The sequence below is a fragment of the Micromonospora tarapacensis genome (genome assembly GCF_019697375.1).
Lineage (GTDB): Bacteria > Actinomycetota > Actinomycetes > Mycobacteriales > Micromonosporaceae > Micromonospora > Micromonospora tarapacensis.
Window position 1 is genome coordinate 797,053 of record NZ_JAHCDI010000003.1, and the last position, 57,671, is coordinate 854,723.

Annotated in this window: 46 protein-coding genes, 1 tRNA gene and 8 pseudogenes (1 of these 55 running past the window's edge); 31 read left to right on the plus strand and 24 right to left on the minus strand. The window is 72.9% G+C overall.

All coding sequences use genetic code 11. The annotated features are described in order from the left end of the window. Nucleotides 1-86 precede the first annotated feature (86 nt). A pseudogene (locus KIF24_RS04640) lies at nt 87-760 on the plus strand (BON domain-containing protein). Nucleotides 761-914: 154 nt separating this feature from the next. Continuing rightward, nucleotides 915-1,976 (plus strand): glycosyltransferase family 4 protein, encoded by a 1,062-nt coding sequence (locus KIF24_RS04645; RefSeq protein ID WP_221083177.1) that lies wholly within the window; start codon nt 915-917, stop codon nt 1,974-1,976. Between the two features lie 10 nt (nt 1,977-1,986). On the opposite strand, the gene KIF24_RS32160 is transcribed toward KIF24_RS04645, so the two are convergent. Continuing rightward, nucleotides 1,987-2,472: a hypothetical protein gene (locus KIF24_RS32160; RefSeq protein ID WP_230414851.1), complete on the minus strand. Its 486-nt coding sequence runs from the start codon at nt 2,470-2,472 to the stop codon at nt 1,987-1,989. Then, a complete protein-coding gene (locus KIF24_RS32165) occupies nt 2,460-3,521 on the minus strand; it encodes a serine/threonine-protein kinase (protein ID WP_331461004.1) in 1,062 nt (353 codons plus the stop codon). Before KIF24_RS32165 ends, KIF24_RS32160 begins: the two co-directional genes overlap by 13 nt. A 181-nt stretch (nt 3,522-3,702) precedes the next feature. Here KIF24_RS32165 and KIF24_RS04655 point away from each other — a divergent pair, with 181 nt between their 5' ends. From KIF24_RS04655 to KIF24_RS04680, 9 genes and pseudogenes are all read left to right on the plus strand, one after another. Beyond that, on the plus strand, nt 3,703-4,533 hold the full coding sequence (locus KIF24_RS04655; protein ID WP_221082892.1) for a patatin-like phospholipase family protein: 831 nt from the start codon (nt 3,703-3,705) through the stop codon (nt 4,531-4,533). Continuing rightward, nucleotides 4,533-5,549, plus strand: coding sequence for a 1-acyl-sn-glycerol-3-phosphate acyltransferase (locus KIF24_RS04660; RefSeq protein WP_221082893.1), 1,017 nt, complete (start codon nt 4,533-4,535; stop codon nt 5,547-5,549). The genes KIF24_RS04655 and KIF24_RS04660 overlap by 1 nt, the downstream gene beginning before the upstream one ends. Nucleotides 5,550-5,558: 9 nt before the next feature. Next, nucleotides 5,559-5,879, plus strand: coding sequence for a divalent-cation tolerance protein CutA (gene cutA, locus KIF24_RS04665; protein ID WP_221082894.1), 321 nt, complete (start codon nt 5,559-5,561; stop codon nt 5,877-5,879). A gap of 48 nt (nt 5,880-5,927) precedes the next feature. Next, entirely contained in the window at nt 5,928-6,113 is a 186-nt protein-coding gene (locus KIF24_RS32170; RefSeq protein WP_230414852.1) for a hypothetical protein, read from the plus strand. Nucleotides 6,114-6,151: 38 nt separating this feature from the next. Then, entirely contained in the window at nt 6,152-7,267 is a 1,116-nt protein-coding gene (locus tag KIF24_RS32175; protein WP_230414855.1) for a hypothetical protein, read from the plus strand. Beyond that, nucleotides 7,249-7,614: a hypothetical protein gene (locus KIF24_RS32180; protein ID WP_230414857.1), complete on the plus strand. Its 366-nt coding sequence runs from the start codon at nt 7,249-7,251 to the stop codon at nt 7,612-7,614. Before KIF24_RS32175 ends, KIF24_RS32180 begins: the two co-directional genes overlap by 19 nt. Then, entirely contained in the window at nt 7,608-9,578 is a 1,971-nt protein-coding gene (locus KIF24_RS32185; protein WP_230414859.1) for an SCO7613 C-terminal domain-containing membrane protein, read from the plus strand. Before KIF24_RS32180 ends, KIF24_RS32185 begins: the two co-directional genes overlap by 7 nt. 57 nt (nt 9,579-9,635) lie before the next feature. Continuing rightward, entirely contained in the window at nt 9,636-9,929 is a 294-nt protein-coding gene (locus KIF24_RS04675) for a 4a-hydroxytetrahydrobiopterin dehydratase (RefSeq protein ID WP_221082895.1), read from the plus strand. Next, nucleotides 9,926-11,073 (plus strand): annotated as a pseudogene (locus tag KIF24_RS04680) (FHA domain-containing protein). The gene KIF24_RS04675 and the pseudogene KIF24_RS04680 overlap by 4 nt, the downstream one beginning before the upstream one ends. 64 nt (nt 11,074-11,137) lie before the next feature. On the opposite strand, the gene rocD reads toward KIF24_RS04680, so the two are convergent. The 4 genes from rocD to KIF24_RS33810 form a co-directional block, all read right to left on the minus strand. Beyond that, nucleotides 11,138-12,352 (minus strand): ornithine--oxo-acid transaminase, encoded by a 1,215-nt coding sequence (gene rocD, locus KIF24_RS04685; RefSeq protein WP_221082896.1) that lies wholly within the window; start codon nt 12,350-12,352, stop codon nt 11,138-11,140. Further along, the gene (ddaH, locus tag KIF24_RS04690; protein WP_221083178.1) at nt 12,349-13,164 is read right to left on the minus strand and encodes a dimethylargininase; all 816 of its coding nucleotides are present in this window, start codon (nt 13,162-13,164) and stop codon (nt 12,349-12,351) included. The genes rocD and ddaH overlap by 4 nt, the downstream gene beginning before the upstream one ends. 391 nt (nt 13,165-13,555) lie before the next feature. Continuing rightward, nucleotides 13,556-14,341: a DUF308 domain-containing protein gene (locus KIF24_RS04695; protein ID WP_221082897.1), complete on the minus strand. Its 786-nt coding sequence runs from the start codon at nt 14,339-14,341 to the stop codon at nt 13,556-13,558. Nucleotides 14,342-15,197: 856 nt separating this feature from the next. Then, complete coding sequence (locus KIF24_RS33810; protein WP_269440568.1) at nt 15,198-15,326, minus strand: hypothetical protein; 129 nt, start codon at nt 15,324-15,326, stop codon at nt 15,198-15,200. Between the two features lie 103 nt (nt 15,327-15,429). Between KIF24_RS33810 and KIF24_RS04705 the strand changes: the two genes are divergently transcribed. After that, complete coding sequence (locus KIF24_RS04705) at nt 15,430-16,236, plus strand: Fpg/Nei family DNA glycosylase (protein ID WP_221082898.1); 807 nt, start codon at nt 15,430-15,432, stop codon at nt 16,234-16,236. Nucleotides 16,237-16,303: 67 nt separating this feature from the next. On the opposite strand, the gene KIF24_RS04710 is transcribed toward KIF24_RS04705, so the two are convergent. The 4 genes and pseudogenes from KIF24_RS04710 to KIF24_RS04725 form a co-directional block, all read right to left on the minus strand. Beyond that, on the minus strand, nt 16,304-17,188 hold the full coding sequence (locus KIF24_RS04710; protein ID WP_331461005.1) for an aminoglycoside phosphotransferase family protein: 885 nt from the start codon (nt 17,186-17,188) through the stop codon (nt 16,304-16,306). Nucleotides 17,189-17,255: 67 nt separating this feature from the next. Continuing rightward, nucleotides 17,256-18,728 (minus strand): M1 family metallopeptidase, encoded by a 1,473-nt coding sequence (locus tag KIF24_RS04715; RefSeq protein WP_221082899.1) that lies wholly within the window; start codon nt 18,726-18,728, stop codon nt 17,256-17,258. Nucleotides 18,729-18,823: 95 nt separating this feature from the next. After that, on the minus strand, nt 18,824-20,197 hold the full coding sequence (locus tag KIF24_RS04720) for an FAD-dependent oxidoreductase (protein WP_221082900.1): 1,374 nt from the start codon (nt 20,195-20,197) through the stop codon (nt 18,824-18,826). A 13-nt stretch (nt 20,198-20,210) separates the two neighbouring features. Next, nucleotides 20,211-21,364 (minus strand): annotated as a pseudogene (locus KIF24_RS04725) (carboxylate-amine ligase). A gap of 208 nt (nt 21,365-21,572) precedes the next feature. On the opposite strand from KIF24_RS04725, the gene KIF24_RS04730 reads away from it, so the two are divergent. Next, on the plus strand, nt 21,573-22,979 hold the full coding sequence (locus tag KIF24_RS04730; RefSeq protein WP_221082901.1) for a carbohydrate-binding protein: 1,407 nt from the start codon (nt 21,573-21,575) through the stop codon (nt 22,977-22,979). A 33-nt stretch (nt 22,980-23,012) separates the two neighbouring features. Here KIF24_RS04730 and KIF24_RS04735 read toward each other — a convergent pair whose 3' ends face one another. Next, nucleotides 23,013-23,672, minus strand: coding sequence for a DedA family protein (locus tag KIF24_RS04735; protein WP_221082902.1), 660 nt, complete (start codon nt 23,670-23,672; stop codon nt 23,013-23,015). Nucleotides 23,673-23,822: 150 nt separating this feature from the next. Between KIF24_RS04735 and KIF24_RS04740 the strand changes: the two genes are divergently transcribed. Both KIF24_RS04740 and fabG read left to right on the plus strand, forming a co-directional pair. Continuing rightward, nucleotides 23,823-25,496: an alpha-amylase family protein gene (locus KIF24_RS04740; protein ID WP_221082903.1), complete on the plus strand. Its 1,674-nt coding sequence runs from the start codon at nt 23,823-23,825 to the stop codon at nt 25,494-25,496. A gap of 36 nt (nt 25,497-25,532) precedes the next feature. After that, nucleotides 25,533-26,291 (plus strand): 3-oxoacyl-ACP reductase FabG, encoded by a 759-nt coding sequence (gene fabG / locus KIF24_RS04745; RefSeq protein ID WP_221082904.1) that lies wholly within the window; start codon nt 25,533-25,535, stop codon nt 26,289-26,291. Between the two features lie 39 nt (nt 26,292-26,330). Here the strand turns inward: fabG and KIF24_RS04750 are convergent, their stop codons facing one another. Further along, nucleotides 26,331-26,759: a hypothetical protein gene (locus KIF24_RS04750; RefSeq protein WP_221082905.1), complete on the minus strand. Its 429-nt coding sequence runs from the start codon at nt 26,757-26,759 to the stop codon at nt 26,331-26,333. After that, nucleotides 26,752-27,105: a hypothetical protein gene (locus tag KIF24_RS04755; RefSeq protein WP_230415213.1), complete on the minus strand. Its 354-nt coding sequence runs from the start codon at nt 27,103-27,105 to the stop codon at nt 26,752-26,754. The genes KIF24_RS04750 and KIF24_RS04755 overlap by 8 nt, the downstream gene beginning before the upstream one ends. Before the next feature lie 225 nt (nt 27,106-27,330). Between KIF24_RS04755 and KIF24_RS04760 the strand changes: the two genes are divergently transcribed. Together KIF24_RS04760 and KIF24_RS04765 are read left to right on the plus strand one after the other, a co-directional pair. Continuing rightward, nucleotides 27,331-28,233 (plus strand): Gfo/Idh/MocA family protein, encoded by a 903-nt coding sequence (locus tag KIF24_RS04760; RefSeq protein ID WP_221082906.1) that lies wholly within the window; start codon nt 27,331-27,333, stop codon nt 28,231-28,233. A 64-nt stretch (nt 28,234-28,297) separates the two neighbouring features. Next, a complete protein-coding gene (locus KIF24_RS04765) occupies nt 28,298-29,554 on the plus strand; it encodes an erythromycin esterase family protein (protein ID WP_221082907.1) in 1,257 nt (418 codons plus the stop codon). Nucleotides 29,555-29,607: 53 nt separating this feature from the next. On the opposite strand, the gene KIF24_RS04770 is transcribed toward KIF24_RS04765, so the two are convergent. Together KIF24_RS04770 and KIF24_RS04775 are read right to left on the minus strand one after the other, a co-directional pair. Continuing rightward, on the minus strand, nt 29,608-31,851 hold the full coding sequence (locus KIF24_RS04770) for an MMPL family transporter (protein WP_221082908.1): 2,244 nt from the start codon (nt 31,849-31,851) through the stop codon (nt 29,608-29,610). A 37-nt stretch (nt 31,852-31,888) separates the two neighbouring features. Further along, the gene (locus KIF24_RS04775; RefSeq protein ID WP_221082909.1) at nt 31,889-32,437 is read right to left on the minus strand and encodes a TetR/AcrR family transcriptional regulator; all 549 of its coding nucleotides are present in this window, start codon (nt 32,435-32,437) and stop codon (nt 31,889-31,891) included. Between the two features lie 190 nt (nt 32,438-32,627). On the opposite strand from KIF24_RS04775, the pseudogene KIF24_RS04780 reads away from it, so the two are divergent. Further along, nucleotides 32,628-33,588: pseudogene (locus KIF24_RS04780) on the plus strand (DNA polymerase domain-containing protein). Between the two features lie 162 nt (nt 33,589-33,750). Here KIF24_RS04780 and KIF24_RS34925 read toward each other — a convergent pair. The 7 genes and pseudogenes from KIF24_RS34925 to KIF24_RS04810 form a co-directional block, all read right to left on the minus strand. Next, nucleotides 33,751-33,858 (minus strand): annotated as a pseudogene (locus tag KIF24_RS34925) (hypothetical protein); the annotation flags it as partial. 91 nt (nt 33,859-33,949) lie between these two features. Then, nucleotides 33,950-34,069, minus strand: a pseudogene (locus KIF24_RS32195) (SigE family RNA polymerase sigma factor); the annotation flags it as partial. A 300-nt stretch (nt 34,070-34,369) separates the two neighbouring features. After that, nucleotides 34,370-34,516 carry a hypothetical protein gene (locus KIF24_RS34930; RefSeq protein ID WP_221082910.1) on the minus strand — a complete coding sequence of 49 codons (147 nt, stop codon included), beginning with the start codon at nt 34,514-34,516 and terminating at the stop codon, nt 34,370-34,372. Nucleotides 34,517-34,629: 113 nt separating this feature from the next. After that, nucleotides 34,630-34,701, minus strand: a tRNA-Arg gene (locus KIF24_RS04795). Nucleotides 34,702-34,796: 95 nt separating this feature from the next. After that, nucleotides 34,797-35,489: a winged helix-turn-helix domain-containing protein gene (locus KIF24_RS04800; protein ID WP_221082911.1), complete on the minus strand. Its 693-nt coding sequence runs from the start codon at nt 35,487-35,489 to the stop codon at nt 34,797-34,799. Between the two features lie 166 nt (nt 35,490-35,655). After that, nucleotides 35,656-36,312, minus strand: coding sequence for a DUF305 domain-containing protein (locus KIF24_RS04805; RefSeq protein WP_221082912.1), 657 nt, complete (start codon nt 36,310-36,312; stop codon nt 35,656-35,658). Between the two features lies 1 nt (nt 36,313). Then, on the minus strand, nt 36,314-37,123 hold the full coding sequence (locus KIF24_RS04810) for a DUF3105 domain-containing protein (RefSeq protein WP_221082913.1): 810 nt from the start codon (nt 37,121-37,123) through the stop codon (nt 36,314-36,316). Nucleotides 37,124-37,223: 100 nt separating this feature from the next. Between KIF24_RS04810 and argS the strand changes: the two genes are divergently transcribed. The 4 genes from argS to thrC are packed head-to-tail and all read left to right on the plus strand — an operon-like array spanning nt 37,224 to nt 42,680. Next, nucleotides 37,224-38,888 carry an arginine--tRNA ligase gene (gene argS / locus KIF24_RS04815; RefSeq protein ID WP_221082914.1) on the plus strand — a complete coding sequence of 555 codons (1,665 nt, stop codon included), beginning with the start codon at nt 37,224-37,226 and terminating at the stop codon, nt 38,886-38,888. Nucleotides 38,889-38,890: 2 nt separating this feature from the next. Further along, a complete protein-coding gene (gene lysA / locus KIF24_RS04820) occupies nt 38,891-40,276 on the plus strand; it encodes a diaminopimelate decarboxylase (RefSeq protein ID WP_221082915.1) in 1,386 nt (461 codons plus the stop codon). A gap of 8 nt (nt 40,277-40,284) precedes the next feature. After that, nucleotides 40,285-41,595 (plus strand): homoserine dehydrogenase, encoded by a 1,311-nt coding sequence (locus KIF24_RS04825; RefSeq protein ID WP_221083182.1) that lies wholly within the window; start codon nt 40,285-40,287, stop codon nt 41,593-41,595. 35 nt (nt 41,596-41,630) lie between these two features. Beyond that, entirely contained in the window at nt 41,631-42,680 is a 1,050-nt protein-coding gene (gene thrC, locus KIF24_RS04830; RefSeq protein ID WP_221082916.1) for a threonine synthase, read from the plus strand. A gap of 48 nt (nt 42,681-42,728) precedes the next feature. Here the strand turns inward: thrC and KIF24_RS04835 are convergent, their stop codons facing one another. After that, a complete protein-coding gene (locus KIF24_RS04835; protein ID WP_221083184.1) occupies nt 42,729-43,247 on the minus strand; it encodes a TetR/AcrR family transcriptional regulator in 519 nt (172 codons plus the stop codon). Between the two features lie 54 nt (nt 43,248-43,301). Between KIF24_RS04835 and KIF24_RS04840 the strand changes: the two genes are divergently transcribed. The 7 genes and pseudogenes from KIF24_RS04840 to prfA all read left to right on the plus strand — a co-directional run bounded on the left by KIF24_RS04840 (nt 43,302) and on the right by prfA (nt 54,831). Next, nucleotides 43,302-45,065 (plus strand): ABC transporter ATP-binding protein, encoded by a 1,764-nt coding sequence (locus KIF24_RS04840; protein ID WP_331461006.1) that lies wholly within the window; start codon nt 43,302-43,304, stop codon nt 45,063-45,065. 9 nt (nt 45,066-45,074) lie between these two features. Further along, nucleotides 45,075-48,359, plus strand: coding sequence for an efflux RND transporter permease subunit (locus KIF24_RS04845; RefSeq protein ID WP_221082917.1), 3,285 nt, complete (start codon nt 45,075-45,077; stop codon nt 48,357-48,359). 104 nt (nt 48,360-48,463) lie between these two features. After that, complete coding sequence (locus KIF24_RS04850; protein ID WP_221082918.1) at nt 48,464-49,708, plus strand: MFS transporter; 1,245 nt, start codon at nt 48,464-48,466, stop codon at nt 49,706-49,708. 82 nt (nt 49,709-49,790) lie between these two features. Then, a complete protein-coding gene (thrB, locus tag KIF24_RS04855) occupies nt 49,791-50,735 on the plus strand; it encodes a homoserine kinase (protein WP_221082919.1) in 945 nt (314 codons plus the stop codon). 293 nt (nt 50,736-51,028) lie between these two features. Beyond that, nucleotides 51,029-53,124, plus strand: a pseudogene (rho, locus tag KIF24_RS04860) (transcription termination factor Rho). Nucleotides 53,125-53,422: 298 nt separating this feature from the next. Continuing rightward, complete coding sequence (gene rpmE, locus KIF24_RS04865; protein WP_221082920.1) at nt 53,423-53,647, plus strand: 50S ribosomal protein L31; 225 nt, start codon at nt 53,423-53,425, stop codon at nt 53,645-53,647. Between the two features lie 96 nt (nt 53,648-53,743). Next, nucleotides 53,744-54,831 (plus strand): annotated as a pseudogene (prfA, locus tag KIF24_RS04870) (peptide chain release factor 1). A 6-nt stretch (nt 54,832-54,837) separates the two neighbouring features. Here prfA and KIF24_RS04875 read toward each other — a convergent pair. Further along, nucleotides 54,838-56,388, minus strand: coding sequence for a diguanylate cyclase domain-containing protein (locus KIF24_RS04875; protein ID WP_221082921.1), 1,551 nt, complete (start codon nt 56,386-56,388; stop codon nt 54,838-54,840). A 74-nt stretch (nt 56,389-56,462) separates the two neighbouring features. On the opposite strand from KIF24_RS04875, the gene prmC reads away from it, so the two are divergent. Both prmC and KIF24_RS04885 read left to right on the plus strand, forming a co-directional pair. Then, nucleotides 56,463-57,419, plus strand: coding sequence for a peptide chain release factor N(5)-glutamine methyltransferase (gene prmC / locus KIF24_RS04880; RefSeq protein ID WP_221082922.1), 957 nt, complete (start codon nt 56,463-56,465; stop codon nt 57,417-57,419). Beyond that, nucleotides 57,419-57,671 carry the 5' portion of an L-threonylcarbamoyladenylate synthase gene (locus KIF24_RS04885; protein ID WP_221083185.1) on the plus strand. Its footprint extends 392 nt past the window's final position, so only the first 253 of its 645 coding nucleotides appear in the window; the start codon lies at nt 57,419-57,421; the stop codon falls past the right edge of the window. The genes prmC and KIF24_RS04885 overlap by 1 nt, the downstream gene beginning before the upstream one ends.

Genomic DNA, 57,671 nt, shown 5'->3' on the forward strand with positions numbered 1-57,671 from the left:
GGTTCACCCGGTCCGGGTGAACCCGGCTCACCCCGGCCGCCGGCAGGCTCGGCAACTGGAGACCTTGCGATCCGGATGGGGGTGCCATGACCGACACCACGACGGCTGCCCGGACCGACGACCGGATCCAGCGCGACGTGCTCGACGAACTCGCCTGGGACGCGCAGGTGCGCTCCGCCGACATCGGGGTGAGCGTGCATGACGGGGTGGTGACGCTGAGCGGCCGGGTGGACAGCGCCGCCCGCAAGCGGGCGGCGGTCCGTGCCGCCCAGCGGGTCCGCGGGTGCTGGCCGTCGCCGACGACGTCGAGGTACACCCCACCGGGCTCGGCGACGTCACCGACGGCGACCTGGCGATCGCGACCAGCCGGGCACTGGAGTGGAACAGCTTCGTGCCGGCCGAACGACTTGACGTGACCGTCTCCGACGGCTGGCTGATGCTGCGCGGCGAGGTGGAGTTCGGCTGGCAGCGGCGTACCGCCGAACGGGAGGTCCGCCGGCTGCGGGGCGTACGCGGCGTCACCAATCTGGTCGAGGTGCGCCCCGCCGCCCGGCCGGACGGCGACCGGATCCGCCGGGACGTCCAGCGGGCCCTGCTGCGGGGGATCGGCACCGAACGGGTCACCGTCGAGGTGCGCGGCGACACCGTGACCCTGAGCGGGGTGGTGCGCTCCTGGTGGGAACGCGACCAGGCGGAGCGGACGGCGTGGTCGGCCGAGGGCGTGCGCACCGTACGGGACGAGCTGCTGGTGGGCGGCTGAGCGGCGGCGCATGTCCGGTTTGCCGGAGCCGGGACCGGGAAGACGCTTCGATCCCGCTCTGCCGCTCGGCGATCGGGGCCGACGCCACCGTTGAGCGACGGGGGGAGGGCACGTGGCCGACGACGTTGCGCGCGAACGCCTGTTGCGGATCGCGATGGTGGTGCCGCCCTGGCTGTCGGTGCCACCGCCGGGCTACGGCGGGTTGGAACAGGTGGTGGCCGGCCTGGTGGACGCCCTGATCGCCCGGGGGCACGCGGTGACGCTGATGGGTGCCGGCGAGGCGCACGGCACCGCCGCCGAGTTCCTCGCCACGGTCGACGAACTGCAGTACGACCGGCTCGGTGAGGCGTTGCCGGAACTGGCCCACCTGGCCCGGGTGAGGCATCTGGTCAGCGCGGCCGACTTCGACATCGTGCACGATCACACCACGATCGGGCCGTTGGTCGCCGGGCGGCGGGAGGTGCCCACCGTGGCGACCGTGCACGGCAACCCGGTGGGCGAGTACGGCACGGTGCTCAGTGACACCGACGGGGGTGTCGGACTGGTGGCGATCTCGCACGCCCAACGACGGCTGAACCGACACCTGCCGTGGATCGGCACGGTGCACAACGCGATGGATGTCGACGACTTCCCGCGCAAGGACACGCCCAGCCGCGGGCCGGTGCTCTGGCTCGCCCGGTTCAGCCCCGACAAGGGGCCGGACCTGGCGATCCGCGCATGTCGGGCAGCCGGCCTGCCGCTGGTGCTGGCGGGCAAGTGCAACGAGCCCGCCGAGCGGCGGTACTTCGACGAGGTGATCGCGCCGATGCTCGGCCCGGACGTCACGCTGGTGCTCGACGCCGGCCGGGAGGCTGTGCTGCGCCTGCTGGTCGAGGCCCGCTGCCTGGTCATGCCGATCCAGTGGGAGGAGCCGTTCGGCATCGTGATGTTGGAGGCGATGGCGACGGGCACTCCCGTGGTGGCGCTGAACCGGGGAGCGGTGGCGGAGCTGGTCCGACCCGGCGTGACCGGTCTGATCTGCGAGCGGGCCGACGAGTTGCCGGCGGCGCTGCGGGCGGCGCCCGGCCTCGATCCGGCCGAGTGCGTGGCCCAGGTGGCGCGGGCCTTCTCCACGGAACGGATGGCCGCCGGCTACGAGGAGGTGTACCACCGATTCCTGGTCGCCGCGGCGCCGCGTTCGGCGGTGCGCGAGCCGGCCCGGGTCACGCCGGTCTGATCCGCGGTGGTCACACCTGGGCGGCGCCGAGCGCGGTGATCGCCGCGTCCAACCGTTGGGCGTAGGTCGGGCTCAACCCGTCCTCGCGCAGCCGCGTCGACACCTTCTCGCGCAGCCGTGCCACGCCCGGCCCCAACTCACCCTCGCCGCCGGTCACCGTCCGGGTGAGGTTGCGCAGTTCGTTGCGTAGGTCGACACCGACATCCTCGCGGATTCCTCCGTCGGCGAGACCGGCGCCGATCACCTCTTCCAGCCGGTTCGCCGCCTCGATGAGGGTGCTCCCGCCCTCCGCCGGGCTCGGCGGGGTGGGCGTTGCCGGCGGCGTCGCCGAGGCGCTGGAGGGTGCGACGGATGGTTTCCCGCTCGCGCCGTCGTCCGGTCGGGCCGGATCGGGTGTCGACGTCGGTCCGCTGGACGGCGGCAGCCCGGCGGTCGGGCCGGGGCGGTCGGGCAGCAGGGCCGGCACCGCCAGCGCCGCCCCGATCAGTACCGCCACCACCGCCGCGACGAGCACCGGACGTGGCAGCGGTCGTCGCCGCTCGCGCTGCGGGCCGGTGCCGTCGCGGCCGGCGTCTCCTGCCCGGGCGTGGCGGCGCTGACCCCGGGCGTGGCGGCGCTGACCCCGGGCGTGGCGGCTGCCACGGCGGCGGCCCGATCGACGGTGGTGAGGGTGACGGTGGGGGCGAGCATTGTGCTGGCCTGCGGATCGGCGGGCAGCATCTGGTCGCGCAGCACGGTGGCCACCTGTCGGGCGGTGGGCCGGTCGGCCGGGTCGCGTGACAGGCAACGCAGACAGATCTGGGCCACCGCCGGCGGCAGGCCCGGCACGTCGGCCACCGTGGGCGGCGCGTCCCTGGCCAGTGCGGCGCTGAGTTCGTCCCAGGTGTCGGCCGGGTACGGCACCCGGCCGGTCAGCGTCTCGTGCAGCAACACTCCCAGCGAGTACACGTCGGTCGCCGGCTGGGCCGGAGCACCGTCGAGCCGTTCCGGCGCCACGTACGCCGGGGTGCCGAAGGTCGCGCCGTCCTCGTCGTCGTCGGGGGCACCGATCCGGGTGGCGATGCCGAAGTCGAGCACCTTCGCACCGACCTGGGTCATCATCACGTTGGCCGTGGTGATGTCCCGATGCACGATGCCGAGCCGGTGGGCGGCGGCGAGCGCGTCCGCGACCTGCGCACCGATCGCCACCGCCTCGGGCCAGGGCAGCGGTCCCTCGGTGAGCCGGAACTCCAACTCCTCCCCGGAGAGCAGCTCCATCACCACGAACGAGGTGATCCTCCCGTCCGGCGCCACCGTCTCGCCGTAGTCGTGCACCGACGTTACGTGCGGATGGACGAGCTGCGCGGCGGCGCGGGCCTCCTCGCGGACCATGTCGCGGAACCGGGCGTCGGCGGCCAGTGACGGGGCGAGCACCTTCAGCGCGACCACCCGGTCGAGCACCTCGTCGTGGGCCCGCCAGATCACCGACATGCCACCGGCGCCGATCTGGTCGATCAGGCGATATCTGGTGGCCAGCAACCGGCCGGGCTGCAGTGCTGGCTTCACGGATCGCACCTGCCTCATGGGTGGGGGCGGTATCAGGTTGCGCGAATGTTGCCTCCCTGTCAACGGGCCCTCGCACGGCCGGCGCCACAATGGAAACCGTGGGTACGGAACGGGTCGGATCTGCGGGCCGTGCCGCCGGGGGCCGAGGTCGCTGCGGCGCGGGCGTGCCAGGATGAACGGCATGGCGCGGGGACCGGTGGCTTTCGTGCTCGGCGGCGGAGGCGTCCTGGGCGCGGTCGAGGTCGGCATGCTGCGGGCCCTGTTCCGGGCCGGCATCCGGCCGGACATGGTGCTCGGCACGTCGATCGGCGCGCTCAACGGTGCCCTGGTCGCGGCCGAACCGACCGAGGCGGTGACCGACCGGCTGGTGCGTCTCTGGGCCTCGCCGGAGGCCAGCGAGGTCTACGGCGACTCGTTCGCCCGGCAACTGCGGCGCTTCGCCGCCCGTACCCACCTGCACTCGCCCCGCCCGCTGCGCAAGCTGCTGGAGAGCGAGTTGGGCGCGGAGACCACCTTCGCCGACCTGAAGATCCCGTTTCGCTGCTGCGCGGCGAACATCGAGCGGGCCGCCGAGCACTGGTTCGTCAGCGGCCCCGTGGTGCCGGCCGTCCTCGCGTCCGCATCCGTGCCGGGGCTGCTGCCACCGGCCCGGATCGGCGACCAGCACTACGTCGACGGCGGCATCGTCAACTCCATCCCGATCGGCGAGGCGGTCGCCGTCGGCGCCAACCGGATCTTCGTACTCCAGGTGGGCCGGATCGAACGGGCGCTGGCCCCACCCCGGCGGCCCTGGGAGATCGCCCAGGTGGCGTTCGAGATCGCCCGCCGGCACCGGTTCGCCCGGGAACTGGCCGCCCTGCCCGACGGGGTGGAGGTGCACGTGCTGCCGACCGGTGGGCTGGAACCGCGCGACGACACCCCGTGGGCGTACCGGGACATGGCGGCGGTGGGCCGGCGGATCAGCCGGGCGTACTCGGCCTCCCGGCACTACCTGGCGAACCTGGAACGCTGATGCCGTTACCGCCGCGGTGGCTGCGCCGACTGCTGCTGGCACCCGGCGTCGTGCTGTTGACGATCCTGCTGGTGACCACGGTGCCGGTGTGGGCCCTGGCGGCGCTGGCCGTGTCACCGTTCGTCCCCGGGCACCTGCGCCCGCTGCGGTTGCTGTGGATCGGCTGCTTCTACCTGATCTGGGACGCGGCGGCCCTGCTCAGCCTCTTCGGGCTCTGGCTGGCCTCCGGCTTCGGCTGGCGGGTGCGCTCGCCGGCCTTCCAGCGCGCCCACTACGTGCTGGCCGGCTGGTTCCTGCGGGTGCTGTTCTGGCAGGCCCGGTGGACGCTTCGGCTGCGCATCGACGTGGTCGGCACCGACCCGGACACCGCCCTGCCGGGCCGGCCCGAGCTGGTGCTGTGCCGGCACGCCGGGCCGGGCGACTCGTTCATCCTGATCCACGCCCTGGTGAACTGGTTCCGGCGCGAGCCGCGGATCGTCCTCAAGGACACCCTCCAGTGGGATCCGGCGATCGATGTGCTGCTCAACCGGCTGCCGAGCCGGTTCATCGCGCCGGGCCGCGACGGTCGAGGTTCACTGGCCGGGCAGATCGGGCACCTCGCGACCGGCCTGGACGACGACGACGCCTTCGTGATCTTTCCCGAGGGGAGCAACTTCACTCCGAGGCGCCGGCTGCGGGCCATCGCCCGGCTGCGCGACCGGGGGCACGAGCGGATGGCGCTGAAGGCAGAGGCGATGCGGCATGTGCTCGCCCCGCAGCCCGGCGGACTGCTGGCGGCGCTGGACGCCGCACCGGACGCCGGGGTGATCTTCGTCGCGCACACCGGTCTGGACCGGCTGCTCACCGTCACCGACGTGTGGCGGGAACTGCCGATGGACAAGCGGCTCGTGATGAGGTTCTGGTCGGTGCCGCCGGAGGAGGTCCCGACCGACCGGCAGCAGCGGATCGACTGGCTCTACGACTGGTGGAGTCGGATAGATGGGTGGATCGCCGCCAACCACGACGATGCGACGTAGGGTGCGCAGGTGGAGCAGATCAGCGTGGTGACGACGGTGGTCGACGCGCGGTCGGTCGCCGATCTGCTGGCCGCCGCCGCGGTGGCCGGGCGGCTCGCGGCCTGCGCGCAGGTGGGCGGTCAGGTGGCGAGCACGTACTGGTGGCGGTCCGGGGTGGAGACCAGCACCGAATGGTCGGTGCAGTTCAAGACCGCGCCGGACCGGGTCGACGCGCTGGTGGAGCACCTGCGGGTCAGCCACCCGTACGAGGTGCCGGAGATCCTGGTCAGTCAGGTGGGCTGCGGCCACCCCGGGTACGCCGCCTGGGTCTTCGAACACACCCGGCCGTGAGTACGTGCACTCTGGCGCCGGCGGTAGCCGGCCACCGAGGATGACCGCGTGGACAACGCCTACCCCTGCCCGGCCTGCGGCGCCCCGGCCAGTCTCGACTCCGGCTGCAGCGGCTGCGGCCGGCCGCCGCACCCGGCCGCCGCGGAGGTGATCCGGCTCGACCGGGAGATCGTCATGCTCGGCGGTGAGGTGGCGCGGGCCCGCCAGGCGTACGAGGGCTGGCCGGGCGGCTGACCGTCCTCCGGCGGCGGCGGGGCGAACTGGCCGCCGCGGTGCGGGCGGAGTTCCCGGCCGCCGACGCGGCGACTGTCAGCCCGGACCCGTCGGTGGCGCTCGGCGCTCCCGCGCGACCCGGCGCCGCCGCGCCGCAGCTGCCGGGCGCCCAGCCGCTGCCGGCGCCCGGTGCACCCGGGCCGTCCGGCGGCTGGCGGCCGATCCCGGCGCCGGCCCGGCCGGGCCGGGCGGAGACCTCGACGCGCACGGTGCAGGGGATGCTCTTCGTGCTCGGCGGGCTGCTGCTCGGCACGGCCGCGACGGTCTTCACGGCGGTGGCCTGGGCGTCGGTCGGAGTGGCCGGCCGGGCGTTGATCCTGCTGGCGTTCACCGCGCTGCTGCTGGCCGTGCCACTGGTCGCGCGCCGGCGTGGGCTGCGCGGCACCGCCGAGACCTTCGCCGCCGTCGGGCTGCTGCTGGTGCTGCTCGACGGGTACGCCGCCTGGACGGTGGACCTGTTCGGGGTGAGCGCCTGGCCGGGTAGCCGGTACACCGCGATCGTCGCGGCGGTCAGCGCCATCGTCGCCGTCGGGTACGCCCGGCTCAGCCGGTTGACCGTGCCGTGGTTCGCCGCGCTGCTGGCCGCGCAGCCGGTGCTGCCGCTGCTCGCCGCCGAGGCCCGGCCGGAGCCGGCCGGCTGGGCGGTCGTCTTCGTCGGGGTGGCGCTGGTCGACCTGGCGGTGGTGGTCGGGCTGCGCCGGCCCGGTGATGTCGCGGGCGAGGGGGCCGCGACGGCACCCGTGGTGCGGCTCGCCGGCCAGGCGGCGACCTGGATCGGTTTCGCCGGTGGGCTGTTGCTCGCGGCGGGCTGTGCGCTGGTGCCGCTGCTGGTCGGGCGGGCGGGCGGCGTACCGCTGCTGGCCGGGGTGCCGATGCTGCTGGTGGCGCTGACCGCGCTCGCCGCGGCGCTGCTGGCCGGCGGGGTGCCGGCGCGGGCGCTGGCGGCCGGAGCGCTGGTGCCGGTGCTGGCCGGCGCGGTGGTCCGCCCGGCGGTGGAGCTGCGCGCGTCGGTGTGGCTGCTGGTGACGGCACTGGTCGCGGTGGTGCTGGCCGGCGTGGTGCGGCTGCTGCCGTCCGGCTGGCGGGTTGGTCCCCGGTGGGGGCGCTGCTGGTGACCGGCGGTGCCGGGCTGCTGACGGCGCTGGCGGCCATGGGCCTGGCCGGTGCCGCCGTCGGCCGGTCGTTGCCCCCATGGCAGGGCGCTGCGGCGGGGCCGGAGTTCGCGTGGGGCTGGCAGCTGCCGGTGGCGGTGGCGCTCACCTCGGCGGCGACGGTGGCCTGGCTGCTGCCCCGGGCCGCCCGACCGCCGGTCGCAGCGGTCGGCCTCGCCGCGACCGCACTGGCCGTGCCGGTGGCCTGGGCCGCGCCGTGGCCGGCCGTCGTCGCCGTCGACCTGGCGACCGGAGCGGTGCTGTTGGCCGCCGCGGTGGCCCGCCGCACGGTACGGGGGCGACCGTGCTGATCTCGGCGCTGGCCGGTGCCGAGTTGCTCGGGCACGGCCTGCTGGTCGGGCTGGCCGGGCCGGCCGGTGCCGGTGCGGCCTGCGCGGTGATCCTGGCCGTCGGCCTCGCGGTGGCGGCCGTCGGCCGGCGCGGCGGGCCCGTGCAGCGTGGTGTGGCCGGCTGTGGGTTGGCCGCGGCGGTGCTCGTGGTGCCGGCCGGCGCGGCGGTCGCGCTGATCGGCGCCGGAGCGGCACCGTGGTGGCAGGCCCGCGCCGCGCTGGCCGCCGTCGCGGTGTCCGCGGTCGCGCTGCTCGCGCTGCGTCGACCCTGGCCCGACCTGACCGGGTACGCCTCGGCCGGGCTCGTCGGGGCGGCCGTGTTGACGGGTCTCGCACCGCTGGCCGTGCCGGGCGACGAGCCGGTGACGGTCTACGCGGCGGTGGCGGCGCTGCTGGTCGCGTTGGCCGGGTTCCGGGCCCGTCCGGCGACCGAGCGGTGGATGGCGGGTCTGGGACTGGCCGCCGTGGCGGTACTGGCGGCCGTGCCGGTGGTCTTCACCGCCCTGGTGGCGCCGTACGGACCACCGCCCGCCCCGTGGTCCGGCGCCCCCGGTGGGCAACCACTCCCGGCCGCGTTGCCGGTCGGACTGGCGCTGGCGGTGCTGGCCGTGGCGGCGGTGCTGGCTGCCTGGCCGACCGCCCGCCCCGATGGTGCCGACCCAGGAGCTGGCGGTAGCGGCTGGTTCCGCCCCGGTGCCGAGGGCTGGCGGGTGGCCGCGGCACCGCTGCCCTTCGTGGCCGCCGCCGGCCCGGTGCTGCTGGTCGCCGCCGCCGTGCCCTGGCCGGTGGTGCCGGCGACGGCGCTGCTCGGCGGTGTGATCCTGCTGCTGAGCACCGCGCTGCTGGCCACCCGTGCCTCGTTCGTCGTGGCCGCCGGATCGAGCGGACTGATGCTGACCGCTGCCGGTCTGCTCAACCTCCAGGCCACCCGGGCCGGCACGCTGGCCGGTTTGGGCCTGCTGGTGGTGACGGCGACGGTCGTCGGGATGGCCGCACGGCATCCGGCGGTACGGGTGGGGGGTTGGCTGGTCGCGGTGTCGGCGGCGACCGGGTTCTCGGTCACCGCCCCGCTGGCCGGCGGGTTACCGCTGCGGGTGGCGGCGTTCGCGGTACTCGGCGTCGCGGTACTCGCCCTCGCCCTCGCCGCGACGCTGCCGGACAGCCATCGATTCGCGCCGCCCGCGACGGCCCATTCAACCCCTCGGGCGACGGCCCTTTCCAGCCTGGGGGCGACGGTGCCTTCCGGGTCGGGGGCGGTGCCGCTGGTGAGTCGGGTGCTGGACGCCGCCGCGCAGGCGGTGGCGCTGCTCGCGCTGCTGCTCGCCGTGGGCGCGGCCCGGCACGCGGCGACGGTCTGCGTGCTCTGGGGCGCCGCGATGGGGGTCCGGCTGCTACGCCGGGGCGAGCCGACCGGACGGCGGTGGGTCTTCGCCGGCATCGGCGGCGGCAGCGAACTGCTGGCTGTCTGGCTGTTGCTGGCGGCCGGTGGGGTGAGCGTGCTGGAGGCGTACACGGTGCCGCTGGCGGCGCTGGGACTCGGCGCGGGGGCGGTGGCGCTGCGCACCCGGCCGGGGTTGACCAGCTGGCTCGCCCTCGGCCCCGGCCTGGCCGCGGTGCTGCTGCCCAGCCTGGCGGCCGTGCTGTTCGGCCCCGACCCGCAGCCGTGGCGGCGGCTGCTGCTCGGCACCGCCGCGCTCGCCGCCACGCTGCTCGGCGCGGTCCACCGTTGGCAGGCCCCGGTGGTGCTCGGTGGGGTCACCCTGGCCCTGCTCGCGCTGCACGAGCTGGTGCGCAGCTGGGATCTGCTGCCGCGCTGGGTCTTCCTGGCCGCCGCCGGGCTGGCGTTGATCGGCCTGGCGGCGACCTACGAACGGCGCCGCCGCGACCTGCTCCGACTACGCGCCACCGTCAGTCGGATGAGCTGACCGATCGCCGGCGGCTGTCGTCAGCAGGGTGTCGGCTGCCAGCGGTAGGGTCTGGCCATGGCAGAGGTGCTCACCGCCGAGGCGGTGCAAGACGAGCTGGGTGGGCTGACGGGCTGGTCGGGAGACCACGCCGGGATCACCCGCACCGTGGAGCTGGCCAGCTTCCCGGACGCCATCGCGGTGGTCGACCGGGTCGCCGCGACGGCCGAGGAGTTGGACCACCACCCCGACATCGACATCCGGTGGCGGGCGGTGACCTTCCGCTGCGTGACCCACTCGGCCGGCGGTGTCACCGGGCTCGACCTGGCGCTGGCCCGGCGGATCGACCAGATCGTGGAGGGCGTCCGATGAGGTTCGAGATCAGCAAGGTGCTGGACGCCATCGAGGGGCGGGTCTGCACCGACCCGCAGCTGGCCCGTGCGGTGCTCGACCTGGCCGAGATCATCCGTTACCAGGACCTCGACGGCGGGCGTCCGGCCAGCACGCTGCGCCTCGGCATGGTCATCGACGCGCTGGCGCGCAGCCTGGAGGAGGACAGCGTCCCGGTCTACGCGGTGGTGCACCGGGGCATGCTCTCCGACGCGGACCTCACCTCCAACGAGCGGATGGTGGTCCGCCGCTGGGCCGACGACGGCCTGGTCGAGGTGCTCGACAACCCCGGTGACCGGATGCTGGAGGTGGCCGACCTGCTCGGCCTGCCGGTGCTCAGCCGGGTCCGCTTCGACGGCCTGCGCGGGCGGTTTCCGTGGCTGGTCGAGCAGCCGGGCCGGGCCCTCGCTCCGGTGCCGGGTGCCGGTGGCCCGGTCTTCATCGCCCACGTCGGCGGCGGTCACACGCCGGCGGCCGGGCCACCGTCGCCGGCGGGTGCGAAGCTGCTCGCCCGCGAGTGGCGGTGCTCGGAATCGGGCTGCACCCTGTTCGGTGGTGGCGGGGGCGGCGGTGCCTTCGCCGACCTGGCCCGGGTGGACCGCGCACCGACCGGGCAGCCGCCACCGTCGTTGCGGAAGGGCGTGCCGACCTGCCCCCGGCACGGCGCGCGGCTGCGCGACGCCGGCCCCGGCCACGCAGCGAGGTCCTCGCGGTCCGGGTCGGTGGCCTGATCCGCCGCCGCTTCGCGCTGACCGAGGAGCAGCCGGTGGTGATCGGTCGGGCACCGGACGGCCCCGGCGGGATCATGCTCGGCCAGTGGCTCAACGACGAGGCCCGGCGGTGGATCAGCCGCAGCCACCTCCGGTTGGAGCTGCGCGGCAGCGATGTGGTGGCCACCGACGTCAGCACCAACGGCTCCGGGGTGCGACCGGCCGGATCGATGGCGGAGACGGACCGCATCCAGCTCGCCCCGCAGCAGTCCCGCGTACTCGGTGCCGGTGACATGGTGGAGCTGTACCCGGGGGTCCAGATCGGCCGCCCGAACGAGTTTCCGGCGGGGGCGCCCTACAACCCCGATTCGGTGATGTCCGAGGCGCCGACCATGGCGATGCGCCTACCCCGCTGAGGTCAGCGCACCAGCGCGGGCACCGGGACCGTGGTCCCGACGCCCGCGGCGGCGGTACGAGCGCTCAACCGGCCAGCACGGCGGCCAGCTGCGCCACCGCGTGGTCGATGTCCTCAGCGGTGATCACCAGCGGCGGGGCGAGGCGGATGGTCGAGCCGTGCGTGTCCTTGACCAGCACCCCGCGTTCCATCAGCCGCTCGCAGGCCTCCCGGCCGCTCATCAGCGCCGGGTCGATGTCCAGGCCGGCCCAGAGCCCCCGGCCGCGTACGGCGACCAGGCCCTTGCCGACCAGGGCGCGCAGGCCGGCGTGCAGCCGCTCGCCCAGCTCGGCGGAGCGGCGCTGGAACTCGCCGGTGGCCAGCAGCCGGACCACCTCGGTGGCCACCGCGCAGGCGAGTGGGTTGCCGCCGAAGGTGGAGCCGTGCTGACCCGGCCTGAGCACGCCGAGCACGTCGGCGTCGGCGGCCACCGCGGAGACCGGCACGATGCCGCCGCCGAGCGCCTTGCCCAGCAGGTACATGTCCGGCACGACGCCGTCCTGCTCGCAGGCGAAGGTGGCGCCGGTGCGGCCCAGCCCGGACTGGATCTCGTCGGCGATGAACAGCACCCGGCGCTCGGTGCAGAGCCGGCGTACGCCGGGCAGGTAGCCCTCCGGCGGCACCACCACGCCCTGCTCGCCCTGGATCGGCTCCAGCAGCACGGCGACGGTGTGCTCGTCGATCGCCTCTGCCAATGCGGCGAGGTCACCGTAGGGAACGATCCGGAAGCCGGGGGTGTACGGCCCGAAGTCGGCCCGCGCGTCGGCGTCCGTGGAGAAGCTGACGATGGTGGTCGTACGCCCGTGGAAGTTGCCCTCCGCGACCACGATGTTGGCCTGCCCGGCCGGTACGCCCTTGACCTGGTAGCCCCACTTGCGGGCGACCTTGACGCCGGTCTCCACGGCCTCGGCCCCGGTGTTCATCGGCAGCACCAGGTCCTTGCCGCACAACGCCGCCAGTTCCCGGCAGAAGTCGGCAAACTGGTCGTGGATGAACGCCCGGCTGGTCAGCGTCAGCTTGTCGAGCTGGGCGTGCGCGGCGGCGATCAGGGTCGGGTGCCGGTGCCCGAAGTTGAGCGCCGAGTAGCCGGCCAGGCAGTCGAGATAGCGCCGGCCGTCCACGTCGGTGACCCAGGCGCCCTCGGCGGAGGAGATCACCACCGGCAGTGGGTGGTAGTTGTGCGCGGTGTGGCGCTCCGCGTCCTGCACAGCGGCGGGAGTGCGCAGCATGTCCTCGATCACTGGCTGGCCTTTCCCTGACGAAGTCGCAACGTGCAGCACTTCGGGCCACCGCCGGCCTTGCGCAGCTCGGACAGGTCGACGCCGATCGTCTGGTAGCCCCGGTCGCGCAACCTGGCGGCCAGGGCGGTGGCCTGCTCCGGCAGCACCACGTGCCGCCCGTCGCTGACGGCGTTGAGGCCGAGCACCTCGGCGTCGGCCATGGTCGCGTGCACCGCGTCGGGGAAGAGCCGCCGCAGCACGGCCTGGCTGCCGGGCGAGAACGCCTCCGGCAGATATGCCACGGTCCGCTCGTCGAGCACGGTCAGCGCGGTGTCCAGGTGGTAGAAGCGCGGGTCGACCAGCTGCATGGTGATCACCGGGTAGCCGAACACCTCCTGGAGCTGGGCGTGCGAGGCGTGTGCGGTGCGGAAGCCGGTGCCGGCGAGCAGGTGGTCGCCGGCCAGCAGGATGTCGCCCTCGCCCTCGTTGACGTGCTTCGGTTCGTACATCTCGAAACCGGCGGCCTCGAACCAGGCGCGGTACGCGGGAGCCTCGTCGGCGCGCTGCGGGTCGCGGAACTGCACCGCCATCGCCCTGCCGTCGATCACGGTGCCGCCGTTGGCGGCGAAGACCATGTCGGGCAGACCGGGCAGTGGGGCGATCTCCTCGACGGTGTGGCCCAGGTCCAGGTAGACCTGGCGCAGCCGCTCCCACTGCCGGACGGCGAGGTCGGCGTCGACCGGGGCGCTCGGGTCCATCCACGGGTTGATCGCGTAGTCGACGGCGAAGTACGTCGGCCGGCACATCAGGAGGCGCTGGCGGGTGGCGTCCATCGTCATTGTCCTGCTCCCAGGGGTCTCCGCGCGCCCGGCCACCGTCGGCCACGGGCTGGCGCCGTTGTTCAACGTTAGGCGCCGGAGAGCCGCAGGATCCACCACCGACCTTTGCAGAGACCGGCTGATCGTTGCGTATAGTGCCAATTCCACGTCGATTTGTTGCGTCAACTGGCCGGGGCCGGGGCCGGGGCCGGGGCCGGGGGCGGGGCCGGGGGCGATCGGGCGGGCGCTGGCATGGAGAGGCCGGCGGGCATACGTCAGGGGCGGCGAACCGCCGCCCCTGACGAGCATGTGCGCCCGGCTGGTGAACCACCAGAACTGGTCGGGCTACGGCCGGCTCCGCACCGGCCGGGCGCCGGTGAACCACCGGCGGGCCGAACAGTGCCCGCTACAGACGATCGACAAACTGTGAGTCGAGCCACTCGCGGAAGCGGACCACGAGGTCGCCGTCGGTGCTCGGCCAGTCGTACTGCCCGGTCATCGCCAGCACGCCCAGCACGACCGCGCCGAGACCGAAGGCGATACCCAGCAGCGCGTCGGACTTGCCGGCGATGTGCCGTCGCCGGGTGGCCATCAGCCCGAGTACGGCGAGCACCGCCCCGGCCGCGCCCAGCCCGATGCCGTAGCCGGCGAGAGCCCCGGTGAGCACGAAGAAGATGGCGGCGACGCCGACGATCAGGCCGATGGTTGCCAACAGGCTGGCCCGAGGCCGCGGACCGACCGGTGCCGGCGATGCATCCGGTGCGGAGGCCCGGTCCGCCGCCCCGTCCGGGTCGGTGGTGCGGTCCGGGTTCGTGGTGCGGTCCGGGTTGGCGGTGTGGTCCCGGGTGGCGGTGTGGTCCGGGGTGGTGGTGTGGTCCGGGGTGGTGGTGTGGTCCGGGTTGGCGGTGTGGTCCGGGTTGGCGGTGCGGTCCGGGGTGGTGGTGTGGTCCGGGTTGGTGGTGCGGTCCCGATCCGCGGGGGCGGCCGTCGCGGGTGCGGCGGCGCGGGCAGGTCGGGGATTGTCGTCGGTGGAACGGGCGGTAGTTGGGCGGGCCGCGTCCCGTTGGGCCGCGGACGGGTCCGCCGCCTGGTCGGTGGTGCGGGGGGCCGTCGCGACCGCCCCGTCCCGGTCGACGTTGTCGTCGGCCGGCGGCGCCGGTTGCTCCCGGCGCGACAGCGAAGGAAATCTCACAGCTTCACCTCCTGATTGATGCGTGGGCGGCGGCATCAGCCCCGTATTCGCCAGCCACGCGGTAGCACCTTCGGAGGTACCCAACCCCAACCAAACCAACACCCACCGATTCCCCCTCCCACCCCACCCCCTCCCTCCCCCACCCCCACCCCCCACCCTCCCTCCCTCCCCCACCCCCACCCCACCCTCCCCGGATGCCCTCGGCGATCATGCAGTTGTGGTCGTTGACAAAAGGTGCGAATGTCTCGAATCGATGACCACAACTGCATGATCGCCGGGGTGGGGGTGGCCAGGTCGGCTGGGTCGGTGCCGGCGGCGTACCCGCAGAGTTCCGTCGTGTCGGGACGGCCCGGCGACCCGCCCGGCCGTCGGCCATTGGCCGGCGGGTGAACAGCAGCCCGACCTCGTCGTTGTTACCGATGATCGCTGAGACACGATGCTGTCCGCGCTGCGGCCCCCGCCCGGTGTCGTTGGCGGGCGCGGCGACGTGGGCCGGGTATGCCCTCTCGCGTCCTGACCGGTAGATGGCTGACCGGTAAATGGCTTTGCTACGGCCTCAACAGGCCAAGGAGCGACGACGTCACAGGCGACCACCACCATTTTCACGCCTGCGAGGCGTCCCGAACAGGTCGGATGACTTTGCTCTGCTTCAACGGACGCAACGGTTTGCCGCCCAACCGGCGTGCCGGTGAACCCGGTGCGTGGGTTGAAGCAGAGCAAAGGTGTCTGCCGGATGGCTGGCTCCGGAACTCATCAGGGACGGGGGAGAGGTGGGCCGACCTGTGGGTTGGGCGGCGCGTCGGGGGCCGGGGGGTGCGGCGCGTACCGGCGTGATGCCCGCGCGTCGCACGGAGATCTACCGGCGGGCGACCGCCTGACCCTTCGCCTCGTGGCGCACGTACCCGTTCAGCCAGCACCGGCCGTCGGAGGTGGTCCAGTCCAGTTTGCGGATCACCCGGAAGGGCATCGGGGCGCGGAACTGCACGCTGGCTGCCGGGCAAGGGCTGGTGCACCTGGTCCGCCGGCTGCCCGGCGGGCCGGCCCCGCCTTTCAGCTGGTCATGCGGGCGGTGGTTACCCTTGGTGCTCGTGCCAGAGGGACACACCATTCATCGGCTGGCGGCGCGGCACGCCGAGTCGTTCGGCGGGGACAAGGTGCTCGCGGCAAGCCCGCAGGGTCGCTTCGCCGAGGGCGCGGCCCGCATCTCCGGCACCGTGCTGGAGAACACCGAGGCGTACGGCAAGCACCTGCTGCACCACTATGCCGGTGAGCTGACCCTGCACGTGCACCTCGGCCTCTACGGGAAGGTCACGGACGGTGACGGCGGGCCGCCGGAGCCGGTGGGGCAGATCCGGCTGCGGCTGAGCAGCGACCGGCACTGGCTCGACCTGCGGGGGCCGACCGCCTGCGAACTGCTCACCCCGCCCGAGGTGGCGGCGCTGCGGGCGCGCCTCGGCCCCGACCCGCTGCATGCGGACGCCGACCCGGAGCGGGCGTACGCCCGGATCTCCCGCAGCTCGACGCCGCTGGCCGCGCTGCTGTTGGACCAGTCGGTGGTGGCCGGCACCGGTCTGATCTTCGTGACCGAGGCGCTGTTCCGCGCCGGGGTGTCGCCGACCCTGCCCGGCCGGGCGCTGCCCCGCAGCGGCTGGGAGACGATCTGGGCCGACCTGGTGGAGTTGATGACGCTCGCCGTGGCCACCGGCCGGATCGACACCGTCCGCCCCGCGCACCTGCCCGGGGCGATGGGCCGCCCGGCCCGCGTCGACCGGCACGGCGGCGAGGTGTACGTCTACCGCCGCCCCGGCCAGCCCTGCCACGTCTGTCGCACCCTCGTCAGCCGGGGCACCATCACTGCCCGCAACCTCTACTGGTGCCCCACCTGCCAGCGGTAGGCTGCCTGGATCTTGGGGCAAGGTTGCCCCTCCAGGGGCAGCGCCAGGGGCGGATGCGCACCAGGATTCAGCTGTCTCCTGTCTCCTGGAGCCAGCGCACCACGTCGAGGTGGTCGTCGAAGATCTTGTCACCGGCGATGGCCCAGGCCATCGTCTGGCCGATCGTCCAGCCGCGTACCCGGCCGCGGTCCAGCCCCAGCTCGGCGCTGAGCCGGTCCAGCCGGCGGTGGACCGCCGCCCTCGAATGCCCCAGCTCGGTGCCGCGCACCATGGGCACCACCGAGAACTCCCGCTCGCCGACCAACGGCTTCGGGTCGATCACCAGCCACGGTTCGCGGTCCGCGCGCAACACGTTGGCGGCGTGCAGGTCCTGGTTGACCAGCACCTGCTCGCCCTGGCTGCCGGTCAGTCCGGCGAGTTGGTCGAGCGCCAGGTCGACCAGCCGCCGCTCGCACGGCTGCCCGGCACGCTCCCACCTGACCGGCAGCCGGGTCGCCCAGCCGGCCGCCGCCTCGGCCAGCGACGTGAACGGCTGACCGGCCGGCACCCAGAGCCGGGGGAGCAGCCCCACCAGCACGTCGAGGGCCTCGTCCAGCGGTAGCGTGCGCAGCGGGGTGCCGGGATGGCAGCGTTCCACCAGCAGTGCCCGTAGGTCGGGATCGTGGTCGAGCAGCCGAACGGTACCGTCGCCGTCCCAGTGCCGCAGTGCGGTCGCCTCGTGCTCGCTCTCCGCGTCGGGGAACTGTAGCTTCAGCACCGCCGGGGTGCCGTCCGGCAGGTCGGCCGGCACCACCAGCGAGGCGAAGGCGTACCCGAAGGGTGGACCGACCCGAAGCGACCAGCGTTCGGCGCATGTCGTCAGCCGCTCCGGCAGCTCGGCCAACCACCGCGAGCCGCCCGCCATGCCGCGCAACCAGGTCAACTCGTCGGGGATCCGCAGCGCGCCGGTCACCGGCTCATGGTGGCAGCGCCCCACCTGCGGCCACAACCGCGATCGGCCCGGCGGGGCCGCAACGCGGTCAGGGGGCGAGCGGGCCGATCTCCGGCGGCGTGGTCGGCGAGTCGAGCCACGCATCGATCAGCGGTGTGAAGTCGTGGCCGGTGTTGCGGTTGACGTACGCCGTGAACGAGGCGCGGTCCTGCTGGGTGTGCAGGTTGTCCTGCACCCAGCCGCGGCCCAGCGCGAAAAAGCGCTCGTCGCCGATGGCCTGGTGGAGGTTGCGCAGCATGTTGGCGACGCAGGTGTACATGCAGGTGTTGCCGAACTCTGCGACGTTGGGCCTGCCGGGCGGCCCGAACTGCTTGCGGTACACGCCGTCGTACTTCCGGCTCTGCGCGACGCGTTCGGCGGCGGTCTCCTGGTTGCCGTACACGTCGGCCTCGTAGAGCCGTTGCACGTAGAGTGCCCAGCCCTCGCTGAGCCAGAAGCCGCTCCAGTCGCGGGGCGTCACGGCGTCGCCGAACCAGTGGTGGGCCCATTCGTGGAACAGCGTGCCGTCGAAGGACTTGCCACCCAACTGCCCGAAGCGGTTACCCATGGTGACCATCTGCTGGGTCTCCATCGCCGAGGGGGACTCGACCACGACGACGCCGGCGGACTCGAACGGATACGGCCCGAAGCGCTTCTCCAGCCACGCCAGGTGCTTGCGCGTGTTCTTCAACGTCGGCAGGAACGACGCCTCGTCGGCGCGGTACCAGTAGGTGATCGGGATTCCGCGCGGACCGGTGTCCTCGGCCTTGTCGAACCTGCCGACCGCGAGCGTGGTGAGGTAGGAGGCCACCGGCACCGTGCTGCGGTAGCGGAAGACGTTGCCCCGCTGGCCCTGCGGCGTGCCCGACGCGATCCCGGTCCAGCCCTTCGGCGCGGTCACGGCTATGTCGTAGAGCGCCTTGTCCGACGGGTGGTCGTTGACCGGATACCAGGTGAAGGCGCCGAAGGGCTCCTGCATGGTCCACAGGCCGCCCTGGGCGTCGACGGTCAGGCCGAGGGGGTGCGCATCGCCGCGGGTGGTGGTCGGCCAGGGGGTCGTGCTCGGCTTGCCCCGGTAGTCCACGACCAGCGTGACCGGGACGTCGGCCCGTACCGGCGCCGGCACCACGAGCTTCTCCTCGACGACCGAACTCTGGACGGGCCTGCCGTCGAGCGTCACCGCGGTGAGTTCGTACGGCTTGAAGTCCAGGCTGATCGAGGTCGCGTCCCGGGTCGGGCGGACGATCAGCTTCGCGGTGCCGGTGAGGGTGCGCCGCGTCGGCGACCAGTCCAGGTCGAGACCGTAGTGCAGCACGTCGATCGCGTCGGAGCCCCGTTCGGGGTAGAGGGGGTCGATCACCGGCTCGGAGCGACCGGCCGCGAAGGCGGCGTACTCACCGGCGAGGCCGGTGGGCGCCGGGGCGGGTGCCGACGCGGTGGCGCCGGGAGTGCTCGATCCGGCGGTGCAGCCGCCGAGGAGGGTGAGCAGCGTCGCCGTGGCGACGCCTGTTCGGATGCGCAACGTCTGCTCCGTCTTCCGTCAATGAGGTGGCACGCGTTGAACGCGGCGAGATCGCGACGGAGTTGCCGGGTCGGGGTTACGACTCGGTGAAGTTGTCAGCGCGTGGCCAGGGCGTCCACCGCCTTGCGGGCGGCGATCAGCACCGGATCCCAGACCGGGGCGTACGGCGGGGCGTAACCGAGGTCGAGGGCGGTCATGTCGTCCACCGTCATCTTGTTCCACAGCGCCACGGCCAGGGTGTCGATCCGCTTCGCGGCCTCGGACCAGCCGACGATCTGGGCACCCAGCAGCCGTCCGCCGGGGCGCTCGGCGATCAGCTTCACCGTCATCGGGCGGGCGCCGGGATAGTAGCCGGCGCGGTTGGTCGACTCGGCGATGACCGTGACGAACTCGAATCCGGCGGCCCGGGCGTCGCGTTCGCGCAACCCGGTACGCCCCACCTCCAGGTCGCAGACCTTGGTCACGGCGGTGCCGATCACGCCCGCGAAGGTGGCGTATCCGCCGCCGATGTTGATCCCGGCGACCCGGCCCTGCTTGTTGGCGTGGGTGCCGAGCGGAACGTGCACCGGCATCCCGCTGACCCGGTGCAGGGTCTCCACGCAGTCCCCGGCGGCCCACACCCCGGCCACCCCGGGCACCCGCATCCGGCGGTCCACCCGGATTCCGCCGGTCGGGCCGAGCGGCAGGCCGGCCGCCTCGGCGAGGGCGGTGTTGGGGCGTACGCCGAGGCCGAGGACCACCACGTCGGCCGGGATCGGGCCGTCGTCGGTGGCCACCTCGGCGATCCGTCCGTCGCGCCCGGACAGGCCGGTGACCCCCACACCGGTGCGGATGTCGACGCCCAGCCCGCGCATCGCGTCGGTGACCAACCGGGCCATGTCCGGGTCGACGGTCGACATCGGCTGCTCGTCGCGCTCGACCAGGGTGACCGACAGCCCGCGCCGGACCAGCGCCTCGGCCATCTCCACGCCGATGTAGCCACCGCCGACGACGACGGCGCGCCGGGGCTGTGGGTCGGCGTCCAGCCACGCGCGCAGTGCCGAGCCGTCGTCGAGGGTCTGCACCCCGAAGACTCCGGCGGCGTCGGTTCGGGCCCAGCCCGGCTTCGCCGGTACGGCGCCGGCGGCGTACATCAGGGTGTCGAACCGCTCGCGGACCTCGCCGCCGCCGTCCAGGTCCCGGGCGACGACCTCGCGGCGGACCAGGTCGATGGCGACCACCTCGTGCCGGGTGCGCACGTCGATGCCGAAGTCGTCCCGGTGGGTCGCCGGTGACCGGGCCACCAGCTGCTCCCGGTCGGCGACCAGGCCACTGATCCAGTACGGGATCCCGCAGGCGGAGTACGAGGTGAAGTGCCCCCGCTCGAACGCGATGATCTCCAGGTCGTCCCGGTCCCGGCGACGCCGCGCCTGGGCGGCGGCCGCCATGCCCGCGGCATCTCCACCGACGACGATCAACCGTTGCGCCACGGCGTACCTCCTGTCATGCCGGGTCCTCGCCCCGCGTCTGGCGGGCCAGGTACATCACCACATCCTCCAGCCGTCCGGTGCGGGCGTACACGGAACGCTGCCGTGCCGCGCCGCTCCCGTGCCGGCGCAGCCCCTCCAGCAGGCCGGTCACCTCGGCGAGATCACCGTGTCGTTCCAGGGCCGGCCCGAGCTGCCCGACGAGTTGGTGCAGCAGGTCCCACGCCGGCCGCAGCTCGCCGGTGGCCAGGTCCACCGCCGCCCCTCCAGACCGTCGTGGGCGGCGCGCCAGTGCGCGCCGACCAGCAGATGGTGATCGGCCGGCAGCGGCGGCCGGCCGGCGGCGATGTCGTCCAGCGCGGTCGCCACCAGCCCGCGGACCAGGGTGGCGACCAGGACCGCGTCGTCCACCGTCGGGCAGACGTCACCGATGCGCAGCTCCACCGTCGGGTACTTGGCCGACAGCCGGGCGTACCAGTAGAGCATCCCCTCGTCCAGCATCACGCCGCTGCCGATCAGCTGACGAATCAGCCGCTGGTAGTGCTCGTGGGAGACCAGGTAGGGGGTCGGCGCCACCGATGGCCAGTGTTCCCACTCGATCGAGCGCCAGCTGGCATAGCCGGTGTCCGCGCCGCGGGCGAACGGTGAGTTGACGGTGACCGCGTGCAGGATCGGCATCCAGGGCCGGACATGGTTGAGCACCTGCACGCCGGTGTCGGGGTCCGGCACACCGACGTGGACGTGCATGCCGTTGTTGCCCGGCCCGGGGACCAGCAGTCGGAACCGTTCCAGCATCCGGTCGAAGCGGGGCTTGTCGACCACCGGGGGCACCGGTCCGTCGATCGGCCCGGTGCCGATGGCGAGCAGCCGGGCACCGGCCCGAACGGCTGCGTCGGCGAGCGCGGCGCGCAGCAGGCCGAGGGAGTGCCGGATCGAGGCGAGTTCCAGCCCGGGTGGGCTGCCGATCTCGATCTGACTGGTCTGGAACTCCCGCTCCACCTGCCCCCGCAGCTCGGCGGGCACCTGTTCGAGCACTGCCTCGACCGCGGGCACCGCGGCCCCGGTGGCTGGATCGACGAGCAGGAACTCCTCCTCGACACCCACGGTGAGCAGGTCCGCTTTCTCCACCGGCGGGCTCGGGGCCGTCGCCACCTGCCTGACCATCGCCATCACCGTCCGCTCCGGCCGGGGCGGCCCGTCCGCACCCGATCGGCCGGCAATTACCCGTAGTGGTGGTTCCGGGAAACGCCGCTGCGGGTTGGCTCGGCGTGTCGGGGTCGCGGGCGGTCGCATCGATCGACATTGACAACTGCGCGGGCGGGACGTACAACTCGTGAGAGAGCGCTCTCTCATCCGTCCCCGCAGAGAGGCACGTCCAATGACACCTGCCCCGGCGGCATCCGCCGCCCGACCTGCGCGACGCCGGCTGCCGCTGGCGTTGGCCCTGCTCACCGCCGCCACCACCGCCCTGGCCGGGCTCACCGCCACCGCCGACGCCGCCGTGCCGCCGCCCCCGTCGGGGTGGAGCCTGGTGTGGAGCGACGACTTCACCGGATCCGCCGGCAGCCTCCCGTCGTCCGGCAACTGGATCATCGACACCGGCACCAGCTACCCGGGTGGCCCGCCCAACTGGGGCACCGGTGAGATCCAGACGTACACCAACAGCACCGCCAACGTCAGCCACGACGGCGCCGGCAACCTGCGGATAACCCCGTTGCGCGACGGTGCCGGCAACTGGACCTCGGCGCGCATCGAGACCGTGCGCAGCAACTTCAAGGCCCCGGCCGGGGGAGTGCTGGCCATCGAGGGCCGCCTCCAGATGCCCAACGTCACCGGCGGCGCCGCCGCCGGGTACTGGCCGGCGTTCTGGGCGCTCGGCTCGCCCTACCGGGGCAACTACCAGAACTGGCCGGGCATCGGCGAGTTCGACGTGATGGAGAACGTCAACGGGCTCAACTCGGTCTGGGGCGTGCTGCACTGCGGTGTCGCCCCCGGCGGCCCGTGCGACGAGTTCAACGGCATCGGCGCCTCCCGGGCCTGCCCCGGCAGCACCTGCCAGTCGGCGTTCCACACCTACCGCTTCGAGTGGGATGCCTCGATCAGCCCGCAGCAACTGCGCTGGTACGTGGACGGGCAGCTGTACCACACGGTGGGTCAGACCCGGGTCGGTGAGCCGTACTGGTCGCAGATGACCGATCACGCCGGCTACTTCCTGCTGCTGAACGTGGCGATGGGCGGGGCCTTCCCGAACGGGGTGGCCGGCAGCGCGACGCCGACCGCGGCCACCGTGCCCGGCCGGCCGATGCTCGTCGACTATGTGGCGGTCTACAGCCGGGGTGGGGGCGGCACCCCGCCGCCCACGTCGCCGCCCGGTGGTGTGCGGGACGCGTACGCGACCATCCAGGCCGAGTCCTTCAACGCACAGAACGGCGTGATCGTCGAGGCGTGCTCCGAGGGCGGGCAGAACATCGGGGCGCTGCGCAACGGCGACTGGGTCCGCTTCGACAACGTGGAGTTCGGTTCCGGCGGGCCGCGCGACTTCGTGGCCCGGGTCGCCTCCGGCGCGGCGGGCGGCGTGAGCGGCCTGGTGGAGGTGCGGTTGGACAGCCCGACCAGCGCACCGATCGGCAGCTTCGCCATCGCCAACACCGGCGGCTGGCAGAGTTGGCGCTCGGTGCCGGGCAACGTCTCCGGCGTGACCGGCCGGCGCACCGTCTATCTGACCTTCTCCAGCGGCCAGCCCAACGACTTCGTCAACGTCAACTGGTTCCACTTCCGCCGCTGAGTTGCGCCCGCGCCCCTGACCCTCGCGCGGGGATCAGGGGCGGGGGACGGGTGGCGGGGGAGCGGGGTGGCGGAGTTTCTTGATGGACCAGGAGGCGAGCATGAGGGCGAGGACGGTGAGGATGGCGTAGTCGAACCAGGAGTTGTAGCGGTCGATCCGGTCCCATCGCGAGCCGAGCGCATAGCCGAGGCCGATGAAGAGCCCGTTCCAGATGCCGCTGCCCAGCGTGGTGAGCGTGACGAACTCGACAAGCGGCATCCGGTTCGCCCCCGCCGGCACCGACACCAGGCTGCGTACCACCGGGGCCATCCGGCCGAAGAACACCGCCCAGCGGCCGTACCGCTCGAACCACCGGTCGGCCTTCTCCAGGTCGTCGAGGTCGACCAGGGGCAACCGGTCGAGCCACCGTTTGAGCCGATCCTCGCCGACGACCGCACCGAGCCAGTAGAGAACCAGTGCGCCGAGCACCGAGCCGACGGTGGCCGCGACGGTCACCACGACCACGTTGAACCGGCCCTCGCCGGCCAGGTACCCGGCCAATGCCAGGACGATCTCGCTGGGGATCGGCGGGACGATGCTCTCCAGGGCGACCAGCAGCGCCACCCCCACCGCACCGCTCGCCTCGATCACCCCGGCCGCCCAGCCGGTCAGCCCACCGACCTGGCCGGGATCGACGTCCTGGGCGAGTGTCATGGCGACGCCTCCGCGGAATAGGGTGAGGATTCCTCCTACCCCACCGGCGGCCCCACACACCGTCCGCGGGCACCGTCAATCCGCGCCTGACGGCACCGTGCCGAGCCGCCCGGGTTTGCCGTTGCCCCGCCTGGGAGAAGGTACGGGGGCATGGCTGACAGGTGGTATTCGGAGGCGGTCGTGTACTGCCTCGACATTGACACGTACGCGGACTCCGACGGCGACGGGGTCGGCGACATCCGGGGCCTGATCGGCCGACTGGACTATCTCGCCCGGCTGGGCGTGACCTGCCTCTGGCTGCACCCCATCCACCCGTCGCCCAACGACGACGACGGGTACGACGTGACCGACTTCTACAACGTCGACCCCCGTTTCGGCACTCTCGGCGACTTCGCCGAGCTGCTGCACCAGGCACGCAACCGGGGCATCCGCGTGATCATCGATCTGGTGGTCAACCACACCTCCGACCAGCACCCCTGGTTCGTCTCCGCCCGCTCGTCACCCGACTCGCCGTACCGCGACTGGTACGTCTGGTCCGACCACGAGCCGGCCGACCGCCACCAGGGCATGGTCTTCCCCGGTGAACAGCACGAGACGTGGACCTACGACCGCACCGCGAAGGCCTGGTACTACCACCGCTTCTACCGGTTCCAGCCGGACCTCAACACCACCAACCCGGCGGTACGCGCCGAGATCCAGAAGATCATGTCGTTCTGGATCCAGCTCGGGGTGGCCGGCTTCCGGATGGACGCGGTGCCGTTCATCATCGAGCGGACCGAGCCGGGCGACCCGAACCCGGAACTGGACTTCGAGTTCCTCACCGAGCTGCGCCAGCACGTGCAGTGGCGACGCGGCGACGCCGTACTGCTCGCCGAGGCGAACGTGGAGCCGGACGAACTACCCGCCTTCTTCGGCGATCGGGGCGGCTCGGCGAACCGGCTGCACATGCTCTTCGACTTCATGCTCAACGGCCGGCTGATGCTGGCCCTGGCCCGGCAGGACCCGGAGCCGGTGATCGAGGCGCTGCGGGACACCCCGGCCTTGCCGGTGGGCGGGCAGTGGGCCACCTTCCTGCGCAACCACGACGAGATCGACCTGTCCCGGCTCACCACCGAACAGCGCAACCAGGTGTACGAGCAGTTCGGCCCCGAGGAGGACATGCGCATCTACGACCGGGGCATCCGCCGCCGGTTGGCGCCGATGCTGAACAACGACCGGCGGCGCGTCGAGCTGGCGTACTCCCTGCAGTTCTCGCTGCGGGGCACGCCGGTGCTGCGCTACGGCGAGGAGATCGGCATGGGGGAGGACCTGTCGCTGCCGGGGCGGGAGGCGATCCGTACCCCGATGCAGTGGTCACACCAGCCCAATGCCGGCTTCTCCACCGCGGAGCCGGAGAAACTGGTCCGCCCGGTCATCGACAAGGGAGAGTTCGCCTACGACAAGGTGAACGTCACCCTCCAGCGCCGGGACCGCACCTCGCTGCTGGCCTGGTTCGAGCGGATGATCCGTACGCTGCGGGAGGCCCCGGAGATCGGCTCCGGCTCGACCACCCACATCGACGTGCCGATGCCCCCGGGAGTGCTGGCGCACCGGGCCGACGGGCCGACCGGGACGATGGTCTTCCTGCACAACCTCGGCACCACCGACGCCGAGGTGGACCTCAGCCAGCTCCAGCCCGAGGCGGACCTGCCCGTCGACGTGCTCGCCGACCGCAACTACGACGACGTCGGCAAGCTCGACAAGCTCAAGGTGGCCGGCTACGGCTACCGCTGGATCCGGCTCTGCCGCTCCTGGTCCTCCTGCGCAGGCCGGGGCGTGGGTTAGGCTCCTGCCGTCGAGCAGAGTTACCGGGAGGTAGGCATGGCGGACGGGCAACGGGTCGCGATCGTGACCGGGGCGGCGCGGGGGATCGGGGCGGCCACCGCCCGGCGGTTGGCCGCAGACGGCCTGGCCGTGGCCGTGGTCGACATCGAGGAGTCGGCGACCAAGGAGACCGTGGACGCGATCGCGGCGGCCGGGGGCCGGGCGCTCGGCGTCGGCGCGGACGTGGCCGACCGGGCCCAGGTGGAGGCGGCCGTCGAACGGGTCGCCGCCGAGCTGGGCGCGCCGAACGTGCTGGTCAACAACGCCGGAGTGCTCCGCGACAACCTGCTGTTCAAGATGACCGACGCCGACTGGGACACGGTCATGGGCGTGCATCTGCGGGGGGCCTTCCTGTTCAGCCAGGCGGCGCAGAAGCACATGGTCGAGGCGAAGTGGGGCCGGATCGTCAACCTCTCCAGCACCTCCGCGCTGGGCAACCGGGGCCAGGCCAACTACTCCGCCGCCAAGGCCGGGATGCAGGGTTTCACCAAGACCCTCGCCATCGAGTTGGGCCCGTTCGGGGTGACCGTCAACGCGGTCGCGCCCGGGTTCATCGTCACCGACATGACCGCGGCCACCGCCGCCCGAATGAAGGTGGACTTCGAGGCGATGCAGAAGCACGCCGAGTCGGAGATCCCGGTCCGCCGGGTGGGCCGGCCCGACGATGTGGCGCACACCATCTCGTTCCTGGCCAGCGAAGGAGCTTCGTTCGTGTCCGGTCAGGTCGTCTACGTCGCCGGCGGGCCCAGGGACTGACCGGTCTCGTTCAGCGGGCCCCCTCCTGCGCACCGGATGTCAGGAGGGGGCCCCTTCCACGTGTCGGCGGGTGTGCCGGAGCCAGGCGAGGCCGAGGATCGGCAACACCAGCGGGATGTAGCCGTAGCCGCTGCCGAGGCCGGACCAGACCGTCTCGTCGGGGAAGAGGTCCGGGCGGGCCAGACTGAAGACGCCGACACCGACGACGCCGACCAGTTCCAGCGCGCAGCAGGCCAGGGCGACCCGGCGGCCCGCGTGACCGGCCCGCGCCAGACCGGCCGCGGCCACGACGTAGACCACCGCGGCGAGCGCGGAGAGCAGGTACGCCAATGGCGCCTCGTCGAACCTGGTGGCGATCTGGAGGGCGGCGCGGCTGCTGGCGGCGATGGCGAAGAGCAGGTAGACCGCGATCAGCAGCCGTCCCGGGCCGGCGTTGGTCCGAGGTCGGGCGGCGCCCAGCTCAGCCACCGAGCACCTGCCAGGTCTGCTGAAGCCGGACCACCACCACCGGCGTCACCAGGCACACCGCGCACACGATCGCCGACCCCCACCGGGTCGGTTCCATCCGGGCCAGCACCGCCGCCAGCGGCGGCAGACAGACCAGCGTGACCAGGTAGCCGAGGAACGCCCCCGGCTCGCCGGGCCGCTCGCCCGCGCCGAGCGCCACGCCGGCCACCACCGCCAGTGCGAGCAGCAGCAACTCCAGCACGGCCAGCCCGATCAACTGCATCCGGTCCGGCGGCCGGTGGCGCAGCGCGGCCACCAGCGCCCACCCGGCGACCAGCAGCGACAGCACGACGGCGGCGACGGCCAGCGCCCCGTCGGCCGGAGAGCCGCTGGTGGCCGCGGCGGTGGCCACCTGGTCCGCCCCGGTGCTCGTTCCGATCACCGGCCCACTCTACTAACCCCCGTAGTAAGAGCGAGCGCCGTGTCGGCCCGGTCGTGTCACGGCGGACGCCGGGCGCGGGCGGTCGCGGGAGACTAGCGTGATCGCTGTCGCGGGTCAGCCGTGGCCAGGCGGGGACGGCGGAGGTACGGAATGCGGTTCGGGTTGTTCGGCACCGGGCACTGGGCGGCGGAGACGCATGCGGCGGCGCTCGAGGCGCACCCGAGAACGGAGCTGGTCGGCGTGTGGGGCCGCAACCCCGACAAGGCCGCCGCGCTGGCCACCCGCTACGGGGTACCGGCGTTCGCGGCGGTCGACTCGCTGATCGAGGCGTGCGACGCCGTTGCCGTCGCACTTCCGCCCGACATCCAGGCGGACATCGCCGTCCGGGCCGCCACCGCCGGGCGGCATCTGCTGCTGGACAAGCCGCTCGCGTTGACCGTGGCCGACGCCGACCGGGTGGTCGAGGCGGCCACGGGCGCGCAGGTGGCGTCGGTGGTCTTCTTCACCGGCCGATACCAACCGGACGTCGCCGGCTTCATCGCCGCGACCGCCGCGGCCGGCGGCTGGCACACCGCCAAGGTGATCCGGTTCGCCTCGATCTTCCAGCCCGGCAGCCCGTACGCGCAGTCACCGTGGCGTCGGGAGCACGGCGCGCTGTGGGACGTCGGCCCGCACGCGCTGGCCGTGCTGCTGCCGGTGCTCGGCCGGGTGGCCCGGGTGGCCGCCACCGACGGTACCGGTGGCCTGGTGCACCTGCTGCTCAGCCATGCCGACGGTGCCACCAGCACGGTTTCGCTGACCCTGGACGCACCGCCCCGCTCGGTCGCCGCGGAGTTCGTCTTCTACGGCGAGAGCGGCATCGAGCGACTCCCCGACGGGGGCGCGAGCCCGGCGACGGCTTTCGGGGTGGCGATCGACCAGTTGCTGGCCGAGGTCGACGCCGGCACCCGCGACCACCGCTGCGACGTGCGCTTCGGCCGCGAGGTGGTGGCCGTTCTCGCCGCCGCCGAGACCGCCCGCGCGCAGGGCACGGTGATCGACGTACCGGCCTGAGTGCGGGCCGGCAAACCCGGCAGGTCGCTGCGTTTGCCCGTCGGGGTGCCGGGTAGCCGCGGGCATGCTGGTACAGCGGCTCGGCGCGCCGAGCGACCTCGATCCGTTGCTGGAGCGTGTCCGGGACGCGCGGGTGGTGATGATCGGGGAGGCGACGCACGGCACCTACGACTACTACCGGGTCCGGGAGCAACTCACCCGCCGCCTGATCGCCGAGTGCGGCTTCTCCTTCGTGGCCGTGGAGGGCGACTGGCCGGACTGCGACCGGGTGCACCGCTCGGTGACCGGTGCGCCTGGTGGACCGGCCGAGCCCCAGGCCGCCCTGGAGCGCTTCGAGCGGTGGCCCACCTGGATGTGGGCCAACGCCGAGGTGGCCCGCTTCTGCCGGTGGCTGCGCGCCTGGAACATGGAGCGGGCGGAGCCGTCCCGGGTCGGGTTCCACGGCCTCGACGTCTACAGCCTCTGGGAGTCGATGCAGGCGATCTTCGACTATCTCGGCGAGGAGGATCCGGCGTCGCTGGAGGCCGCGCAGGACGCGTACCGGTGCTTCGAACCGTACGGCAAGCGGGTCGAGGAGTACGGCGTGGCCAGCCGGTTCGTCTCCGCCCGCTGCGAGCAGGAGGTGATCCGGCTGCTGGCGCGCACCCGGGAACACGCCGCCACCGACGGGCCGGGTGCCTTCGCGGCCTGGCAGAACGCGGAGGTGGTGGCCGGCGCCGAGCGCTACTACCGGGAGATGGTCGCCGGAGGACCGGGGTCGTGGAACATCCGGGACCGGCACATGACCGACACGCTGGACCGGCTGCTCGACCGCTACGGTCCCGAGGCCCGGGGCGTGGTCTGGGCGCACAACACGCACGTCGGCGATGCGCGGGCGACCGACATGGCCGTCGACGGGTTGGTGAACATCGGCCAGCTGGCCCGGGAGCGCTACGGCGCCGAGCAGGTGGCGCTGATCGGCTTCGGCAGCTGGCGTGGCACGGTGATCGCCGCGCCGCGCTGGGGTTCGCCCGCCGAGGCGATGGTGGTGCCACCGGCCCGCGCCGGCTCGCTGGAGGACCGGCTGCACGAGCTGATGCCGGAGCGGGCGGTGCTGGTCTTCGGCGGGCCGGACCAGCCGGGTTGGGTCACCGACACCCTCGATCACCGGGCGATCGGTGTGGTGTACGACCCGTCGTTCGAGGCTTGGGGCAACTACGTGCCGACCCGGCTGGGGCAACGCTACGACGCCCTCATCTGGTGCGACGAGACCACCGCGCTGCACCCGCTGCCCGCGCTGGCCAGTCCGGGCGAGATGGAGACGTACCCGGCCGGCGTCTGAACCGATGCCGTCGGGCCCCCGCCGATCTCGGCGGGGGCCCGACGGCGTGCCGATCAGGCGTCGGCGGTGACCTTCTCGTCGAGGTGGGCGCGCAACTTCTCGCCCTCGATGTCGACGTTGGGCAGGGCCCGGTCCAGCCAGCGGGGCAGCCACCAGGCCACCTTGCCGAGCAGTGACATCACCGCCGGGACGATGGTCATCCGGACCACGAAGGCGTCGATCGCCACGCCGATGGCGAGCGCGAAGCCCATCGACTTGATCACCGGATCGTCGAGGAAGATGAAGCCGCCGAAGACCGAGGTCATGATCAGCGCGGCGGCGGTGACCACCCGGGCACCGTGCCCCATCCCGTTGATGGTGGCCTGCTGGGCGGTGTCGCCGTGGACGAAGTCCTCCCGCATCCGGGAGACCAGGAAGACCTCGTAGTCCATCGCCAGACCGAACAGGATGCCGATCAGCAGGATCGGCAGGAAGCTGATCAGCGGGCCCGGGGTGTCCAGGCCGAGCAGGTCGGCGAGGTGACCCTGCTGGAACACCGCGACCGTGACACCGAAGGTGGCGGCGACGGTGAGCAGGAAGCCCAGGGCCGCCTTGACCGGCACCAGCAGCGAGCGGAACACCAGCATGAGCAGCAGGATCGACAGGCCGACCACCAGCGCCAGGTAGACCGGCAGCGCATCGGAGAGCTTCTCCGAGATGTCGATGCCGATCGCGGTCATGCCGGTGAGCAGCACGTCCGCGCCCTGGATGCCGTCGACGGCGGCGCGGATGTCGTGCACCATCGTCTCGGTGGCCGGGTCGGTCGGGCCGGTCTGTGGGATTACCCCGAGCAGCGCTGTCCGGCCGTCCGGACTGAGCTGCGGCGGCGACACGGCGAGCACGTTCTCCGTCCGCTGGACCAGGGCGGTCACCTGCGGGACGGCCGCGGCGGTGGCCTGGGCGTCGTCACCGGCCACCACCACCGCGAGGCGGCCGGTGAAGCCCGGTCCGAAGCCCTCGGTGATCAGGTCGTTGGAGACCCGTTCGGCGGATCCGGCCGGCGCGGTGCCGGCATCCGGGAGGGCGAGACGCATGTCCGGTGCGGGCAGCGCGAGCAGCCCCAGGCCGAGCACGCCGACCAGGATCACCGGGATCCGGAAGCGGGTGAGAAGCCGGGCCCAGCGGAATCCGAACGTCGAACGGTCCTCACCGGTGACGGGGGCGGTCTCCGGCGCCGCGCGATGGTTCGTCACGTCGCTCTGCTGGGCGGCGCCGTCCTGGGCCGCGCCGGCCGGTGACACCGACGAGCGTAGCCGGCGGGGCAGCGCCCGGCGGCCGGCGAAACCGAGCAGGGCCGGCTGGAGGGTGATCGCCACCAGTACCGCGACGGTCACCGTGCCGGCGGCGGCCAGACCCATCACGGTCAGGAACGGGATGTTCACCACCGCCAGGCCGGCCAGGGCGATGACCACCGTGGCGCCGGCGAAGACCACCGCCGAGCCGGCGGTGCCGACCGCGCGGCCCACCGCCTCGTCGGGCGGCAGGCCGTCGAGCAGGTTCTGGCGGTACCGCGAGGTGATGAAGAGCGAGTAGTCGATGCCGACGGCGAGGCCGAGCATCAGTGCGAGGATCGGCGCGGTGCTGGTCAGCTCGACCGCGCCGCTGAGGGTGAAGAGCCCGGCCATCCCGACGCCGACGCCGATCAGCGCGTTGAGCATGGTCATGCCCGCCGCCACCAGCGAGCCGAAGGTGATCACCAGGACGACGAGGGCCACCGCGACGCCGATCGCCTCGGTGGAACCGATCTCGGGTTCGGTGTTGAGCACCTCGCCGCCGGGCGCCACCTGCCAGCCCTGCGCCTCGGCCTCGGCGCCGACCTCCTCGTACGCCTCCCGCTGCTCGTCGGTCACCTGGTCGGCGCCGCCACCGAACTGCACCTGGATCAGCGCGTACTGGCCGTCGGGGGACACCGCGCCGGACTGGAACGGGTCGACGGCGCCGACCACGCCGGGCACGGTCGCGGCCTCCGCGGTGATCGCCTGGATCACCTCCTGCCCCTCGGGTGCACCGAGTTGGCCTGCCGACGGCGCCTTGACCGCGATGGTGCCGGTGGCACCGGCGGCGGCCGGGAACTGTTCGTCGAGCAGGTCCAGCGCGTGCTGCGACTCGGTGCCGGGCATGGTGAAGTTGCTGGCCGTCGGGCCGCGCAGGGTCGCGGCGGCCAGACCGAGCCCGACGAGTACGACGAGCCAGATCGCGGCGACGAGTCGCCGTCGGCGCATCGAGCCCCGGCCAAGCCGGTAGAGCAGGGTCGCCATGAGGTCCTTTCCCTCGTTCGATGGATGGTGGGACGGGTCAGTGGGTGGGTTCGAGCCCTCGTCGCAGCAGCGCGAGCAGCGCGTCGCCGAGATCCTCGTCGGGTACGTCGGCGAACTCGCCGCAGGTCTCGGCGATGCCGGCGAGCAGGACCAGGGCGCTGATCCGGGCCGAGGGCCGCTGGGGACGGCCGGCGAGGGCGTCGATGAGCCGCTCGGAGATCCGTTGGATGTGCGCGAAACCCGGTCGTTGCAGCAGCTTCGGAAACTCGCCGCGGAGCAGGGCGATCTCGCTGCGGAACCGGACGGCGAGGTCGACGAAGCCCTCGGCGGCGGCCCGCTGCGCCGAAGCCGGGTCGGGCTGGGCGGCGATCCGGTCGTCGAGCGACCGCAGTACACCGATCGCCGGGGCCATCAGCTCGGTGAGGATGGCCTCCTTGTTGGCGAAGTGGTAGAGCACCGCCGCCTTGGAACAGCCCACCTCGCCGGCGATGTCCTGCAACGACGTCCCCCGGTAGCCGGTGGCGGCGAAGCGTCTCGCCGCGGCGGCCAGGATGTCGCCGTGTGTCTGCGCGGTGGAGCGGACCATGGCCCCCAGCATGCCTGACCGATCGGTCAGAGCTGACCGATCGGTCAGATCAGTGGCCTTCACCACAGTCGGTGAGGCGATCCTGCCGGGCCCGGCATGGTGCGGCGGGCAGCCTGTCGAGCTGAGAGCGCAGCCGGATCAGCCCTGTGTTCCCGTTGACCACCGGGTGCCCGGCCGGGATGGTGATCGGGTGACTGGAGCTGACGAGAGCCGGGACGGGGTGGCGCTGACCAACCTCGACCAGACGCTGTTCGACGGGTCGGAGGCGACCAAGCGCGACCTGGTCGACTACCTCGACGCGGTGGCCGGACGGATCGTCCCGCAGCTGAGCGGTCGCCCGCTGTCGGTGGTCCGGGTGCGTCCGGGCCAGCCACCGTTCATGCAGAAGAACCTGCCGCGTTACACCCCGGAGTGGGTACGCCGGGTGCCGATCTGGGCCGAGGCTTCCCGCCGGGAGATCTCGTACGCGCTCTGCGACGACCGTCGGACCCTGCTCTGGTTCGCCAACCAGCGGGCGGTCGAATACCACCCGACCCTGGCCACGATCGACGAGCTGAGCCGCCCCACCCACCTGGTGCTCGACCTCGACCCGCCGGGGGACGGCGGCTTCGCCCCGGGGTGGCCGCCGCGCTGCTGGTCCGGCAGGCCCTCGCGGACGCCGGGCTGGCGGGCGCGGTGAAGACCAGCGGCGCCAAGGGGTGCACGTCTTCGTCCCGGTCGCTGCCGGCCCCGACGCCGAGGAGTTGGCCGCGGCCACCCGGGCCCTCGCCGCCCGGGCGGAGCGCCTCGACCCGGCGCTGGCGACCACCGCGTTCATCCGCGAGGATCGGGACGGGAAGGTCTACGTCGACCCCACCCGCAGCGGCGGTGCGACCGTCGTGTCGGTCTACAGTCCACGGCTGCGACCCGGCGTGCCGGTCTCCTTTCCGGTGCCCTGGGAGGACCTGGAGTCGGTGACGCCGGCCGACTTCACCATCCGGACGGCCGCTGCGCTGCTGACGGACCGGGATCCGTGGGCGGAGCTGATGCCGCGCCCGCAGCACCTCCCGGCCGACCTGGTCGAGGAGGGCCGGGCCATCCCGGTGCCCCGGGTGCAGGCCATGCACGAGGGTCGCCGCCGGGCCCGCGCCCGGCGCGCCGCCGGCGACTGAGTACGCGGCGACGCCCGCGCCCCGACACCGTCCCGGGCCAGCCGCCGCGCCGGTCGTGGCCCTGTCCCCGGCCCCGGTCGGCGACGTGCGTCGACGGTCCCCGGTCGTGCCGACACTGCATCCCAGGACGACGGCCGTGTCCTCCAGGCTCAGACCCAGGTAGTGCCGGAGCACCACGGCGGTCCGCTGGCGGGCGGGCACGGCGCGCAGCGCCGCCTTGATCCGCAGCCGCTCGTCGGTCACGCCGTTCGGGGTCGTGCATCGGGACATCCGGCAGGGCGTCGCCGGCCGACCGTTCCCGACGCCAGGGCCTCCGGGTCTCGTCGATGGCGGCCCGGTACACCATGGTCTTGGCGTACAGGTCCGGCCGGTCCAGCCTGCGCCAGCGCGGATAGAGCTTGACCAGCGTGTTGGCCACGGCATCCTCCGCCGCGTGCCAGTCACCGCAAGTCATGTAGGCCAGCTTTCGTAGCGACGCCATCTGGGACGTCACGAACTCTCGGAACCCTTGCTCGTCCGCGGCTTTCAATCGGCCCGCCTCCTCTTGACGGAGGTAGAACGGCGGCGACGAGACCAGAGGCTGCACGGCGAATCGAATTGGTCGCCCGATGGCGGTGCGACATGGCTCGACCGGGACGGCGGAATCGGGGCTCGCGCGATCGTGTCCACGGGACAGGGCTCGGCCTGCGATGGCGGGGGCGCCGGCGCACCGAACCACGCATCGCAGCCCGGACGCGCCGCCGTGCCTGGTGGGATCTGCCGAGAACCTGCCGTTCGGCGATCAGTCCTTCGACACGGCGATGGCTGTTGCGCCATTCATCATTGACGGAACCCGGTTGCCGGTTTCGACGCAGCAGAGCTTGGCCTTCGCCTGCTGATCGCCTGAAACCGCTGGGAAAACCCCGCTGCCCGAAGCCGTCTGCTCCAAGCCCAGCTCACACCGTCGACACGTCGGGGCGAGGGCGACCCTGAACGCCGTCTGTCCAGGTCAGGGAGGGTCGCGAGGGTATGAACCGGACGCGCCTGTTGGAGCAGTAGGAGTGCCCCCGGCAGGATTCGAACCTGCGCCCCCGCCTCCGGAGGGCGGTGCTCTATCCCCTGAGCTACGGGGGCTCAGCGACTGGAGAAGACTAGCAAACCGCGTACCCGATCGCCGAATTGGTATCGGTGGGTCGTCGTCCCCGGTCGCTGACGATCAACGGCGGCGGTCAGGCGGCCTGGGCGCGTCCGCAGCTGGGCAGCGGGTGCGGCACGATGCGCCGGGGGAGCCGGCGCGGCCATTCGTTGCGGGCCCAGGAGCCGTCCACGATGAGGTGGACGGTGCGCTGCTCGGCGCCGCTGAGCCGGAGCACGAAGTCGCGGGACAGCGGCGGATCCACCGACGGCGTGGTGACCATGAAGCGGACCCGCCCCCGCGAGGAGACCGCCGAGATCACGTCGGCCGCGGGCATGGTGCCGCGCAGCCTGACCTGACCGATCCAGTAGACCTCGGCCAGATGCTCCTGGGCGGCCCGGGTGATCGCCGGGTACTCGCTGCGTACCCACCGTTCGACCGCGCCGACGCAGAGCCCGCAGGCCCGCTCCCGGGGCTCCCGGGGGCCCAACCCCCAGGCCCGCAGGTACGTCCCGACCACTCCCGGGTCCAGCGTCAGCCCGAAGTGCTGCTGGATGAGGGCGTGCAGACTCTGTCGCGTCCACAGCTCCTCGTCCAGGCCGAACGCGTCTGGGTGGACGCCCCGGAGCGTGTCGATCAGCTCCAGTTCCTGTTCGCGACTGAGCGTTCCCGGCTCGCCCTGTCGCTGTCCGCGACGGACGGCTGCCACCGTCCCGTCACCGCCGATGGTGTGGCGCCGGCACCAGCTGGTGACCGAACGCCGCGCGTCTCTGAGTGCAACCCCCACGTCCGGGACAACGAGTGCACTTCCCTTCAAGTAACCCCTAGAGGGAAAATCGGTCGTATGCCATCAAGGCGTGACGGAGCCCATGAACTCGGTCGTGAATTCCGCGCCGGTACGTCGACGCCGCCCCGCTCGACGAGCGGGGCGGCGTCAACGTACGCGGAGTGGCTCAGCCGTTGGCCAGCTCCAGCTTGCGCAACTCGTTGATCTCCTTCTGCTGCGCCTGTTTCGACGCCTGGGCCAGCCGGACCACCTCGGGCCGGTCGGAGACCTTGAGCAGGCCGTCGGCCATGTGGACGCCGCCCAGGTGATGGTCGATCATCAGCCGGATGAAGAGGCGGTCGACCTCGGCACCCTGCGCCTCGTGCAGCTGGGTGATCTCCTCACGGGTCGCCATGCCGGGCATCAGCCCGTCCTGGTCCACCCGCACGCCGTCGGGCATCCACTCCATGGCCGGTCGGGAGCCGGTGGGCAGCAGTTCCCACTCCTGCAACCAGCGCTGCATGTGACCGATCTGGGCCTGCTGGGTCAGGGCCATGTCGTACCCGATCTGCCGGATCGCCGGATCCTGCCCCTTGGCGTAGGCGAGCATGGCCATCTCCACCGCCTGGGCGTGGTGGCGGGACATGTCCCGGGCGAAGCCGGCCTCGGCCGACTCCTCACCCGGGGTGCGGTCGGTGGTGAGCGTGGCCGCCGTCCAGCCCGCGCCGAGCAGCAGCAGGGCGGTCAGGGCCAGCGTCAGGTAGCGCAGCGTCCGGACCGACCGGCCGGGTCGCGCCGGATCCGTCCGCTCCGCAGGCCGGGCCTCCTGGACCGCGCTGGACATGTCAGCCACCCGTCGGCGGCGCGAGTTCGCGCGGCTCGGTGCCGGTGCCGGTGGTGTAGTTGCCGGAGGAGCAGGGCACGCCCGGCTCCATCGAGGCGTTCTGGGCCAGGGTGGTGGTGAACTGCTCGATCCGCGGGTCGTCGGCGCTGTCGACCTTGAGCTGGTAGCCCCACGCCTGGACCGAGACCGCCGCGTCCAGACCCTCGTACGGGCTCATCAGCATGAAGTCGTTGTTGCGGATCAGGCCGGCCAGCCGCTCCACGTCGGCCGCGGGCAGATCGGGGCGGTAGGTGAGCCAGACGGCGCCGTGCTCCATGCTGTGCACCGCGTGCTCGGCGGCGATCGGCGCGTCGTAGACGTCGCCGAGGCAGCGCTGCCAGGCGTTGTTGTGGGCGCCACCGACCGGCGGGGTGTATTTGTACTCGATCGGGCCGGACTGGTGCGACTCGTAGCTGATGCCTTCCGGGTCGGTCTCCCGGTAGTTGACGATGCCGTCGATCTCCGCTGCCTTGTCCTCCCAGGACTGGCTCCCCTTGAAGGTCGCCCAGGCGCCGAACCCGATGATCGCCGTGGCGAGCACGCCCACCGCGACGAACATCGCGATCGGCCCCCAGGGCCGGCCCTGGCTGACCTTGACCGGAGTGATCGGCTTGCGCGGCCCCTTGCCGCCGCCCGCCCGCTGAGGCCTGCCGGACCCGGCCTTGGCGGCCGTCGGCTTGGCGTCGGCGGCCGGCCGACCCGCCGCCGGCTTCTTGCCGGTGCTGACCACGGTCGGGCGGCGCTGCGGGCCGCCCGGGGTGCTGATGCTCATCGGTCCTCGTCAGGTCGGTCGGTCAGGGGCTCTGGCGGGCCGGGTTCGGATGCTGGGTCGCCGCCGCGGGGACCGAGTCTACCCCCGATAACATGGGTCGGTGACTCCCGCAGAACTCGCCGCCGCCGTCCTCGTCGCCGCTCACGCCGTCTTCGCCGAACGAGGGCTGGACCGCTCCGCGCTGCCGGGGCACACGACGGTCGAGCGCCCCCGCAACCCCGAGCACGGCGACTATGCCGTCACGCTGGCCCTTCAGCTGAGCAAGAAGGTCGGTCTGCCGCCGCGTGAGCTGGCCGCCGCGCTGGCCGCCCAGCTCGGCGGCGCGGCGGGGATCAAGTCGGTGGAGATCGCGGGGCCGGGCTTCCTCAACATCCGGCTCGACGCCGCCGCCGCCGGCGAGCTCGCCCGCTCGATCGTCGAGGCCGGCGCGGAGTACGGCCGCGGTGACCGGCTCGCCGGCCTGAAGATCAATCTGGAGTTCGTCTCGGCCAACCCGACCGGCCCCGTGCACATCGGCGGGGTCCGCTGGGCAGCCGTCGGTGACGCGCTGAGCCGCCTGCTGCGCACCACCGGCGCGGACGTCGGCACCGAGTACTACTTCAACGACGCCGGTTCACAGATCGACCGGTTCGCCCGCTCGCTGCTCGCCGCCGCCCGGGGGGAGCCGGCGCCGGAGGACGGCTACGGCGGGGCGTACGTCGCCGAGATCGCCGAGCAGGTGACCGCCCGGCGGCCCGAGGTGCTGACCCTGGACGACGCCGCCGCCCAGGAGGTCTTCCGGGTCGAGGGCGTCGCGCTGATGTTCGAGGAGATCAAGTCCTCGTTGCGCGACTTCGGGGTCGAGTTCGACACCTACTTCAACGAAAAGGACCTGCACGACCGGGGCGAGCTGGAGCACGCCCTGACCCGGCTGCGCGAGCAGGGCCACGTCTTCGACTCCGACGGGGCCACCTGGCTGCGGACCACCGACTTCGGCGACGACAAGGACCGGGTGCTGCGCAAGTCCAACGGCGAGTGGACATACTTCGCCGCGGACTGCGCGTACTACCTGGACAAGCGGGAGCGCGGCTTCGACCGGGTCGTGATCATGCTGGGCGCGGACCACCACGGCTACGTGGGTCGGATGAAGGCGATGGCGGCCTGCTTCGGCGACGACCCCGAGCGCACCCTGGAGATCCTCATCGGCCAGCTGGTCAACCTGGTCCGCGACGGCGTGCCGGTGCGGATGAGCAAGCGGGCCGGCACCGTGGTCACCCTGGAGGACCTGGTCGACGCCATCGGCGTGGACGCCGCCCGGTACGCGCTGGCCCGCTACTCCAGCGACTCGCCGATCGACATCGACATCGAGCTGTGGACCCGGGCCACCCGGGACAACCCGGTCTACTACGTGCAGTACGTGGCCGCCCGGACGGCCAGCGTCGGGCGCAACGCGGCCGAGGTCGGCCTGACCCGGGGCGACGCGGGGTCGTTCCGGCCCGAGTTGCTCGACCACGACAAGGAGAACGAGCTGCTCAAGGCGCTCGCCGAGTTCCCCGCCGTGGTGGCCGCCGCCGCGGAACTGCGCGAACCGCACCGGGTGGCCCGCTACCTGGAGGACCTGGCCGGTGCGTACCACCGCTTCTACGACAACTGCCGGATCCTCCCGCGGGGCGACGAGAACGTCACCGACCTGCACCGCGCCCGGCTCTGGCTCAACGACGCCACCCGGGTGGTCATCGCCAACGGCCTGCGCCTGCTCGGCGTCTCCGCCCCGGAGAGGATGTAGTCATGCGGGCTCACGAGGCGGGTGCGCTGCACGGCGACATCGGCAACCGGGGGCCGGCCTGGCTGCGGGCCCCGGCCGACGTCAACGCCCTGGTGCCGCAGCTGTGGCCGCGCAACACCAGGCGTGACGACGACGGCGGGCTGACCGTCGCGGGCCTGGCCGTCCGCGACATCGCCGCCGAGTTCGGCAGCCCGGTGTACGTGCTCGACGAGGACGACCTGCGCTCCCGCTGCCGGGACTTCCGGGCGGCCTTCCCGGCCGAGGACGTCTACTACGCCGGGAAGGCGTTCCTCTGCCGGGCCGTGGTGCGGATGATCGCCGAGGAGGGCATGTTCCTCGACGTGTGCAGCGGCGGCGAGCTGGCCGTCGCGCTGGCCGGCGGGATGTCGCCGGAGCGGATCGGCTTCCACGGCAACAACAAGTCGGTGGCGGAGCTGAGCCGGGCGTTGGAGGTCGGGGTCGGGCGGATCATCGTCGACTCGTTCGCCGAGATCGAACGGCTGACCGAGCTGGCCCGCGAGCGCGGTCTGCGGCCCCGGGTGCTGATCCGGGTCACGGTCGGCGTGGAGGCGCACACCCACGAGTTCATCGCCACCGCCCACGAGGACCAGAAGTTCGGATTCTCGCTGGCCGGTGGGGCGGCCATCGCCGCCGCGCTGCGCATCCTCGACGAGGACGTGCTGGAGCTGCGCGGGCTGCACTCGCACATCGGCTCGCAGATCTTCGACACCAGCGGGTTCGAGGTCTCCGCCCGCCGGGTGCTCGCCCTACAGGCGCAGATCCGCGACGCGCGCGGGGTCGAGCTGCCCGAGCTGGACCTGGGCGGGGGCTTCGGCATCGCGTACACCACGCAGGACGACCCCGCGCCGCCGGACGACCTGGCCAAGCGGCTGCGCAAGATCGTGGACGCCGAGTGCGCGGCGGAGCGGCTGGCCGTGCCGCACCTCTCGATCGAACCGGGCCGGGCGATCGTCGGTCCGGCCGTGTTCACCCTGTACGAGGTGGGCACGGTCAAGGACGTCGACGGCATCCGGACGTACGTCAGCGTCGACGGCGGGATGAGCGACAACATCCGTACCGCGCTGTACGACGCCTGGTACTCGGCGACTCTGGCCTCCCGGGCGAGCGCCGCCGAGCCGATGCTCGCCCGCGTGGTGGGAAAGCACTGTGAGTCCGGGGACATCGTGGTGAAGGATGAATTCCTGCCCGCCGACGTGCAGCCCGGAGATCTTGTCGCGGTGCCCGGCACGGGTGCCTACTGCCGCAGCATGGCCAGCAACTACAACCACATACCCCGACCCCCGGTGGTGGCGGTACGTGACGGTCGGGCCCGGCTGATCGTTCGACGGGAGACCGAAGAGGACCTGCTCGCTTTGGATGTGGGATGACGTCACCTGTGCGCCTCGCCCTGCTCGGCTGCGGCACCGTCGGTGCCGAGGTGGTCCGGCTGCTGCACGATCAGTCGGCGGACCTCGCCGCCCGGATCGGTGCCCCGCTGGAGATCGCCGGCATCGCCGTACGCCGGAGCGGGCGGGACCGCGGCGACCTGCCCGTCGATCCGGGCCTGTTCACCACCGACGCACTCGGGCTGATCAAGCGGGACGACGTCGACGTGGTGGTCGAGGTGGTCGGCGGGATCGAGCCGGCGCGCGGCTGGCTGGTGGAGGCGTTGCGGGCCGGCAAGAGCGTGGTCACCGCCAACAAGGCACTGCTCGCCGAGGACGGCGGCGCGTTGCACGACGCCGCGGTCGAGGGCGGTGGTGACCTGTATTACGAGGCGTCCGTCGCGGGGGCCATCCCGCTGCTGCGCCCGCTGCGTGAGTCGCTGCACGGCGACCGGATCAACCGGGTGACCGGCATCGTCAACGGCACCACCAACTTCATCCTCTCCGCCATGCACGCCACTGGCGCCGGTTTCGCCGAGGCGCTGGAGGAGGCGACCGAGCTGGGGTATGCCGAGGCCGATCCGACCGCCGACGTGGAGGGCTTCGACGCGGCCGCCAAGGCCGCCATCCTCGCCTCGCTCGCCTTCCACACCCGGGTCGGCGCGGCCGACGTGCACCGGGAGGGCATCACCGAGGTGACCGCCGCCGACGTGGCCAGCGCGAAGGCGATGGGCTGCACGATCAAACTGCTCTGCATCGCCGCCCGGGGCACCGACGGGCAGGGCCGGGAGGCGGTCAGCGTCCGGGTGCACCCGGCGATGATCCCGCTGACCCACCCGCTGGCCAGCGTCGGCGACGCGTTCAACGCGGTCTTCGTCGAGGCGGAGGCGGCCGGGCAGCTGATGTTCTACGGGCGCGGCGCCGGCGGTGCGCCCACCGCCAGTGCGGTGCTCGGTGACGTGGTGGCGGTGGCCCGCAACCGGCTCGCCGGGGTCCGCACGGCGAGTGAGTCCGCCTACGCCGACCTGCCGGCCCGGCCGATGGGTGAGGCGCTCACCCGTTACCACATCAGCCTGGACGTGGCCGATCGTCCCGGCGTGCTGGAATCGGTGGCCGGGGTGTTCGCCCGGCACGACGTCTCGATCGCCACCGTGCGCCAGGTGCCGGCCGGCGGCGTCCCGGGTGGGGCCGGTGACGCGGTGCTGGTCATCGTCACCCATGTGGCGCCGGACGCGGCGCTCGCGGCGACCGTCCGGGAACTGCGCGGCCTGGACATCGTCCGGTCCGTGGCGAGCGTGTTGCGGGTCGAGGGCGACTCGTGAGCGAGCGGAGAATTCGCAGAGGCGAGGAGAGCGGCATGTGGCGCGGTCTGATCGACGCCTACCGGGAGCGGCTGCCGGTCAGCGACGCCACGCCCGTGGTCACGCTGCACGAGGGAAACACGCCGCTGCTGCCCGCGCCGGTGCTGGCCGCCCGGCTCGGCTGCGACGTGTACCTGAAGGTGGAGGGGGCGAACCCGACCGGCTCGTTCAAGGACCGGGGCATGACGATGGCCGTCTCCAAGGCGATCGAGGCCGGCAACAAGGCCATCATCTGCGCCTCCACCGGCAACACCAGCGCCTCCGCCGCCGCGTACGCGGCCCGCGCCGGGGTGACCTGCGCGGTGCTGGTGCCGCAGGGCAAGATCGCGTTGGGCAAGCTGGCCCAGGCGCTGGTGCACGGCGCCAAGTTGCTCCAGGTCAACGGCAACTTCGACGACTGCCTGGCGTTGGCGGCCAAGCTCGCCCAGGACTATCCGGTGGCGCTGGTCAACTCGGTCAACATCGACCGGTTGCACGGTCAGAAGACCGCGGCCTTCGAGATCGTCGAGGCACTCGGCGACGCGCCCGACATCCACTGCCTGCCGGTCGGTAACGCCGGCAACATCTCCGCCTACTGGATGGGCTACGGCGAGGACCTCGACGCCGGCAACGCCACCCGCACGCCGAAGATGTACGGCTTCCAGGCGGCCGGCGCCGCGCCGATCGTGACCGGGCAGGTGGTGGCCGAGCCGTCCACCATCGCCACCGCCATCCGGATCGGCAACCCGGCGAGCTGGACGAAGGCCCTGGACGCGCGGGACGCCTCCGGCGGCCTGATCGAGGCGGTTTCCGACCGGGAGATCCTGGCGGCGTACCGGCTGCTGGCCAGGGAGGTGGGCGTCTTCGTGGAGCTGGGCAGTGCGGCAAGCGTCGCCGGTCTGCTCCAGCAGGCCGCCGCCGGTCGGGTGCCGACCGGCGCCACGGTGGTCTGCACGGTCACCGGGCACGGTCTGAAGGACCCGGAGTGGGCCATCTCCACCGCACCCGTCCCGGTCACCATCGCCAACGACCCGTTGGCTGCGGCTCGCTCCCTCGACCTCGCCTAAGAGAGACCGCCAGTCCTGTTGCCGGTCTCTCCAAGTCGGCGGGGCGGGTCAGCGGCGGGGGGCGACGGCACCGGCCACGGTGCGGGTGACCAGCCCGAGTACCTCCTGGCGCGACACGTCGTGCTCGGCCAGGTAGCTCCAGCCCGCGTAGAGCTGTGCCCAGAGCACCGACTGCACCCAGGTCGAGGGGAGCGCCGGGTCGATGCTGCCGTCGGCGTGGCCCCGGGCGACCAGGCTGTGGAAGTCGTCGTCGCAGACCTGCGTGGCCCAGGCCGGGTCGGCGACCAGTTGCGGATCGGCGAAGATCAGCGAGAGCAGGTCGCCCAGGTCGAAGTATTCGGCGCAGAGCCGGTGCAGGGCCTCGGCGCCACTGCCGGAGCCCAGGCGCGCTCGGGTGGTGGCCCGGTCCAGCCGGGCGACGCCCTCGGCGACCACGCCGGCCAGCAGGTCCGACCGCTCGGCGAAGTAGCGGTGCAGGGTGGTGCGGCCGACGTTGGCGGCGGTGGCGATCTCGCCCAGGCTGGCCGCCGGGTTGCGGCTCAGCACCTCGATCGCCGCCTGCAGGATGGCCTGCCGGGTCCGGGCCCGGCTGCCGCTCTCCTCGGGCTGCTGCTCGGCCTGGTGGCCAACGCGGCCGGGCTGGCCACCCCGCTGGTGACCAAATGGGTGCTGGACACTCTCGGCACCGGCGGCTCGCTGGCCCGCCCGGTGGCCGTGCTGCTGACCCTCGTCGTTGTCGGCGCCGCCATCACGCTCTGGCAGTGGATGCTGATGGGAGGCGTCGCCGAGCGGGTGGTGCTCGAGGCGCGGGCCGGGGTCATCCGGCACTACTTCGCGGCCCGGATCGATCAGCTGACCCGCCGGCCCGGCGGTGAACTGGTCACCCGGGCCACCTCCGACCCGGGGCTGCTGCACCAGGCCTCCGGTAGCCTCGTCGGGCTGATCAACGGCGCGGTGGCACTGGTTGGAACGCTGGTGCTGATGGGCACGCTGGACGTGGTGCTGCTGGGCATAACCCTGGTCGCGGTGGTCGCCGTGGCGGTGCTGATGGGGCTGCTGTTGCCGTCGATCGGTCGGGCCCAGGAGGCTGCGCAGGAGTCGGTGGGACGCCTCGGTGGGGCGCTTGAGGGTTCGCTGCGCGCCATCCGGACGGTCAAGGCCAGCCGAGCCGAGCAGCGGCAGGCAACCCTGATCACCACTCACGCCGAGGACTCGGCGCGGCACGGCATTCACGCCGCCCGGCGCGCCGCGTCGGTCTGGACCATCTCCTGGACCGGCATCCAGCTCGCCGTGATCGTCATTCTCGGGTTCGGCGCCGCCCGCGCCGAGCGGGGCCTGATCGAGGTCTCCACGCTGATCGCCTTCCTGCTCTACGCCTTCCAGCTGATGGGCCCGATCAGCGAGCTGACCCAGAACATGACCGCCATGCAGGCCGGCATCGCGGCGGCCGGCCGGCTGCGGGAGATCGAGGCCATCGCGGTCGAGCCCGGCGGGACGCCGGCCGCCACCGTGCCGGCTGGGCATGCCGGGCTGGCTGGGCATGCCGGGCGGCCTGAGCCGCCGCGTGCCGGTGCCGCCGTGCTGGCCTTCCGGGGGGTCACCGCGCGGTACGCCCCGGGGGTACCACCCGCGGTACGCGACATCGACCTGGAGATTCCCCGGGTCGGCCACACCGCGATCGTCGGTCCCTCCGGCGCGGGCAAGACCACCCTCTTCTCCCTGCTGCTGCGCTTCCTCGAACCGGAGCAGGGCCGGGTGCTGCTGGACGGCCGGCCCTATCCGGACCACAGCCCCGGCGAGATCCGGGGCCGGCTGGCCTACGTCGAGCAGGAGGCGCCGGTCGTACCAGGCACCATCGGGGACAACCTGCGGTTCACCCATCCGGACGCCACCGACTCCGAACTGTGGGCCGCGCTGCGCGCTGTCGACCTGCACGACAGGGTCGGTGCGCTGGACCTCGGCCTGGACACGCCGCTGACCGCCACCACCGTCTCCGGCGGTGAGCGGCAGCGCATCGCGCTGGCCCGGGCCGTGCTGCGTACCCCGGACGTGCTGCTGCTCGACGAGGCGACCTCGCAGGTCGACGGGCTGACCGAGGCGGCGATCGCCCGGTGTGTCCGGCAACGGGCCGCCTCGGGGGCGGTGGTGACCATCGCCCACCGGCTGTCCACTGTGCTCGACGCCGACCAGATCGTGGTGATGGACCGCGGCGGGATACGGGCCGTCGGAGACCACGCGACCCTGCTGCACGGCGATGAGCTGTACCGGGACCTGGTGGCGTCGCTGCGCATCGGCACCAGCGGGACCGCGCCCGCCCCGGAGGTCGGCGGACGGACCGGGTCGGGCACACTGCTCGTACCCCTCGACCGCCTCCCCCAGGAGTGAGCTACGCCAATGTCGCTGCTCGCCAGATTCAGCCTCGCCAACCGGGGGCTGGTAGCCCTCATCGCGGTGGTGACAACGGCGTTGGGTGCGTACGCCGTGCCGTCGCTGAAGCAGCAACTTCTACCGTCATTGGAGTTCCCCGCCGCGTTCATCGTGGCCCCCTATCCCGGCGCCGCACCGGAGGTCGTCGAGTCGCAGGTGACCGAGCCGATCGAGAACAGCCTGCGCGGCATCGGCGGCCTCGACACCGTGATCTCGACCTCCCGGGAGGGCCTGACCACCGTCCAGGTGCAGTACGAGTTCGGTACCGACCTGGACGACGTGGTCAGCCAGATGCAGAGCGCGCTGAACCGCGCCCCGTTGCCCGACGGCGTCGACCCGCAGGTGATCGCGGGCAGCACCGACGACCTGCCGGCCGTGGTGCTGGCCGCGACCGGCGGCGGCGACGAGCGGACGCTCGCCGGGAAGCTGCGCGACACCGTGCTGCCGGAGTTGGAGGCGATCGAGGGTGTCCGCGCCGCCGAGCTGACGGGGGTGCGGGACGACCTCGTGGTGATCACGCCGGATCCGGTCGAGCTGGCCAAGGCCAAGGTCCAGCCGGCGGCGATCGGCGCCGCCCTGAAGGCCAACGGGGTGACGGTGCCGGCCGGTGCCGTGCTGGACGGTGACCGCACGCTGCCGGTGCAGGTGGGCGCCCCGCTGACCACGCTGGACGACCTGCGCGGGATCGTCGTCGCCCCGCCCGCCGGCAAGGCCGGCCCGGTCCGCCTCGGCGACGTCGCCGAGGTCTCCGAGCAGCTCGCGCCGGCCACCGCGATCACCCGCACCAACGGTCGGGAGAGCCTGGGGATCGCGGTCACCGCCGATCCGGACGGCAACGCGGTGGAGATCTCGCACGCGGTCGCGGACCGCCTCGCCGACCTGCGGGCCGCGGCCGGGGCCGAGCTGACCGTCGTGCTCGACCAGGCACCGTTCGTGGAGAAGTCCATCGAGACGCTGAGCACCGAGGGCCTGCTCGGCCTGATCATGGCCGTGCTGGTCATCCTGGTGTTCCTGCTGTCGGTGCGCTCGACGGTCGTCACCGCGGTCTCCATTCCCCTGTCGGTGGTGGTGGCGCTGATCGCCCTCTGGATCGGTGACTACTCGCTCAACCTGCTCACCCTCGGCGCGTTGACGGTCGCGGTCGGCCGGGTGGTGGACGACTCGATCGTCGTGCTGGAGAACATCAAGCGTCACCTGACGTACGGCGGGCCGAAGCGGGAGGCGATCCTCACGGCCGTCCGTGAGGTGGCCGGCGCGGTCACCGCCTCCACGCTGACCACGGTGGCCGTCTTCGCCCCGATCGCGCTGGTCGGGGGCTTCGTCGGTCAGCTGTTCGCGCCGTTCGCGATCACGGTCACCGTGGCGCTGCTCGCCTCGTTGCTGGTGTCGCTGACGGTGGTTCCGGTGCTCGCGTACTGGTTCCTCAAGCCGGTGACCGGCGCGGTCGACGGGGCGGCGGTCCGCCGGGCCGCCGAGGAGCGTGAGCTGCGCAGCCCGTTGCAGCGGGCGTACCTGCCGGTCATCCGGTTCGCCACCGGGCGGCGGGCGTACCGCTGGGCGACCCTGGCGGCGGGCCTGCTGGTGCTGCTCGGCACCTTCGGGCTGGCCCGTCAACTGGAGACGAACTTCCTGGACGACTCCGGCCAGGACACCCTCAACGTCCGGCAGGAGTTGCCGGTGGGCACCGGCCTGGCCGGTACCGACGCCGCCGCCCGCCGGGTCGAGGCGGTGCTGGCGACGACTCCCGGCGTGGAGTCGTACCAGGTCACCGCCGGTGGTGGGGACAACCCGTGGGCCGGCGGCGCGGGCAACAACGTGGCCGACTACGCGCTGCGCCTCGGCGAGGAGACCGACGCCAAGGCGATGCGCGGCGTACTGCGGGAGCGGTTCGCGGCGCTGGGCCGGGACGCGGGTGAGATCACCTTCCCGGCCGGCCAGGGCGGGGCGTCCGCCAACGAGCTGGCGGTGGTGGTCCGGGCCGCCGACCAGGAGGCGCTGGCCGCCGCCGCGCAGCAGGCCGAGGTCGCGCTGGCCGGCATCGGTGGCGTCGAGGACGTCTCGACGACCCTTGCCGACCAGGCGCCGCGCGTCGACGTGACCGTCGACCGGGAGGCCGCCAGCCGGGCCGGGCTCACCGAGGCCGCGGTCGGCCAGCTGGTGGCACAGGCGTTCCGCGGTACGCCGCTGGGCCAGGTGAACCTCGACGACGGTACCCGGGACGTGGTGCTGCGGCTGTCGACGACGCCACCGGGGACGGTGGAGGAACTGCGGGCGTTGCCGGTCGGCCCGATGAAGCTGGACGACATCGCCGACGTCACGGAGACCACGGGGCCGCAACAGGTGCGGCGGATCGACGGCGAACGCAGCGTCTCGGTCACCGGCACGGTCACCGGCTCCGACCTGGGTGCGATCAGCACCGAGCTACAGGGCCGGCTCGATGCGATCGACGTGCCGGGTGCCACGCTCACCCTGGGCGGCGTCAGCGCCGAGCAGCGGGAGACCTTCGCCGACCTGGGCCTGGCCGTGCTGGCGGCGATCGCGATCGTGTTCCTGATCATGATGGCGACGTTCCGCAGCGTGATCCAGGCGCTGATCCTGCTGATCTCCATCCCGTTCGCGGCCACCGGCGCGGTCGCCCTGCTGCTCGTCAGCGGCACCGCGCTGAGCGTGCCGGCGCTGATCGGGGTGCTCATGCTGGTCGGCATCGTGGTGACCAACGCGATCGTGCTGCTGGATCTGGTCAATCAGTACCGTGCCCAGGGGAGGGGTGTCCGGGACGCGGTGGTCGAGGGCGGGCGGCACCGGTTGCGGCCGATCCTGATGACCGCGATCGCCACCATCTTCGCGCTGACGCCGATGGCCTTCGGGCTCACCGGCGAGGGCGGTTTCATCTCCCGCCCGCTGGCGATCGTGGTGATCGGTGGGCTGCTCACCTCCACCCTGCTCACACTGGTCCTGGTGCCCACGCTGTACGCCATGGTGGAGGACACGAAGGAGTCGGTGCGGGCCTGGCGCCGCAGCCGCTCCGGCGCCGGTGACGAGCGGCCCGACGTCGACGTGCCCGGTTCGGGTGACGCCGGGCCCGGCACGGCCGCGCGGCTTCGGGTGGGTGCGGCGACGACCGGCGAAAGCCGGCCGCAGAGCCAGCCGGTCCCGGCGGCGCCCTCCGGTGCCCTGATCGAGAGCACCGACCAGTTCGAGGTGCTCCGGCTGCCCAAGGGCCGCAAGTCACCGTTCCCGTCGGGCGAGTAACCGGCGATGCCCGGCGGGCCGGCCTCGGCTCGCCGGGCATCGCCGTCGGGTCGGTGTCCGCGCTCCGACTCAACCACTGACAGTGGCCGGGTATGGTCCGCTGAGTGGCGTCCACCCTCTCGGTCCTCACCGGCAACCGAAACTTTCGGAACCTCTTTCTGGCCGAATTGGTGGTCTTCGGCGCCGACTGGTTCGTCATGGTTCCGTTGCTCGTCCTGCTGCCGAAGCTGACCGGCAGCGGGGTGTGGGGCGCCCTGGTGCTCGCCGTGGACACCGGCATCGTGGCGCTGCTGCTGCCGTACACCGGCACCATCGCCGACCGGTTCGACCGTCGTAAGATCATGATTGCCGCGAACGTCGCCGCGCTGGTCGGCGTCCTGCTGCTGCTCGGCGTGCGCGGCGCCGGCACGGCCTGGCTGGCGATGCTCGGCATCGGTGTGGTCGCGGTGGCCAAGGCGTTCTACTCCCCGGCGGCACAGGCCGCCCTGCCGAACGTGCTCGACCCGGACGAACTTGCCGCCGGCAACGCGGTGGCCGGGTCGGCCTGGGGCACGATGACGGTCGTCGGCGCGTCGCTCGGCGGCGTGCTCAGTGCCGCCGCCGGGCCGTACGTCTGCTTCTGGGTCGGTGCGGTCGGCCTGGTGGTGGCCGCGGGCCTGGCCACGCTCATCCGCCGGCCGCTGCAGGCCCCGCGGGAGCGTGGGGTGGCGGCACCGCAGACCTGGGCGGCCATCCGCGAGGCGTTGGGCTACATCGGGCACCGCCCGCGGGTGCTGGCGCTGGTGACGGTCAAGTCGGCGGTGGGGCTCGGCAACGGCGTGCTGACCGTCTTCCCACTGCTCGCCGGGGTGTACGGCGTCGGTGCGCTCGGTGCCGGCCTGCTGTTCGCCGTACGGGGCGCCGGCGCGCTGGTCGGTCCGATCCTGATGCGCCGGGTGTTGACCAACCGCGCCTGGCTGCTGCCCGGCCTGGCACTGTCCATGTCGGCGTACGGGCTGGCCTACCTCGGCACGTCGGTGGTGGCCTGGTTCCCGCTGGTGCTCGCCCTGGTCTTCGTGGCGCACTTCGCCGGCGGCAGCAACTGGGTGATGTCGAACTTCGCGTTGCAGGGCGAGGTGCCGGACCGGCTGCGCGGCCGGGTCTTCGCCACCGACATGATGCTGGCCACCCTGGCGATCTCGGTCAGCCAACTCGTGGTGGCGGCGGTGGTGGACGTGGTGGACGAACGGGTCGTGCTGGCCGGCTGCGGCCTGGTCACCCTGACCTACGCGATCGGTTGGCGGGTCGCCACCCGCCAACTCTCGCTCGACACACCGGCCGGCACACCGCAGGACACCGCGGTGTCGTAGCCGGCCGGATCGCCGCTACGGCGGCGTCCCAGGAGACGGACGATGGCCCGCCCCCGGGGCTCCGGGGCCCTAGCATGGGCGCGTGCCGACCACTTTCGCCGCCGGTCCGGTCCGGGTCCGGGTTCCCGCCACGAGTGCGAACCTGGGGCCCGGCTTCGACGCGCTGGGGCTCGCCCTCGCGCTCTACGACGACGTGGCCGCCGAGGTGACGGCGGGCGGCGTGACGGTGTCGGTGACCGGTGAGGGCGCCGGCGACCTGCCGGTCGACGAGGGGCACCTGGTGGTACGCGCGATGCGGGCGGCCTTCGACGAGCTTGGCGGGCAGCCGTCGGGGCTGGTGGTGGAGTGCGTGAACCGCATCCCGCAGGCGCGTGGGCTCGGCTCCTCCTCGGCGGCGATCGTCGCCGGCGTGCTGCTGGCCCGGGCGCTGGTCGATGGTGGGGAAGACCGGTTCGACGAGGTCGCCGTGTTGCGGCTGGCGGCGCGGATCGAGGGCCATCCGGACAATGTCGCGCCCTGCCTGCTCGGCGGCTGCACCGTGGCCTGGACGGAACCCTCCGGTGCGCGGGCGGTGTCGTTGCCGGTCGCCGACGCCGTACGTCCGACCGTCCTGGTCCCCGCGGAGCGTGGGTTGACGGCCTCGGCGCGGGCGGCGCTGCCGGCGACCGTGCCGCACGGTGACGCCGCGGTCAACGCCGGCCGGGCGGCGCTGCTGGTGCACGCGTTGACCACGCAGCCGGCGTTGCTGCTGCCGGCCACCGTCGACCGGCTGCACCAGGACTATCGCGCGTCCTCGATGCCGGGCACGGCAGCCCTGGTCAAGGGGTTGCGTGCGGCCGGTGTGGCCGCCGTGGTCAGTGGGGCGGGCCCGACCGTGCTCGCCCTGTCCGAGCTGCCGGAAGGTTTCGACCCGGGAACAGAATGGCAACTGCTGCGGTTGCCGGTAGACGTGCGCGGCGCACAGGTCGGGCGGGGTAGACTCGGACACGCGGAGCGGGACCCTGTTGCCGCAGGTCGGAAGAGTTGATTACGCTCTAGACTTAGCACAGCCGCGAAGCATGCGATCTCCTGCGGGTCGGCGCACCCCCGAAGCTCTCGGCGGTAAGCCCGTCACCCCTGCCTAGGCCACGCCGCACCGCAGTCTTCACTGGTCGCCGCAGACGGCGAAACCCGCTCACCGGCTTCCTGGTGGGTCGGGCCACCGACCGGCTGCTGCGTTACAGACTCCCGCGAAGCGTCATGCGAGGCGGGTGCACCGAGGCCGCCCGGCCACCTGTTGTCGATTCCGGGCAGTCCCGGCCTATCGAGGGAAGGAATCCATTGAGCGACACCACCGACGTGACGTCGGATGTTTCCAACGTCGCTGGCGATGCCACCACCGCTGCCCCTGCCCGTCGCCGGCGCAGCGGCACGGGTCTGTCGGCGATGCTGCTGCCGGAGCTGCAGAGCCTGGCCGCGTCGCTCGGCATCTCGGGGACGGCTCGCATGCGCAAGGGCGAGCTGATCAGCGCGATCACCGAGCGGCAGGGCGGCGCTGCCGGGGCCCTCGACCACGGGCCGAGGTCGCGGCGGCCGCCACCCCGGTCCGCGAGGAGGTACACGCGGAGGTGCGAGACGTGGGTGAGCGGCCGGAGGCCGAGCGCCGTGGCGGCGAGCAACCGGCGGCGAGCGTCGACAGCGACAGCGAGAGCGAGGGTCGCAGCCGTACCCGGCGCAGCCGGGCCGTGGCGGAAACCCGCGCCGAGGAGCCCGCCGCCGAGGGCGAGCGGGCCGAGAGCCGGTCCGGTCGGGACCGCGGCGAGCGGCCGGAGCGCGGCGATCGTGGCGAGCGTGCCGAGCGCGGTGACCGTGGCGAGCGTGCCGAGCGCGGTGACCGTGGCGAGCGTGCCGAGCGCGGTGACCGTGGCGAGCGTGGCGAGCGTGCCGACCGTGCCGACCGTGCCGACCGTGCCGAGCGCGGTGACCGCGGTGACCGCGGTGACCGTGGCGAGCGTGCCGACCGTGGCGAGCGTGCCGACCGTGGCGAGCGTGCCGACCGTGGCGAGCGTGCCGACCGCGGTGACCGCGGTGACCGTGCCGATCGTGGCGACCGTGGCGACCGTGCTTCCGATCGCGGTGATCGCGGTGATCGCGGGCAGCGCGCCGAGCGGGACAACGACGGTGACGACGACGAGGGCGGCGGTCGGCGCAGCCGGCGTAGCCGCTTCCGGGACCGTCGACGGGGCCGCGGTGACCGCGGCGACTCCGGCGGCGACGGCGGTCGCGAGCCGCAGTTCGCCGAGGACGACGTGCTCGTTCCGGTGGCCGGCATCGTCGACGTGCTCGACAACTACGCGTTCGTCCGGACCACCGGCTACCTGGCCGGCTCGAACGACGTGTACGTGTCGATGTCCCAGATCAAGAAGTACGGCCTGCGGCGCGGTGACGCGATCACCGGTGCCGTCCGGGCGGCCCGCGACGGCGAGCAGCGGCGCGACAAGTACAACCCCTTGGTCCGGCTGGACACCATCAACGGGATGGAGCCGGACGAGGCCAAGCGCCGGCCCGAGTTCTACAAGCTCACCCCGCTGTACCCGCAGGAGCGGCTGCGGCTGGAGACCGAGCCGCACATCCTCACCACCCGGGTGATCGACCTGGTCATGCCGATCGGCAAGGGGCAGCGGGCGCTGATCGTCTCGCCGCCGAAGGCCGGCAAGACCATGGTGCTGCAGGCGATCGCGAACGCGATCACGCACAACAACCCGGAGTGCCACCTGATGGTGGTGCTGGTCGACGAGCGGCCCGAAGAGGTCACCGACATGCAGCGGTCGGTCAAGGGCGAGGTCATCGCGGCCACGTTCGACCGCCCGCCGCAGGACCACACCACGGTCGCCGAGCTGGCGATCGAGCGGGCCAAGCGCCTGGTCGAGCTGGGCCACGACGTGGTCGTGCTGCTCGACTCGGTGACCCGGCTCGGTCGGTCGTACAACCTGGCGGCACCGGCCAGCGGCCGGATCATGTCCGGTGGTATCGACTCCACCGCGCTCTACCCGCCGAAGCGGTTCCTCGGCGCGGCCCGCAACATCGAGAACGGCGGCTCGCTGACCATCCTCGCCACCGCCCTGGTGGAGACCGGGTCCATGGCGGACACGGTCATCTTCGAGGAGTTCAAGGGCACCGGTAACGCGGAGCTGAAGCTGGACCGGAAGATCGCCGACAGGCGGACCTTCCCGGCCATCGACATCCACCCGTCCGGGACGCGCAAGGAGGAGATCCTGCTCGCGCCGGAGGAGTTGGCCATCGTGCACAAGCTCCGCAAGGTGCTGCACTCGCTGGACTCGCAGGCGGCATTGGACCTCCTACTGGACCGGCTCAAGCAGTCCCGGACCAACATCGAGTTCCTGATGCAGATCGCCAAGTCGACGCCGGGGGAGTAACGTCCGCCGACGAAGATCGACGAAGGGGCGTGGCCGACCGGCCACGCCCCTTCGCGTAGCCTCTGCTTCACCCCACGCAACAGAGGCCGGGCGGAGGAATGCTTCGCGCGGGCGGTGGGAATGCGTACCCGAGGCCCGATGTTGCTACCGGCGACCAACTGGTGTGCGGCCCGATTCCAGGGCCCACCGAAGCCCATGGCACACTGGTCAGTCGGCCACCGGTTCCGGTTCACGCCCCGACGGCACGCACGAGCGGGCCAGGGCGACCCGGCGACCACGACGAGAGGACCGAGGCGACATGAAGCCCAATACTCACCCAGAGTACGTGACCACCGACGTCACCTGCTCCTGCGGTAACACCTTCACCACCCGCAGCACCGCCAAGGGCGGCTCGATCCACGTCGAGACGTGCAGCGCCTGCCACCCGTTCTACACGGGCAAGCAGCGCGTCCTGGACACCGCTGGCCGGGTCGCGAAGTTCCAGCAGAAGTACGCCAAGGTCCAGGCCAAGAAGGCCAAGTAGCTTCTCGTCCGACGCCCGCGTCCGGTTTCCCGCCGGGCGCGGGCGTCGTCCGTCTCCAGTCCCGGTCTTCCCGCCGTCCAAGGAGCTGTCCCCAGCATGAGCAGCGAGCGCCTGGCCGCCCTCCTCGACGAGTACGCCGAGCTGGAGAAGCGGCTGGCCGACCCCGCCATCCACGCCGACCAGGGCACCGCCCGTCGGGTCGGCCGCCGGTACGCCGAACTGGTGCCGCTGTACAAGGCCGCCGGCGAGCTGCGGCAGGCCCGGGCCGACCTCGCCGCGGCGCGGAGTTGGCGGCCGAGGACGCCTCGTTCGCGGCCGAGGCCGAGGCGCTCGCGGCGGCGGTACCGAGGCTGGAGGAACGGCTCGCCGAGCTGCTCATGCCGCGCGACCCGCACGACGCCAAGGACGTCATCGTCGAGATCAAGGCCGGCGAGGGCGGCGAGGAGTCCGCGCTGTTCGCCGGCGACCTGCTGCGCATGTACACCCGGTACGCGGAGCGGCGCGGCTGGCTCACCGAGGTGATCGACGCCCAGGACTCCGACCTGGGCGGGGTCAAGGACGTCTCGTTGGCGATCAAGACCAAGGGGGTGCCCGAGGGCGGCCACGGCGTCTGGTCCCGGTTGAAGTGGGAGGGCGGGGTGCACCGGGTGCAGCGGGTCCCGGTCACCGAGTCGCAGGGCCGCATCCACACCAGCGCCGCCGGCGTCCTGGTGCTGCCGGAGGCCGAGGAGGTCGACGTGACCGTCGACCCCAACGAGCTGCGGATCGACGTCTTCCGCTCGTCCGGACCGGGCGGGCAGTCGGTCAACACCACCGACTCGGCGGTGCGGATCACCCACCTGCCCACCGGCATCGTGGTCTCCTGCCAGAACGAGAAGTCCCAGTTGCAGAACCGGGAGCAGGCGATGCGGATCCTGCGCGCGCGGTTGCTCGCCGCCGCTCAGGAGCAGGCCGACGCGGCGGCGTCGGACGCCCGCAAGGCCCAGGTGCGTACGGTGGACCGTTCCGAGCGGATCCGCACCTACAACTTCCCGCAGAACCGGATCACCGACCACCGGATCGGGTACACCGCGTACAACCTCGACCTGGCGCTCGCCGGGGACCTGGACGGTGTGCTCGACGCGCTCAACGAGGCCGACCGGGCCGCCCGGCTGGCGGGCGACGCGGAGCTGGCCCGCCGCTGATCGTCCTCAGGCGGATCGTGGCCGGGACTTGGACCGGAGCATCTCCCGGTCGGCGGCCTCGAAGGCGGCCCCGAGCGCGTCCCGCTGGCCTGGGCCGGCGGCACTCACCTCGGCGAAGCCGATGCTGACGCCGACCGGGGTGTCCGGGACGAGCGACTCCCAGTCCTCGGTGCGCACGGCGGCGTCGATGCGCCGGGCCACCTCGGCCGCCTCGGTCATCCCCGCGCCGGGCAGCACCACCACGAACTCGTCGCCGCCGTAGCGGGCCACGAAGTCTCCCCGCCGCATCACCCGGTTGATCACGCCGGCGACGCGCTGGAGGACCAGGTCTCCCGAGTGGTGCCCGTGTCGGGTGTTGACCGCCTTGAACCCGTCCAGGTCGCAGACGCCGATCACCACCCGCTCGCCCCGGGCGACCACCGCCGCGATGTAGCGCTCCAGCCGGCGCCGGTTCGGCAGCCCGGTCAGCGGGTCGGTCAGCGCCTCGCCCTCGAACCGGGCCGCCTCGCGGCGCATCTCCTCGTGGTCGATCCGGGCCGCGATGCCGTCGATGTAGACGTCGCGGAGCCGGTCGTGACGCTGGGCGGCAAGCCGGAAGGCCAGCCGGTCGGTCCGGTGCGCGGCAGCGTGGTCGCCCGCCCGGCCCAGGGCCATGCTGCGCAACCGGGCCGGCTCGGCCGCGCCGAGCGTCTCGGCGGAGACCCGGACGGTCTCCAGCCGGCTGACCGCCTCGATCGGCCGCCCGCCGGCGATGGCCAGACAGACCTGGCCGAGTTGGCGCATGTCGCGGGCGCGGGCGCTGTCCGCGCCGTGCCCGAGCAGCCGGGACGGATCCCGGCCCGGGACGGTGTCGACGTCGTCGCCGAGCGCCGCCCGTCGGGCCGCGGCGTAACCGTAGGCGGCCAGGCTGCTGGGGCGCAGCCGGTCGGCGCGCCCGGCGGCCACGAACCGGTCGAGGTCGCCCGCGACGTCCCGCAGCACCCGCAGGCAACCGTCGCTGTCGCCGGTATGGTCCAGGGCGACCGCGTTGCGCAGCCGGATGCCCGGTGCGGCGAACGTCTCCTCCGGAATCCCGGCGGCGGTGCCGAGCTGCCGGGCGCGCTCGATCGCGCCCAGCGCGTAACCGTGGAAGCTGAGGTAGGAGTAGGCCATCGCGAGGTCGTGCCAGCCCCAGGCGGTGTCCCGGTCCGGGTCCTCCACCGCCCCGAGCGCCCGGGCGGCCTTCACCAGGTGGGTCACGCAGCGGTCCAGCGCGCCCTGGTGGTGGGCGGCGAGCGAGGCCAGCGCGTTGAGGTGCCCGCGCAGGTAGGGCTCGGCGAGGTCGCGTACCGCGGCGGAGGCCTCCTCGATGGCGCGGGTGTACTCGGCGGTGCGGCCGAGATTGAGCAATGCGGAGAGCCGCTGCACGAGCGCGTCGGCCCGGGCATGCGGATCCCCGGTGGTACGCAACACCCGCTCCAGGATCGCGTACGCCTCGGCAGAACGGCTCACCTCCTGCAACGCCCGCGCCTCCGTCAGGGCGTCAACCTGGTCATGGACCCGGTCGAGCCAGCCCACCCGCGACCTCCCGTCGGTGTGTCGCCGGCTGCACCCGCTTATGCACGTGCACCGCGACGACTCATGATTATTGCGTGACCACCGTGCCGCAACACCCGTCCGAAGGGACGAGACGCCACCGTCCCTCTCCGGTGCTGGCCCGCGCCGCCCGTACCCTGGCCGCGGCCGGCGTGGCCTCGGCCCGGGCGGAGGCGGAGCTGCTGGCCGCCCACGTGCTCGGGGTGCCACGGGGGCGGCTGGCCCTCGCGGACGGGTTCACCGACGGTCAGCTTGACAGCTACCAGGCGTTGCTGGCCCGCAGATCGCGGCGGGAGCCGCTGCAGCACCTCACCGGCAGCGCCGGCTTCCGGCTGCTGGAGCTGGCCGTCGGGCCGGGCGTCTTCGTGCCCCGTCCGGAGACCGAGCTGCTCGCCGGCTGGGGTGTCGACCGGGCCCGGCAGGTCGCTGGCGCCGGTGAGCCGCTGGTGGTGGACCTGTGCAGCGGGTCCGGGGCGATCGCGCTGTCGGTGGCCCACGAGGTGCCGGCGGCCCGGGTGGTCGCGGTCGAACGTTCGCCCGCCGCGCTGACCTGGCTGCGGCGCAACGCGGCGGTCCGGGCCGCCGCGGGGGACCGGCCGATCGAGGTGGTCGAGGCGGACGTCACCGACCCGGATCTGCTTGACGAACTGGCCGGCGGGGTCCACGTGCTGCTGTGCAACCCGCCGTACGTCCCGCGGCCGGTCGCCGTGCCGCCGGAGGTGGCCGCGCACGACCCGGCGGAGGCGGTGTTCGCCGGCGCGGACGGCCTGGTCGTCATCCGTCCGGTGGTCGACCGGGCAGCGGCCCTGCTGCGCCCCGGTGGCGCCCTCGGCGTCGAGCACGACGACACGCACGGGACGGTGGTGCCCGACCTGCTCGCCGCGGACGGCCGTTACGCGTCGATCGTCGACCACCGCGACCTGGCCGGCCGGCCCCGGTTCGCCACCGCGTCCCGCCGGCCGGACCGCCCGCCACCCGGCCCGGCCGGCACGTGGCAGACTGGCTCCTCGTGATGCTCTACGACTGCCGGTCGCTCGCCGACCGGGACCGCGGCATCGCTGCGGCCATCGAGGCGGTCCGCAACGGTGAGCTGGTCGTCCTGCCGACCGACACCGTCTACGGGGTCGGCGCGGACGCGTTCACCCCGTACGCGGTCAAGGCGCTGCTGGACGCCAAGGGCGCCGCGCACGCGTCGCCGCCGGTGCTGATCGGTTCCCGGCACACCCTCGACGGGCTGGCGTACACGCTGCCGGCGGCGGCGCGGG

What these genes read in the sequence shown, in the direction of transcription:
- KIF24_RS04645 (WP_221083177.1), top strand. Translation starts at nt 915, where the DNA reads ATGGTGGTGCCGCCCTGGCTGTCGGTGCCACCGCCGGGCTACGGCGGG.
- KIF24_RS04655 (WP_221082892.1), top strand. Translation starts at nt 3,703, where the DNA reads ATGGCGCGGGGACCGGTGGCTTTCGTGCTCGGCGGCGGAGGCGTCCTG.
- KIF24_RS04660 (WP_221082893.1), top strand. Translation starts at nt 4,533, where the DNA reads ATGCCGTTACCGCCGCGGTGGCTGCGCCGACTGCTGCTGGCACCCGGC.
- KIF24_RS04675 (WP_221082895.1), top strand. Translation starts at nt 9,636, where the DNA reads ATGGCAGAGGTGCTCACCGCCGAGGCGGTGCAAGACGAGCTGGGTGGG.
- ddaH (WP_221083178.1), bottom strand. Translation starts at nt 13,164, where the DNA reads ATGGACGCCACCCGCCAGCGCCTCCTGATGTGCCGGCCGACGTACTTC.
- KIF24_RS04730 (WP_221082901.1), top strand. Translation starts at nt 21,573, where the DNA reads ATGACACCTGCCCCGGCGGCATCCGCCGCCCGACCTGCGCGACGCCGG.
- KIF24_RS04735 (WP_221082902.1), bottom strand. Translation starts at nt 23,672, where the DNA reads ATGACACTCGCCCAGGACGTCGATCCCGGCCAGGTCGGTGGGCTGACC.
- KIF24_RS04740 (WP_221082903.1), top strand. Translation starts at nt 23,823, where the DNA reads ATGGCTGACAGGTGGTATTCGGAGGCGGTCGTGTACTGCCTCGACATT.
- fabG (WP_221082904.1), top strand. Translation starts at nt 25,533, where the DNA reads ATGGCGGACGGGCAACGGGTCGCGATCGTGACCGGGGCGGCGCGGGGG.
- KIF24_RS04760 (WP_221082906.1), top strand. Translation starts at nt 27,331, where the DNA reads ATGCGGTTCGGGTTGTTCGGCACCGGGCACTGGGCGGCGGAGACGCAT.
- KIF24_RS04765 (WP_221082907.1), top strand. Translation starts at nt 28,298, where the DNA reads ATGCTGGTACAGCGGCTCGGCGCGCCGAGCGACCTCGATCCGTTGCTG.
- KIF24_RS04770 (WP_221082908.1), bottom strand. Translation starts at nt 31,851, where the DNA reads ATGGCGACCCTGCTCTACCGGCTTGGCCGGGGCTCGATGCGCCGACGG.
- KIF24_RS04775 (WP_221082909.1), bottom strand. Translation starts at nt 32,437, where the DNA reads ATGGTCCGCTCCACCGCGCAGACACACGGCGACATCCTGGCCGCCGCG.
- KIF24_RS04805 (WP_221082912.1), bottom strand. Translation starts at nt 36,312, where the DNA reads ATGTCCAGCGCGGTCCAGGAGGCCCGGCCTGCGGAGCGGACGGATCCG.
- KIF24_RS04810 (WP_221082913.1), bottom strand. Translation starts at nt 37,123, where the DNA reads ATGAGCATCAGCACCCCGGGCGGCCCGCAGCGCCGCCCGACCGTGGTC.
- lysA (WP_221082915.1), top strand. Translation starts at nt 38,891, where the DNA reads ATGCGGGCTCACGAGGCGGGTGCGCTGCACGGCGACATCGGCAACCGG.
- thrC (WP_221082916.1), top strand. Translation starts at nt 41,631, where the DNA reads ATGTGGCGCGGTCTGATCGACGCCTACCGGGAGCGGCTGCCGGTCAGC.
- KIF24_RS04845 (WP_221082917.1), top strand. Translation starts at nt 45,075, where the DNA reads ATGTCGCTGCTCGCCAGATTCAGCCTCGCCAACCGGGGGCTGGTAGCC.
- rpmE (WP_221082920.1), top strand. Translation starts at nt 53,423, where the DNA reads ATGAAGCCCAATACTCACCCAGAGTACGTGACCACCGACGTCACCTGC.